At 70.9% G+C, this 55,509-nt stretch carries 58 protein-coding genes (1 of these 58 only partly in view); 40 read left to right on the plus strand and 18 right to left on the minus strand.

Annotation, left to right across the window (positions count from 1 at the left end):
• The coding region (locus AC1DXJ_RS19355; protein WP_477637748.1) for an HNH endonuclease signature motif containing protein at positions 1-560 on the plus strand (560 nt) is incomplete at its 5' end.
• Positions 561-609: 49 nt separating this feature from the next.
• On the opposite strand, the gene AC1DXJ_RS19360 is transcribed toward AC1DXJ_RS19355, so the two are convergent.
• From AC1DXJ_RS19360 to AC1DXJ_RS19370, 3 genes are all read right to left on the minus strand, one after another.
• Complete coding sequence (locus AC1DXJ_RS19360) at positions 610-1,662, minus strand: DUF695 domain-containing protein (protein ID WP_477637749.1); 1,053 nt, start codon at positions 1,660-1,662, stop codon at positions 610-612.
• A gap of 94 nt (positions 1,663-1,756) precedes the next feature.
• Complete coding sequence (locus AC1DXJ_RS19365; protein WP_477637750.1) at positions 1,757-2,980, minus strand: acetyl-CoA C-acetyltransferase; 1,224 nt, start codon at positions 2,978-2,980, stop codon at positions 1,757-1,759.
• Positions 2,981-3,030: 50 nt separating this feature from the next.
• A complete protein-coding gene (locus tag AC1DXJ_RS19370) occupies positions 3,031-4,242 on the minus strand; it encodes an SGNH/GDSL hydrolase family protein (RefSeq protein WP_477637751.1) in 1,212 nt (403 codons plus the stop codon).
• Positions 4,243-4,445: 203 nt separating this feature from the next.
• On the opposite strand from AC1DXJ_RS19370, the gene AC1DXJ_RS19375 reads away from it, so the two are divergent.
• Positions 4,446-5,822 carry a cystathionine beta-synthase gene (locus tag AC1DXJ_RS19375; protein WP_477614725.1) on the plus strand — a complete coding sequence of 459 codons (1,377 nt, stop codon included), beginning with the start codon at positions 4,446-4,448 and terminating at the stop codon, positions 5,820-5,822.
• A gap of 24 nt (positions 5,823-5,846) precedes the next feature.
• Here the strand turns inward: AC1DXJ_RS19375 and AC1DXJ_RS19380 are convergent, their stop codons facing one another.
• Positions 5,847-6,737: a cobalamin-binding protein gene (locus AC1DXJ_RS19380; RefSeq protein WP_477637752.1), complete on the minus strand. Its 891-nt coding sequence runs from the start codon at positions 6,735-6,737 to the stop codon at positions 5,847-5,849.
• Positions 6,738-6,904: 167 nt separating this feature from the next.
• Here AC1DXJ_RS19380 and AC1DXJ_RS19385 point away from each other — a divergent pair, with 167 nt between their 5' ends.
• The 3 genes from AC1DXJ_RS19385 to AC1DXJ_RS19395 all read left to right on the plus strand — a co-directional run bounded on the left by AC1DXJ_RS19385 (position 6,905) and on the right by AC1DXJ_RS19395 (position 9,582).
• Complete coding sequence (locus tag AC1DXJ_RS19385; protein ID WP_477637753.1) at positions 6,905-8,380, plus strand: MFS transporter; 1,476 nt, start codon at positions 6,905-6,907, stop codon at positions 8,378-8,380.
• 12 nt (positions 8,381-8,392) lie between these two features.
• Positions 8,393-8,956: a universal stress protein gene (locus tag AC1DXJ_RS19390; protein ID WP_477637754.1), complete on the plus strand. Its 564-nt coding sequence runs from the start codon at positions 8,393-8,395 to the stop codon at positions 8,954-8,956.
• Positions 8,957-9,060: 104 nt separating this feature from the next.
• Positions 9,061-9,582 carry a DnaJ family domain-containing protein gene (locus tag AC1DXJ_RS19395; RefSeq protein WP_477637755.1) on the plus strand — a complete coding sequence of 174 codons (522 nt, stop codon included), beginning with the start codon at positions 9,061-9,063 and terminating at the stop codon, positions 9,580-9,582.
• Here AC1DXJ_RS19395 and AC1DXJ_RS19400 read toward each other — a convergent pair.
• Together AC1DXJ_RS19400 and msrA are read right to left on the minus strand one after the other, a co-directional pair.
• On the minus strand, positions 9,497-9,985 hold the full coding sequence (locus tag AC1DXJ_RS19400) for an N-acetyltransferase family protein (protein WP_477637756.1): 489 nt from the start codon (positions 9,983-9,985) through the stop codon (positions 9,497-9,499). The two genes, AC1DXJ_RS19395 and AC1DXJ_RS19400, sit on opposite strands and share 86 nt — an antisense overlap.
• 56 nt (positions 9,986-10,041) lie before the next feature.
• Entirely contained in the window at positions 10,042-10,764 is a 723-nt protein-coding gene (gene msrA, locus AC1DXJ_RS19405; RefSeq protein WP_477637785.1) for a peptide-methionine (S)-S-oxide reductase MsrA, read from the minus strand.
• Between the two features lie 105 nt (positions 10,765-10,869).
• Between msrA and AC1DXJ_RS19410 the strand changes: the two genes are divergently transcribed.
• From AC1DXJ_RS19410 to ilvA, 7 genes are all read left to right on the plus strand, one after another.
• Positions 10,870-11,880: a GNAT family N-acetyltransferase gene (locus tag AC1DXJ_RS19410; RefSeq protein ID WP_477637757.1), complete on the plus strand. Its 1,011-nt coding sequence runs from the start codon at positions 10,870-10,872 to the stop codon at positions 11,878-11,880.
• Positions 11,877-12,341, plus strand: a complete 465-nt coding sequence (locus tag AC1DXJ_RS19415; RefSeq protein ID WP_477637758.1) for an MOSC domain-containing protein — start codon at positions 11,877-11,879, stop codon at positions 12,339-12,341. Before AC1DXJ_RS19410 ends, AC1DXJ_RS19415 begins: the two co-directional genes overlap by 4 nt.
• 21 nt (positions 12,342-12,362) lie before the next feature.
• Entirely contained in the window at positions 12,363-13,550 is a 1,188-nt protein-coding gene (locus AC1DXJ_RS19420; RefSeq protein ID WP_477637759.1) for a cystathionine gamma-synthase, read from the plus strand.
• A 58-nt stretch (positions 13,551-13,608) separates the two neighbouring features.
• On the plus strand, positions 13,609-14,928 hold the full coding sequence (locus tag AC1DXJ_RS19425) for a glutamate mutase L (RefSeq protein ID WP_477637760.1): 1,320 nt from the start codon (positions 13,609-13,611) through the stop codon (positions 14,926-14,928).
• Between the two features lie 190 nt (positions 14,929-15,118).
• Positions 15,119-16,093, plus strand: coding sequence for an ATP-binding cassette domain-containing protein (locus AC1DXJ_RS19430; protein ID WP_477637761.1), 975 nt, complete (start codon positions 15,119-15,121; stop codon positions 16,091-16,093).
• Complete coding sequence (locus AC1DXJ_RS19435) at positions 16,090-16,947, plus strand: ABC transporter permease (RefSeq protein ID WP_477614737.1); 858 nt, start codon at positions 16,090-16,092, stop codon at positions 16,945-16,947. Before AC1DXJ_RS19430 ends, AC1DXJ_RS19435 begins: the two co-directional genes overlap by 4 nt.
• A gap of 61 nt (positions 16,948-17,008) precedes the next feature.
• On the plus strand, positions 17,009-18,235 hold the full coding sequence (ilvA, locus tag AC1DXJ_RS19440) for a threonine ammonia-lyase (RefSeq protein ID WP_477614738.1): 1,227 nt from the start codon (positions 17,009-17,011) through the stop codon (positions 18,233-18,235).
• A 33-nt stretch (positions 18,236-18,268) separates the two neighbouring features.
• Here ilvA and greA read toward each other — a convergent pair whose 3' ends face one another.
• Complete coding sequence (gene greA, locus AC1DXJ_RS19445) at positions 18,269-18,763, minus strand: transcription elongation factor GreA (RefSeq protein WP_477614739.1); 495 nt, start codon at positions 18,761-18,763, stop codon at positions 18,269-18,271.
• A gap of 370 nt (positions 18,764-19,133) precedes the next feature.
• On the opposite strand from greA, the gene AC1DXJ_RS19450 reads away from it, so the two are divergent.
• Positions 19,134-19,580, plus strand: a complete 447-nt coding sequence (locus tag AC1DXJ_RS19450) for a hypothetical protein (protein ID WP_477637762.1) — start codon at positions 19,134-19,136, stop codon at positions 19,578-19,580.
• Here the strand turns inward: AC1DXJ_RS19450 and AC1DXJ_RS19455 are convergent.
• Positions 19,536-19,901, minus strand: a complete 366-nt coding sequence (locus AC1DXJ_RS19455) for a DUF4307 domain-containing protein (RefSeq protein ID WP_477614741.1) — start codon at positions 19,899-19,901, stop codon at positions 19,536-19,538. The genes AC1DXJ_RS19450 and AC1DXJ_RS19455 overlap by 45 nt on opposite strands.
• A gap of 95 nt (positions 19,902-19,996) precedes the next feature.
• Between AC1DXJ_RS19455 and mca the strand changes: the two genes are divergently transcribed.
• Genes mca through AC1DXJ_RS19470 form a run of 3 tightly spaced genes read left to right on the plus strand, consistent with a single transcriptional unit; the run spans position 19,997 to position 21,629 of the window.
• Complete coding sequence (gene mca, locus AC1DXJ_RS19460; RefSeq protein WP_477637763.1) at positions 19,997-20,932, plus strand: mycothiol conjugate amidase Mca; 936 nt, start codon at positions 19,997-19,999, stop codon at positions 20,930-20,932.
• Complete coding sequence (locus tag AC1DXJ_RS19465; RefSeq protein ID WP_477637764.1) at positions 20,929-21,204, plus strand: hypothetical protein; 276 nt, start codon at positions 20,929-20,931, stop codon at positions 21,202-21,204. Before mca ends, AC1DXJ_RS19465 begins: the two co-directional genes overlap by 4 nt.
• A gap of 41 nt (positions 21,205-21,245) precedes the next feature.
• Complete coding sequence (locus tag AC1DXJ_RS19470; RefSeq protein WP_477633090.1) at positions 21,246-21,629, plus strand: VOC family protein; 384 nt, start codon at positions 21,246-21,248, stop codon at positions 21,627-21,629.
• 4 nt (positions 21,630-21,633) lie between these two features.
• On the opposite strand, the gene trhA is transcribed toward AC1DXJ_RS19470, so the two are convergent.
• Positions 21,634-22,338, minus strand: a complete 705-nt coding sequence (gene trhA / locus AC1DXJ_RS19475; protein WP_477614745.1) for a PAQR family membrane homeostasis protein TrhA — start codon at positions 22,336-22,338, stop codon at positions 21,634-21,636.
• A 58-nt stretch (positions 22,339-22,396) separates the two neighbouring features.
• Positions 22,397-23,263, minus strand: coding sequence for a thioesterase family protein (locus AC1DXJ_RS19480; RefSeq protein ID WP_477637765.1), 867 nt, complete (start codon positions 23,261-23,263; stop codon positions 22,397-22,399).
• Positions 23,264-23,362: 99 nt separating this feature from the next.
• Here AC1DXJ_RS19480 and AC1DXJ_RS19485 point away from each other — a divergent pair, with 99 nt between their 5' ends.
• From AC1DXJ_RS19485 to AC1DXJ_RS19495, 3 genes are all read left to right on the plus strand, one after another.
• On the plus strand, positions 23,363-24,124 hold the full coding sequence (locus tag AC1DXJ_RS19485) for an isoprenyl transferase (protein ID WP_477614747.1): 762 nt from the start codon (positions 23,363-23,365) through the stop codon (positions 24,122-24,124).
• 419 nt (positions 24,125-24,543) lie between these two features.
• The gene (locus tag AC1DXJ_RS19490) at positions 24,544-25,872 is read left to right on the plus strand and encodes a PhoH family protein (protein WP_477614748.1); all 1,329 of its coding nucleotides are present in this window, start codon (positions 24,544-24,546) and stop codon (positions 25,870-25,872) included.
• 296 nt (positions 25,873-26,168) lie between these two features.
• A complete protein-coding gene (locus AC1DXJ_RS19495) occupies positions 26,169-26,918 on the plus strand; it encodes an aggregation-promoting factor C-terminal-like domain-containing protein (RefSeq protein WP_477614749.1) in 750 nt (249 codons plus the stop codon).
• 10 nt (positions 26,919-26,928) lie between these two features.
• Here AC1DXJ_RS19495 and AC1DXJ_RS19500 read toward each other — a convergent pair whose 3' ends face one another.
• Both AC1DXJ_RS19500 and coaA read right to left on the minus strand, forming a co-directional pair.
• Positions 26,929-28,353, minus strand: coding sequence for a class II fumarate hydratase (locus AC1DXJ_RS19500; RefSeq protein WP_477637766.1), 1,425 nt, complete (start codon positions 28,351-28,353; stop codon positions 26,929-26,931).
• A 69-nt stretch (positions 28,354-28,422) separates the two neighbouring features.
• Entirely contained in the window at positions 28,423-29,394 is a 972-nt protein-coding gene (coaA, locus tag AC1DXJ_RS19505; RefSeq protein ID WP_477637767.1) for a type I pantothenate kinase, read from the minus strand.
• A 67-nt stretch (positions 29,395-29,461) separates the two neighbouring features.
• Here coaA and glmS point away from each other — a divergent pair, with 67 nt between their 5' ends.
• From glmS to tsaD, 9 genes are read left to right on the plus strand one after another with little or no spacing between them, the layout of a single operon-like run.
• Positions 29,462-31,321, plus strand: coding sequence for a glutamine--fructose-6-phosphate transaminase (isomerizing) (gene glmS / locus AC1DXJ_RS19510; protein ID WP_477637768.1), 1,860 nt, complete (start codon positions 29,462-29,464; stop codon positions 31,319-31,321).
• An 11-nt stretch (positions 31,322-31,332) separates the two neighbouring features.
• A complete protein-coding gene (locus tag AC1DXJ_RS19515; RefSeq protein ID WP_179421791.1) occupies positions 31,333-31,683 on the plus strand; it encodes a holo-ACP synthase in 351 nt (116 codons plus the stop codon).
• A gap of 3 nt (positions 31,684-31,686) precedes the next feature.
• On the plus strand, positions 31,687-33,177 hold the full coding sequence (locus AC1DXJ_RS19520; protein WP_477637769.1) for a bifunctional ADP-dependent NAD(P)H-hydrate dehydratase/NAD(P)H-hydrate epimerase: 1,491 nt from the start codon (positions 31,687-31,689) through the stop codon (positions 33,175-33,177).
• Positions 33,178-33,206: 29 nt separating this feature from the next.
• Complete coding sequence (alr, locus tag AC1DXJ_RS19525; RefSeq protein ID WP_477637770.1) at positions 33,207-34,385, plus strand: alanine racemase; 1,179 nt, start codon at positions 33,207-33,209, stop codon at positions 34,383-34,385.
• A complete protein-coding gene (locus AC1DXJ_RS19530; protein ID WP_477637771.1) occupies positions 34,382-35,554 on the plus strand; it encodes an alpha/beta fold hydrolase in 1,173 nt (390 codons plus the stop codon). The genes alr and AC1DXJ_RS19530 overlap by 4 nt, the downstream gene beginning before the upstream one ends.
• Entirely contained in the window at positions 35,547-36,020 is a 474-nt protein-coding gene (gene tsaE / locus AC1DXJ_RS19535; protein ID WP_477637772.1) for a tRNA (adenosine(37)-N6)-threonylcarbamoyltransferase complex ATPase subunit type 1 TsaE, read from the plus strand. The genes AC1DXJ_RS19530 and tsaE overlap by 8 nt, the downstream gene beginning before the upstream one ends.
• Entirely contained in the window at positions 36,017-36,691 is a 675-nt protein-coding gene (tsaB, locus tag AC1DXJ_RS19540; protein WP_477637773.1) for a tRNA (adenosine(37)-N6)-threonylcarbamoyltransferase complex dimerization subunit type 1 TsaB, read from the plus strand. The genes tsaE and tsaB overlap by 4 nt, the downstream gene beginning before the upstream one ends.
• Entirely contained in the window at positions 36,688-37,152 is a 465-nt protein-coding gene (rimI, locus tag AC1DXJ_RS19545; RefSeq protein WP_477637774.1) for a ribosomal protein S18-alanine N-acetyltransferase, read from the plus strand. Before tsaB ends, rimI begins: the two co-directional genes overlap by 4 nt.
• The gene (gene tsaD / locus AC1DXJ_RS19550) at positions 37,149-38,198 is read left to right on the plus strand and encodes a tRNA (adenosine(37)-N6)-threonylcarbamoyltransferase complex transferase subunit TsaD (protein ID WP_477614759.1); all 1,050 of its coding nucleotides are present in this window, start codon (positions 37,149-37,151) and stop codon (positions 38,196-38,198) included. Before rimI ends, tsaD begins: the two co-directional genes overlap by 4 nt.
• Before the next feature lie 45 nt (positions 38,199-38,243).
• Here tsaD and AC1DXJ_RS19555 read toward each other — a convergent pair whose 3' ends face one another.
• Positions 38,244-39,254, minus strand: coding sequence for a glycoside hydrolase family 3 N-terminal domain-containing protein (locus AC1DXJ_RS19555; RefSeq protein WP_477637775.1), 1,011 nt, complete (start codon positions 39,252-39,254; stop codon positions 38,244-38,246).
• A gap of 37 nt (positions 39,255-39,291) precedes the next feature.
• Here AC1DXJ_RS19555 and AC1DXJ_RS19560 point away from each other — a divergent pair, with 37 nt between their 5' ends.
• The 3 genes from AC1DXJ_RS19560 to AC1DXJ_RS19570 all read left to right on the plus strand — a co-directional run bounded on the left by AC1DXJ_RS19560 (position 39,292) and on the right by AC1DXJ_RS19570 (position 41,410).
• Positions 39,292-39,501: a hypothetical protein gene (locus AC1DXJ_RS19560; protein WP_477637776.1), complete on the plus strand. Its 210-nt coding sequence runs from the start codon at positions 39,292-39,294 to the stop codon at positions 39,499-39,501.
• An 89-nt stretch (positions 39,502-39,590) separates the two neighbouring features.
• Positions 39,591-40,574: a nucleoside hydrolase gene (locus AC1DXJ_RS19565; RefSeq protein ID WP_477637777.1), complete on the plus strand. Its 984-nt coding sequence runs from the start codon at positions 39,591-39,593 to the stop codon at positions 40,572-40,574.
• Positions 40,574-41,410 carry a ribokinase gene (locus tag AC1DXJ_RS19570; protein ID WP_477637778.1) on the plus strand — a complete coding sequence of 279 codons (837 nt, stop codon included), beginning with the start codon at positions 40,574-40,576 and terminating at the stop codon, positions 41,408-41,410. The genes AC1DXJ_RS19565 and AC1DXJ_RS19570 overlap by 1 nt, the downstream gene beginning before the upstream one ends.
• Positions 41,411-41,514: 104 nt before the next feature.
• On the opposite strand, the gene AC1DXJ_RS19575 is transcribed toward AC1DXJ_RS19570, so the two are convergent.
• The 3 genes from AC1DXJ_RS19575 to AC1DXJ_RS19585 form a co-directional block, all read right to left on the minus strand.
• A complete protein-coding gene (locus tag AC1DXJ_RS19575; RefSeq protein WP_477637779.1) occupies positions 41,515-42,225 on the minus strand; it encodes a VldE C-terminal domain-containing protein in 711 nt (236 codons plus the stop codon).
• A gap of 104 nt (positions 42,226-42,329) precedes the next feature.
• Positions 42,330-43,562, minus strand: a complete 1,233-nt coding sequence (locus tag AC1DXJ_RS19580; RefSeq protein WP_477637780.1) for a class I SAM-dependent methyltransferase — start codon at positions 43,560-43,562, stop codon at positions 42,330-42,332.
• A gap of 37 nt (positions 43,563-43,599) precedes the next feature.
• On the minus strand, positions 43,600-44,457 hold the full coding sequence (locus tag AC1DXJ_RS19585; protein ID WP_477637781.1) for a GNAT family N-acetyltransferase: 858 nt from the start codon (positions 44,455-44,457) through the stop codon (positions 43,600-43,602).
• 321 nt (positions 44,458-44,778) lie between these two features.
• Here AC1DXJ_RS19585 and groES point away from each other — a divergent pair, with 321 nt between their 5' ends.
• From groES to AC1DXJ_RS19615, 6 genes are all read left to right on the plus strand, one after another.
• Positions 44,779-45,072 carry a co-chaperone GroES gene (gene groES / locus AC1DXJ_RS19590; RefSeq protein WP_056882342.1) on the plus strand — a complete coding sequence of 98 codons (294 nt, stop codon included), beginning with the start codon at positions 44,779-44,781 and terminating at the stop codon, positions 45,070-45,072.
• A gap of 104 nt (positions 45,073-45,176) precedes the next feature.
• On the plus strand, positions 45,177-46,796 hold the full coding sequence (gene groL / locus AC1DXJ_RS19595) for a chaperonin GroEL (protein WP_477614767.1): 1,620 nt from the start codon (positions 45,177-45,179) through the stop codon (positions 46,794-46,796).
• Between the two features lie 177 nt (positions 46,797-46,973).
• Positions 46,974-47,510 (plus strand): PadR family transcriptional regulator, encoded by a 537-nt coding sequence (locus AC1DXJ_RS19600; protein ID WP_477614768.1) that lies wholly within the window; start codon positions 46,974-46,976, stop codon positions 47,508-47,510.
• Positions 47,507-48,253 carry an ABC transporter ATP-binding protein gene (locus AC1DXJ_RS19605; RefSeq protein WP_477637782.1) on the plus strand — a complete coding sequence of 249 codons (747 nt, stop codon included), beginning with the start codon at positions 47,507-47,509 and terminating at the stop codon, positions 48,251-48,253. The genes AC1DXJ_RS19600 and AC1DXJ_RS19605 overlap by 4 nt, the downstream gene beginning before the upstream one ends.
• Positions 48,254-48,266: 13 nt before the next feature.
• Positions 48,267-49,697, plus strand: a complete 1,431-nt coding sequence (locus AC1DXJ_RS19610; RefSeq protein ID WP_477637783.1) for an FtsX-like permease family protein — start codon at positions 48,267-48,269, stop codon at positions 49,695-49,697.
• A gap of 69 nt (positions 49,698-49,766) precedes the next feature.
• A complete protein-coding gene (locus AC1DXJ_RS19615; RefSeq protein ID WP_477614771.1) occupies positions 49,767-51,275 on the plus strand; it encodes an RNA polymerase sigma factor in 1,509 nt (502 codons plus the stop codon).
• Between the two features lie 9 nt (positions 51,276-51,284).
• On the opposite strand, the gene AC1DXJ_RS19620 is transcribed toward AC1DXJ_RS19615, so the two are convergent.
• Both AC1DXJ_RS19620 and AC1DXJ_RS19625 read right to left on the minus strand, forming a co-directional pair.
• Positions 51,285-51,509, minus strand: coding sequence for an RNA-binding S4 domain-containing protein (locus AC1DXJ_RS19620; protein WP_477614772.1), 225 nt, complete (start codon positions 51,507-51,509; stop codon positions 51,285-51,287).
• Between the two features lie 19 nt (positions 51,510-51,528).
• Positions 51,529-51,822 (minus strand): WhiB family transcriptional regulator, encoded by a 294-nt coding sequence (locus AC1DXJ_RS19625; RefSeq protein WP_477614773.1) that lies wholly within the window; start codon positions 51,820-51,822, stop codon positions 51,529-51,531.
• A 246-nt stretch (positions 51,823-52,068) separates the two neighbouring features.
• On the opposite strand from AC1DXJ_RS19625, the gene guaB reads away from it, so the two are divergent.
• From guaB to AC1DXJ_RS19640, 3 genes are all read left to right on the plus strand, one after another.
• Positions 52,069-53,664 carry an IMP dehydrogenase gene (guaB, locus tag AC1DXJ_RS19630; protein ID WP_477614774.1) on the plus strand — a complete coding sequence of 532 codons (1,596 nt, stop codon included), beginning with the start codon at positions 52,069-52,071 and terminating at the stop codon, positions 53,662-53,664.
• A 149-nt stretch (positions 53,665-53,813) separates the two neighbouring features.
• Entirely contained in the window at positions 53,814-55,190 is a 1,377-nt protein-coding gene (locus AC1DXJ_RS19635) for a S8 family peptidase (RefSeq protein WP_477637784.1), read from the plus strand.
• A 305-nt stretch (positions 55,191-55,495) separates the two neighbouring features.
• Positions 55,496-55,509: the start of a GuaB3 family IMP dehydrogenase-related protein gene (locus tag AC1DXJ_RS19640; RefSeq protein ID WP_477614776.1), read on the plus strand. 1,108 nt of this gene lie beyond the right edge of the window; only the first 14 of its 1,122 coding nucleotides appear in the window; the start codon lies at positions 55,496-55,498; the stop codon falls past the right edge of the window.

A 55,509-nucleotide genomic window follows, 5' to 3' on the forward strand; every position in this document is an offset into this window, starting at 1 on the left:
GGTTCCGGCGGTTCCGGCTGTTCACCTCCGCCCAGCTGCGGGCGTTGTGGTTGCGTGACGGCGGGTGCACCTTCCCCAACTGCACCGTGCCCGCGTCCTGGTGCGACGGACACCACCTGAGGCATTGGGCCGACGGCGGAGCCACCGACCTGACCAACGCCGCCCTGTTGTGCGGGCGGCACCACACGATCGTGCACCGCAAGGGCTACCACGGTCAGATCGTCGACGGCCGGGTCCACTGGGTGCTGACCCCCGGCGCCTACGACCACTGGCTCACCCACTGCCCAGGCACGGGCCCCCGCTCTGATCCCGATCCCGATCCCGATCCCGATCCCGACCCCGGCCCCGGCTCCAGCTCCGACCCCGACCCCTGCTCCGGCTCCGGGTCCGACCCCTGCTCCGGCCCAGGCTCCGGCTCCAGCTCCGGCTCCAGGTCGGACGCAGGCTCGGACTCGAGCTCCGGCGCCGGAGCTCGGCCAGCCATCAGGACCTACGACGTCTGGGACCAGCTCGAGACCGCAGCCCCAACGTCAAAGCCATCCCCGCCTTGGCGACCATGACCCCGCCCCACAGCCCGCCACCCCGGCGGGCCTGCTGGCATGCGCCCGCTCAGGTGCGCAGGTGGGCGACGTTGGCCCACGCGGGGTCGGGGGTGACCCGGATCTGCACGTCCTGCGGCCAGGGGTCGCCGATGCTGGCCAGCAGGGGGACGGCGTCCGCAGCCGCGTCGAGGTAGACGTGAAGGACGCGAACCCCGCCCTGGGACTGGTGCGCGACCACCCTGCCGGCGTCGCCGAGGGCTTCGTTGATCGAGTCCTCCAGTCTCCGCAGTGCGGCCAGCGCACTCTCTCCCGGCAGGCCGCGCTCGGTCTGGTCGTCGTAGGGGACGACGACGGCAGCATGGGTGTCGAGCTCCGGGGCCGTCGCCGACGCGAGTGGGACCTGGGTCATGGCGAGGACCGGCCCGCCCTCGCCGTCCCCGCTCAGGATCGCCCAGCCCGGCTGGCCGTGTTTGTCGGTGTTCTCCGCCTTGAGGTCGCGCACGACCGCGCGCAGACCGGTCAACCCAAACCCGTCGAGGGGCGCGACCTGAGCCGGCGCGACCTCACCGACCCAGAGCTCCACATCGGTCTCGCCCAGGGCGTTGTCGAGGGCGAGGAACGTCACGGTGATCCGGCTGTGTTCGTCCAGGGTGGCGAAGGCTGGGTGGTGGACGCTGACGTCGATGCGGTGACCTTCCCGTCGCGCGCCGACCACCACCTCGGCGAAGGCGATGCGTTGCCCGCCGATCTCGAGCTCGACGGCCTCCGCGTCCGGGTTGGCCTGCCGCGAGTCCGCGAACTCCCACGTTGCATCGGCGACGGGAGCGGCCTTGAGCCAGCGACGGGCAGGGGCGCGAAGGGCGGCGTCCCCCTCCGGACTCACGACGAGGCAGTGCTTGGCGGCTGACCCGGGACTGAGCTCCCAGGCGAGGCCGGGATGAATGCCGGAGACCGCTCGGCTCATCTGCGCCACCAGGGCTTCGTTGCCGCCGCCACCGATGCTGTGCTCCGCCAGGCCCCTCCCCTCGGTGGCCCACCATGACCAGAAGGCTTCGATCGACTCCTGCGTGCGCTGCGCACCTTGGTCGTCACGGTTCTTGCTGCGACGGAAGATCCCCATGGGAACAGTCTTGCGCGTGGTGGCAGGCGAGAGGCCCGGATCTCGAGGTTCTGAAACGCCAACCGGGAAGGAATCCGGGCCTCTCGGCAAACCCTCAGCTGAGGCGTTCGTAGATGATGGCCATGCCCTGGCCGCCACCCACGCACATCGTCTCGAGACCGAACTGGCCGTCCCGGGCAGCCAGGCCGTTGAGCAGCGTCGTCGTGATCCGCGCGCCGGTCGAGCCGAACGGGTGACCGAGGGCGATCGCGCCCCCGTGGACGTTGAGCTTGTCGAAGTCCATGCCCAGGTCATCGGCGGATGGCAGCACCTGCGCCGCGAACGCCTCGTTGATCTCGTAGAGGTCGATGTCGCCGATCGTCATGCCGGCGCGGGCGAGCGCCTGGCGCGAGGCCGCGACCGGGCCAAGGCCCATGATCTCTGGCGAGAGCCCGGAGACCCCGGTGGAGACCACCCGGGCCAGTGGCGTCAAGCCCAGCTCCTTGGCCTTGGTGTCACTCATGACGACCACCGCGGCGGCGCCGTCGTTGAGCGGGCAGCAGTTGCCGGCGGTGATGGTGCCCTGCTCGCGGAAGACCGGGTTGAGCCCCTGCAGCGCTTCCAGGGTCACGCCTGCGCGCGGGCCGTCGTCCTTGCTCACGACGCTGCCGTCGCCCAAGGTCACCGGCGCGATCTCGCGCTCGAAGAACCCGTCGGCGATGGCCTTCTCGGCGCGGTTCTGCGACGAGACACCCCACTCGTCCTGGCGTTCGCGCGAGATGCCGCGCAGGGTGGCGACGTTCTCGGCGGTCTGGCCCATGGAGAGGTACACGTCAGGCAGGAGGTCCTGCTCGCGCGGGTCGGACCAGGTCTCGTTCGACTTCGCGATCTGCTCGCTGCGGGCGGCGGACCCGGCGAACAGTGGGTTCTGGTCGTCACCGGACGAGCCACCGGCCCCGGCCCAGTTGGTGTACTGCGAGACGCACTCGACCCCACCGGAGACGAAGATGTCGCCCTCGCCGGCCTTGATCGCGTGGTAGGCCATCCGCGTCGTCTGCACCGACGAGGCACAGAACCGGTTGATCGTGGAGCCCGGCAGCCCGTCGAAACCGGCCAGCACGGCGATCACGCGCGCCATGTTGGAGCCGTGCCGACCCGACGGCTCGGCGCAGCCCCAGTAGAGGTCCTCGACGAGGCGGGGGTCGAGCTCGGGGATCTTCGCCAGCGCGGCACTAATCACCTGCACGGACAGGTCGTCGGGACGCATCTCCTTGAGCGAGCCCTTGAACGCGCGCCCGATGGGCGTGCGGGCAGTCGAGACGATGACGGCTTCGGTCACGGGTTCCTCCTCATGCAACAGCTGCGAGGGGCCGCGAGATAAGCGGCCGCTTAGTCAGCCTCGATGGTATGCCGTGTGGCTGGGTCCGTGGGTGTGTCCTTGCTCTCGCCGGACTCGACGCCGGACTCGACGCCGGACGCGACGCCGGACGCGACGCCGGACTCGCGCGCAGCGTGGCTGGTGAGGTCAGTCGCGCCGTCGGCCAGGACCTGTGGGGCACTGTCGGTGGAGCCTCCCGTCGGGCCGTGCGCCTGCTCATGGCGGTCGGGCACCGGGTTGCGGGGGCGACGCAGCAGCATCGCCCAGGGACCACGGGGGCCGCGGCTCTGGCCGGCGATCTGGGTGGCGCTCACCTCGGTCCCGGGGTCGCGCACGGCGTGCACCGCTGCGACCGCCACGGGACCAACCCCCTCGCCTCGGCGGGTGTCGGGGGTGCGTTCCTCGGACCGCTCGCCCGACCACACGCCCAGGGCGGCATACACGCTGGGCAGCAAGGCGGAGGCGGCCCGGGCATAGCCGGCGGGGGAGGGGTGGAAGCGGTCGGCGCTGAACATCTCGTGCGGACGCTCGGCGAACTCGGGGCCGAGCAGGTCTCCCAGCGAGACGGTGCGACCCCCGGCCTCGACCACGGCCACGGTCTGGGCCGCGGCGAGGTCGCGCGACCAGCGGCGTCCGATCAGCCGCAGCGGCTGGGGGATGGGCTGGATGGTGCCCAGGTCGGGGCAGGTGCCGACCACGACCTCGGTGCCCAGCACTCGCAGCGCCCGCACGGTCGTCTCGAGGTGGCGCACCGCCACCGCCTTGTTGATCCGGTGCGTGACGTCGTTGGCGCCGATCATGATGACCGCGACGTGGGGACGCGCCACCTGGTCAAGGGCGTTGGCGAGCTGGAGCTCCAGCCCGGAGGACTCGGAGCCCACGACGGCCGTGTTCGTGAGTCGGACAGGCCTGCCGGTGAGGGCGGAGACGCCGTTGGCGATGATCGCGCCGACCGTCTGGTAGCGGTTGTCCGCGCCCATGCCCGCGGCCGAGGAGTCACCGAGGACGATGAGCTCGACCGGCTCGCCCACGCCGGCGCCGTAGGTGCCGTTGTCGTCCGGTGAGCCGTCGAAGGGCTGGCCGACGATCCGTCGGGCGACCTTGGCCTCGGCCTTGAGCACGCCGTAGCCCAGCGCGCCCAGGGCGCCGATGCCCGCGGCGAGGCCGCCACCGCCGTAGGCAGCGGTGGCCGCGATCTTGCGCGCGCGTCGAGCACGACCCATCGACAGCTCCCTCTCCTCGCCGGTCTCCCTGACGTTAACGGCTGACCATGACATGGTGTGCCCCCTCCCCCTCTGATGGTCCGCCGGGGGGTGTTCCCAGGGCTCCACCAGTTGTGGGAGAGCACAGTTGGAGGACTTTCCAGTGACTGGCCCGCCGTCTGCCGCGGGTCCGGTGGGTGTCCAGCATCTGAGAGGATGGGCTGGTGAAGTACGCAGAGCACATCGCCGACCTCGTCGGGAACACGCCCCTCGTCAAGCTGAACTCGGTCACCGAAGGGGTCGCCGCGACGATCCTGGCCAAGATCGAGTACATGAACCCGGGTGGGTCCGTGAAGGACCGCATCGCGCTGAAGATGGTCGAGGCCGCGGAGGCCTCCGGCGAGCTCAAGCCCGGCGGCACGATCGTCGAACCGACGTCCGGCAACACCGGCGTGGGCCTGGCTCTCGTGGCCCAGCGCAAGGGCTACAAGTGCGTGTTCGTCTGCCCTGACAAGGTCAGCCAGGACAAGCGCGACGTGCTGAAGGCCTACGGCGCCGAGGTCGTGGTCTGCCCGACCGCCGTGGCTCCCGACCACCCGGACTCCTACTACGAGACGTCCGACCGGCTCGTGCGCGAGATCGAGGGCGCGTGGAAGCCGAACCAGTACGCCAACCCCATGGGACCCGCTTCCCACTACGAGACCACCGGCCCCGAGATCTGGGACGACACCGACGGTCGGGTGACGCACTTCGTCGCCGGCGTCGGCACCGGCGGCACCATCACCGGCACGGGTCGCTACCTGCGCGAGGTGTCCGACACCCGCGAGGGCGGACGCGTCCAGATCATCGGCGCGGATCCCGAGGGTTCGGTCTACTCGGGCGGCACGGGCCGTCCCTACCTCGTCGAGGGCGTCGGTGAGGACTTCTGGCCGACGGCCTACGACCCGAAGGTCGTCGACGAGGTCATCGCCGTCAGCGACGCCGACTCGTTCGAGATGACGCGCCGCCTCGCCAAGGAGGAGGGCCTGCTCGTGGGCGGTTCCTGCGGCATGGCCGTCGTCGCCGCCCTGCGCGCGGCCAAGGACCTGCCCGCCGAGGCCATCGTCGTCGTGCTGCTGCCCGACAGCGGGCGCGGCTACATGTCCAAGATCTTCAACGACGACTGGATGAGCTCCTACGGCTTCATGCGGTCAGTCGACCAGACCACCGTCGGCGAGCTGCTGCACAAGAAGGCCGGGGACATGCCGGCCCTCGTGCACACGCACCCGACCGAGACCGTGCGCGACGCCATCGAGATCCTGCACGAGTACTCCGTGTCGCAGATGCCGGTCGTCAAGGCCGAGCCGCCAGTCATGGCTGGCGAGGTGGCGGGCTCGGTCAGCGAGCGGGCCCTGCTCGAGGCGCTGTTCAACGGCAGCGCTCACCTCACCGACTCGGTCGACAAGCACATGGAGGCTTCGCTGCCCCTGGTCGGCGCGGGCGAGCCCGTCTCGGTCGCCCGCCACGAGCTCGAGAAGGCCGACGCCATCATGGTCGTCGAGGACGGCAAGCCGGTCGGAGTGCTGACCCGCGCCGACCTGCTCATCGCCCTGGTCGACTAGCCCTCGCGCCCTGTCGCGACAGGTCTATCGCAGCCGTCGTGCCATGTCCTGGCGCGGCGGCTGCGTCGCGTCGGGGTGCAGGACCGCGGCCAGCGCCTCGACGCCATCGACGAGGCGAGGACCGGGTCGGGCGAAGCTCGCGTTCGCGTCGACAGCCCAGACAGGTATGCCGGGTGGCAGCTCACCGTCGTCGATCGCCTTGCGTGCCAACGCAACCGAGCCCTCGAGGTCGTAGCCGCAGGGGGCGCACACGATCACGTCCGGCGCGCTCTCCCGGACGGCGTCCCAGGTCACCCGGACCGACTTCTCGCCGGCCGTGCCGAGCGCGTTGAGGCCGCCGGCGAGGGTCACCATCTCGGGCACCCAGTGACCCGGGGCGAAGGCGGGGTCGGTCCACTCGAGGACCAGGGCCCGCGGTCTGGGCGCCCCGCGCACTTCCTGCTCCACGGCATACAGGCGTTGGCGCAGGCCGGCCACGAGCCGACCGGCGCTGCCCTCGCAACCGGTGGCGGTGCCGAGGGCGGTGACGGAGTCCAGGACCTCGTCGAGGGTGTGCGGGTCGATCGTCAGCACCTCGGCCCGGCATCCGAGGTAGGCGAGCGCGTCGTCGACGACGGACACGTCGACTGCGCACACGGCGCACAGGTCCTGGGTGACGACGAGGTCTGCGTCCAGGGCGCCGAGGGCTCCCGCGTCGAGGTGGTAGAGGTCCTCGCCGGCGGCCATCGCCTTGCTCACGAAGGCGTCGATGTCGCGGGGCGAGAGGCCTTCGGGGATGGCCGTCGTCGAGACGATCGTGCGCGTGCGCGCCTCGACCGGGGTGTCGCACTCGAAGGTGACGCCGACGACCTGGTCGCCTGCCCCGATGGCGAAGAGGATCTCCGTCGTCGAGGGGAGCAGGGACACGATTCGCATGGACCAGACCCTACGCAGGGAGGCGCCGCAGGGGTGTTCAAGGTGGGTCGCGCGCGTGTTTGCGCAGGTCAGGGTATTGTTCAACGTGCGAATCGGACGAACCGCGCGTAGGTTCTCCCGTCGGGTGCGTTGCGCAACCACCTGACGTGAAGAGCGAGGAGTGGCCCATGACGACAGCAGCAGTCCCGACCGAGTCCGAGGCGGTGCGGAGCCTGATCCCGATCAGGATGGACCGGCTGCCCTGGGCCCGGTTCCACTGGTTGGTGGTGGTCGGTCTGGGCGTCTCGTGGATCCTCGACGGGCTCGAGATCCAGCTCGTGTCCAACGCGGGTTTCCAGGACAGCCTCCACATGAGCTCCACTGAGGTCGGCTTCGCGGGCACGATCTACCTCATCGGCCAGGTCGTCGGGGCGCTCACCTTCGGCCGCCTCACCGACCGGCTCGGCCGCAAGAGGCTGTTCATCATCACCCTGGCCATCTACCTGATCGGATCGGGCATCGCAGGTCTGGCCTGGACGCCGTGGTTCCTCTACCTGTGGCGGTTCGTGGCAGGTCTGGGCATCGGCGGCGAGTACACCGCGATCAACTCCGCCATCGACGAGCTGATCCCGGCGAAGTACCGCGGCCGGGTCGACATCGCCGTCAACGGCACCTACTGGGCAGGGGCCCTGTTGGGTGCGTTCGCCAGCTTCTGGTTGCTGGACACCGACCACGTCGCCGAGAACGTCGGGTGGCGGGTGGCCTTCTTCATCGGACCGGTAATGGGCCTGATCATCATCTGGCTGCGCCGGCACATCCCCGAGAGCCCGCGCTGGATGGTGACCCACGGCCAGGGCGAGGAGGCCGAACGCATCGTCGACGAGATCGAGGCGTCGGTGGAGGCCCAGGGCAAGACCTTGGCCCCGGTCGACGAGGACAAGGCGATGAGCATCAAGGCCAGGGAGAGCATCCCCTTCCGTGACCTGCTCCACGTCTTCGTCAAGAAGTACCCGTCCCGTACCGTGCTCGGCCTGACGATGATGATCACGCAGAGCTTCCTCTACAACGCCATCTTCTTCACGTATGCGTTGGTGCTGCAGAACTTCTACCACCTGGACAAGTCGGCGGCCGCGATCTACTTCATCCCGTTCGCGGTCGGCAACCTCGCCGGACCGCTGCTGCTCGGCCACCTCTTCGACACCATCGGCCGGCGCAAGATGATCTTCGCGACGTACATGATCGCCGGACTGGTGCTGCTGGTGTCGGCGTTCCTGTTCAAGGCCGGCACGCTCAACGCGACGACGCACACGATCTTCTGGTGCGTGTCGTTCTTCTTCGCCTCGGCGGGAGCGTCCTCGGCCTACCTGACAGTGAGCGAGATCTTCCCGCTCGAGGTGCGCGGCCAGGCCATCTCGTACTTCTTCGCCATCGGCCAGATCTTCGGCGCCCTGGGCCCTGTCCTGTTCGGCGCCCTCGTGGGAGAGGGCAAGGAGCGCACCCCGCTGTTCTGGGGCTACGTCCTGGCGTCGGCGATCATGCTCGTCGGCGGCTTGGTCGCCATCCGGATCGGGGTTGACGCTGAAGGCAAGGGCCTGGAGGACATCGCCGACCCGTTGAGCAAGGTCAGCGACGACGATCCGCAGCCCGAGCCGGTCCGCGCGTAGGAGGTGGTGGTGATGGGAGTTCTCGACGAGATGCAGCCCTACACGATCGTTGTCGGGGTCAGCGCGACCTCCAAGTCGCCCACCGCGCTGCACTGGGCCACCGAGCTGGCGGCCCTGCGCGGCGGGCACGTCGTGGCCGTGCGCGCGTGGCGGCCCACGCCCCCGCAGACGGCATCCAGGGTCACCCCGGCGCCGATCACCGAGGACGCCGGCGCCGCGCAGGAGCAGGCGCTGGCCGACCTGCAGGCCGATGTGGCCGAGGTGCTCGGAGGTGGGCACGGCGTCGAGGTCCGGCTGGTCCCCGGCGGCAAGCGCGTCGGCCTGCTCGCGGCGGCTGAGCACGCGGACCTGCTGGTCATCGACGCACCCCGACGGCTCGACCTCACGACCCTCCCGGGGTTTGCCATGCGCCTGGTCAACGGTGCGAGCTGCCCGGTGGTGGTGATGCCGCCGAGCGTCTCGGGAGCCCCCCGCACGCCGCTCGAGCGTGCCGCCGGGAGCGTGGCCCGCAACGTCACCGAGGCAGCTGGCCGCGCCGGGCGGCCCGGCCTGAGCCACCCCGCCCCACCCACCTAGAAGAGGTATGCCGCGTGGTCACCCGCATGCTCGCCGGCGTGGTCGCCCACGTGCTCGCCCACGCGGCATACCTCGTCGGTGGATGCGCGAGTTAGGTTGGCACCATGGAGAACTGGGAATCTCCGGTGGAACGGGCCATCCGTGAGGCGCAGGAACGCGGGGAGTTCGACAACCTGTCCGGCTCGGGCAAGCCGCTGCGCAGCCTCGGTGACCCGGAACGTGAGGACCCGGACTGGTGGGTCAGGCGGCTGGCCGAGCGGGAGCACCTCGACCTGTCCGGCGCGCTGTCGCCGCCGCTGGCGCTGCGCAAGGAGGCGGCTGGGTTCCCCGCGTCGCTGCTCGACCTGCGGACCGAGGCCAGCGTCCGTGCCGTGCTCGACGACTACAACCACCGCGTGAAGATCGATCGGCTCCGACCCGGTGTCGGGCCGCGCTACCCGATCTGGGCGCCGCTGGTCGACGTCGACGACCTGGTGGGGCAGTGGCGTGCGCTCCGCGCGGCAGCAAAGGCGTCCGCAGCCTCACCGCCGCTCGGCGACGTCATAGCTCCAGCAGCATCAGGTGGAGCCCGACGCGGCCGTGCGTCCTGGATTCGAAGGCTGCTGGGACCGTTGCGAGGATCCTGAAGCCCAGGTCCTGCCACAGCCGGACTGCCGCGGTGTTGGTCTCGACGACGGCGTTGAACTGGATGGCCGCGAAGCCCTCGCGCCGGTGCCAGGCGACCATGTCCTCGGCCAAGGCCCGCCCGACACCCTGGCCGCGCGCCGCCGATCCCACCATGAAGCTCGCCGTCCCGATGTGCGAGCCGCGGCCGGGTCGGTTGGGCCCCATCTTCGTGCTGCCCAGTAAGTCGCCGTCGTCGTCGACCGCGACCACCGTGCGCCCTGGCGCGGCCTCCAACCACAGGTCGCGGATCTGCTCGTCGGAGAGGTCGGACGGGTAGGCGTAGGTCTCACCGGCGTCGACTACCTCGCGGAAGATCGGCACGAAGGCGTCGAGGTCGGAGTCGGCGATGTCACGGATCTGCACACCACGACCGTATGCCCAGTGGGTCGCTGACCTGGCGGGGGCGGGCGGACGGTGGGTCAGCCGCTGAGGTCGCTCGAGTCGTTGACGCGCAGGACGCTCTCCTGCGACGGGAGCTGGTCCTGCTTCACCAGCCCGACCGGGCAGGTCATGCCGTTGGGTCCGTGGTTGCAGTAGCCGCCGGGGTTCTTGTAGAGGTACTGCTGGTGGTAGTCCTCGGCGTAGTAGAACGCGCCCGCGTCCTCGGCTGACCGCAGCTCCGTCGTGATGGTGCCGAACCCGTTGTCCGACAACACCTTCTGGAACGCCTCGCGCGTCGCTTCCGCGGCCCGCTGCTGGTCCGGCGTGGTCCAGTAGATCGCGGACCGGTAGGCCGTGCCGATGTCGTTGCCCTGCCGGTTGCCCTGGGTCGGGTCGTGGTTCTCCCAGAACTCCTTGAGCAGCAGCTCCGGCGTGGTCTGCTCCGGGTCGTAGGCGACGAGCACCGCCTCGGCGTGGCCGGTGAGGCCGGTGCAGGTCTCCTCGTAGGTCGGGTTCGGCRTCAGGCCACCCATGTAGCCGGCCGCCGTGGTCACGACGCCGGGCTGCCTCCAGAAGATGCGCTCTGCACCCCAGAAGCACCCCATCGCGATGTAGAGCACCTCGGTGCCGTCCGGCCACGGACCCTCGAGCGGGGTGTGCAGGACGACGTGGTCGTCGGCGATGTGGAACGGACGCGTCTCGCGTCCTCGCAGGGCGGTCTCGGCGGTGGGCAGGGTCGTCTTGGCACGCGATCCGAATATCACGACCGGTCCAACGCGCCCCGGCTCTCGACTGTTCCGTGCTCGGGCGCCAAGGCGCTGCGAAACGGTTGGCGCAGAGGGCGCTGGCCCGGGCAGGGTGGTGGCATGGTCACCATCACCCTGATCGAGGACCCGGACGACACCCAGCGGCAGCTCTTCGACGACTGGGCCGAGGTCTTCGCCGCGGACGGCCGACACCAGTTCGGCCCGGACCACACGGCCCACTCGGCCGACGAGCTGCGCGAGATGGGTCGCAGCACCGACCGACGCCGGATCCCCTGGGCAGCCGTCGACGACGCCGGGACCGTGGTCGGCGCCGCAGGCCTCGCGATGCCGCAGCACGACAACCTGTCGCAGGCCATGGTCTTCGTCGTGGTCCATCCCGACCACCGTCGCCGCGGGGTCGGCAGCGCACTGCTCGACCACACCGAGGCCGCCGCCCGCGAGCATGGTCGCTCCGTCTTGCTCGCAGAGACGCAGTGGCCCGTGGGTGCGCGGGACGAGAGCGGCGAGGAATTTGCTGCGCCGCACGGGTATGCCGTCGCCCAGACCGTGATGCGCAGCTCCCTGACGCTGCCGGCGGACCGCGGGCGCATGGAAGCCCCGCTGGCCGGGGACGAGGCCGACGGTTACATCGTGCAGACCTGCTGGGACGGCATACCTGACGCGTGGGTGGCAGGGCGCGCGGAGCTGAGCCGGCGGATGAGCACCGACATCCCGATGGGCGACCTCCAGCTCGAGGAGGAGCGCTGGGACGAGGAGCGCGTGCGCGGCGACTACGAGCGGATCGCAGCCATGGGCCGCCGGGTCGTGGACACGTACGCCGTGCACCAGGCCACCGGCGAGCTCGTCGGCTACACGCAGGTGCAGGTGCCGCGCGAGAACCCGGCGGTGGCGTTCCAGCAGGACACGCTCGTGGTGCGCGAGCACCGTGGGCACCGGCTCGGCCTGCGCATGAAGGCCGCCTGCACGCTCTCGCTCATGCAGGAGTCTCCGGCCACGAGGAGCGTCCGCACCTGGAACGCCGACGACAACGCCCCCATGCTGAACGTCAACCAGGTGATCGGCTTCGTGAACGACGCGATGATGCGCGAGTGGCAGAAGGTGACACCGTGAACGACGACCCTGTCGACGTCCACCTCGGGACGGTGGTGTCCATCCACGTCGCGAAGGCCACCAAGCTGCCCATGAGACCCGTCGAGTCGGTCGTGGCGGAGGCCGGTGCCGGGCTGGTGGGGGACCGCTACCACGGGTCGAGGCATCGTCACGTCACGGTGCAGTCGGAGGCTGCGCTGACCGAGGCGAGCCGCGAGCTCGGAGCCCCCGTCGAACCCGGAGCCACTCGTCGCAACATCACCGTGTCCGGCGGCCCGGTGCCCGGTCGGCCGGGGACCCGGGTCCGGATGGGGGAGGCCCTCCTCGAGGTGGTCCGCCCCGCCGCGCCCTGCCGGTTGATGGACGACTTGATCGGGCCGGGAGCCATGAAGGCACTGCACGCACGAGGCGGCACGGTCTTCCGGATCCTGGAGGGCGGAGTGGTCCGCGTGGGTGACCCGGTGGTGAGGGAGCAGCCCTGAGCGGAGGCTAGCCTTGCGGCCATGAGCGAGCAGAGCAGCAACCAGGGCTTCGCCACGCGTGCGATCCACGCGGGCCAGGAGCCCGACCTCGGCACCGGGGCGGTCATCACCCCGATCTTCCAGGTCTCCACCTACAAGCAGGACGGGATCGGTGGGTTCCGCGGTGGCTACGAGTACAGCCGCTCCGCGAACCCGACCCGCACCGCCCTCGAGGAGTGCTTCGCCGCCCTCGAGGGGGGCGCTCGCGGGTTCGCGTTCTCGTCGGGCCTGGCGGGCCAGGACACCGTCCTGCGCGCCCTGCTGAAGCCCGGCGACCACGTCGTCGTGCCCAGCGACGCCTATGGCGGCACCTACCGGTTGTTCAACACGGTGCTGGCGACCTGGGGCATCGAGCACACGATCGCCACGATCGCCGACGTCGAGTCGGTGCGCGCGGCGATCCGCCCGGGGCTGACCAAGATCGTCTGGGTCGAGACGCCGACCAACCCTTTGCTCGGCATCGCCGACATCGCCGCCCTCGCCGAGGTGGCGCACGAGGCGGGCGCCCTGCTCGTCGTCGACAACACGTTCGCGTCGCCCTACCTGCAGCAGCCGCTGTCGCTCGGGGCGGACATCGTCACGCACTCCACCACCAAGTACTGCGGCGGCCACTCCGACGTCGTCGGTGGCGCCGTCGTCGTGGGCAACGACATCACCGTGCCCGGCTTCGAGGACGCGGTGGATCGCGTTGCAACGCATCAGAACTCGATGGGTGCGGTCGCCGGCCCGATGGACGCCTGGCTGGTCCTGCGGGGTCTCAAGACGCTCGCGCTCCGCATGGAGCGGCACAGCGACAACGCCGAGCGCGTGGTCGACTTCCTGCTCAGCCACCCGGCGGTCAGCGCGGTCCACTACCCGGGGCTCGAGAGCCACCGCGGGCACGAGGTCGCCAAGCGCCAGATGAAGCGGTTCGGCGGCATGATCTCGTTCCAGGTCAAGGCCGGCGAGGACGTCGCCGTCAAGGTCTGCGGCGAGACCCAGCTGTGGACCCTCGGCGAGTCCCTCGGCGGGGTCGAGTCCCTCATCGAGCACCCGGCCCGGATGACGCACGCCTCCGTCGCGGGCACCGAGCTGGAGGTGCCGGCCGACCTGATCCGTCTCTCGGTGGGCATCGAGGACGTCGAGGACCTCATCGCCGACCTCCAGCAGGCGCTCGACCGGCTCGGCTGACCGGCCCAGCGGGCATCGGGCGAACGAGCAACGGGCGAGCGGGGATCGGGCCAACGACGTGGCGCAGCTGCTGTGTGTCGACTTCGGGTCGACCTTCACCAAGGCCGTCCTCGTCGACGGGTCGGGGTCGGTCGTCGCCACGTCCTCCACACCGACGACGATCGGCACCGATGTCCTGGACGGCTACCGCACCCTGCGCGCGGAGCTTGCGGTCCACGGCCCCGTCGACGAGGTGCTCGCGTGCTCGAGTGCGGGTGGCGGGCTGCGGCTGGCCGTCGTGGGCTACGAGCGGGACGTCACGGCGCAGGCCGGCCACCGCGTCGGGCTGAGCGCCGGCGCGCGGGTGTCCCACGTGACGTCGGGACCGCTGTCGGGTGACGGGGTCCGGGAACTGAGGAACAGCCGCCCCGACCTCGTGCTGCTCGTGGGTGGCACCGACGGCGGCAACGGAGAAGTGCTGCTGCACAACGCATCTCGCCTCGCGAAGGCTCGCATCGGAGCACCTGTCGTCGTGGCGGGCAACGCCGAGGTCCAGGCCGAGGTCGCCGCGATCCTGTCCTCGACGGGGCGCTCGTTCACCGTGGCCGACAACGTGCTGCCGTCCATCGGCGTCATCGTCCCCGAGCCGGCCCGCGCCGCGATCAGGCAGGTCTTCCTGGACCACGTCATCGGCGGCAAGGGCCTGTCCAAGGGGGCGGACTTCGCTGCGATGGTGCAGGCCCCCACCCCTGACGCCGTCCTCGACGGGGTCGCCGTGCTGGCCGAACACCTCGACGGTGACGTCATGGTGGTCGACATCGGGGGAGCGACCACCGACGTCTACTCCGCGCTGCGACCGCAGGGTGAGGACGCCGGACTGGCCAAGGACGTGGTCGCCCCACTGTGGCACGCCCGGACCGTGGAGGCAGACCTCGGCATGCGGTGGAACGCCGAGGGGATCGTCGAGGCCGCCCACCGTGAGCAGGTGCCCCTCCCCCCAGGCATCGACGGGTATGCCGCGCGGCTGGTCCGCGACACCGGTCACCTCCCGGAGGGGGGCGACGAGTGGGCGATGGACCTCGCCCTGGCACGCGCCGCAGCCGTGGTTGCGGCGCGGCGTCATGCCCGACCGCCCGGGCCCGGTGCCGGGGCCCGGCCGCTGGCGGACGTCCAGGTGGTGATCGGCTCCGGAGGGGTGCTCCGGCACGCCACGTCAGTCGGGCGCGAGGAGGTGCTGCAGTCGGTCAGCAGCGACCACGCCGGCGGCTGGAAGGTTCCTCGGGAGGCTGCGCTGGTGACCGACACGGCATACCTGCTCTTTGCGGTGGGCCTGTTGCGCGAGAGGCACCCGGTCGCGGCGCGGGCCCTGGCCAAGGCCGTTGTCGGTGGTGGGGCGTAGCGTCGGTCCAGCGGGGTGTGCAGGGGAGCTGCTGCGGGGTTTGCAGGGTAGCGACGCGCGGGGCGGAAGCTGGGGTTGCGGGCAAGGAGACAGACGCGATATAACGTGTCTCGACAAACGCGATATAACGCGAATCGGAGGACTGGAAAATGACTGGTTGTGCGAGCAGACCCCGGCCTAGGGTCGAGGCATGACAGCCCTGGCGATCGAGGCCGAGCACCTCGTCAAGCGATTCGGTGACCAGACCGCCGTCGACGACGTGAGCTTCTCCGTGCCCGAGGGGTCGGTGCTGGGGCTGCTCGGTCCCAACGGCGCCGGCAAGACGACGACGGTGCGGATGATGACGACGCTGGCCAGGCCCACGAGCGGCACGGCCAGGGTCGCGGGGCACGACGTGCTGCGCGAGCCCGACGCGGTGCGCCGGTCCATGGGCCTCACCGGCCAGGCGGCCACGGTCGACGAGCTGCTGACCGGCCGCGAGAACCTGCGGTTGATCGGGTCCCTCTATGGACTGTCGTCGTCCTACGTCAAGGGGGCGGGCGCCGACCTGCTGGAGCGGTTCTCGCTGACGGAGGCGGCCGACCGGACCGTCAAGACCTACTCCGGCGGCATGCGTCGTCGGCTCGACCTCGCCGTCAGCCTCATCGCCACGCCGCCCGTCCTCTTCCTCGACGAGCCCACCACCGGGCTCGACCCCCGCAGCCGTGTTGAGCTGTGGGAGGTGCTGCGTGGGCTCGTCCAGGACGGCACCACGCTGCTGCTCACCACGCAGTACCTCGAGGAGGCCGACCAGCTCGCCGACCGCATCGTCGTCATCGACCGGGGCCAGATCATCGCCGAGGGCACCCCTCTCGAGCTCAAGGACCGCAGCGGCAAGGCGAGCCTGGTGCTCACGGTGTCGCGCGCGGAGGACCTCCAGACTGCCGCCGAGATGTTGCGCCAGCGCGTCTCCGAGGTCCACGTCGACGAGGCCGCCCGCCAGCTCACGGCGCCGGCCGAGGGACTGCGCGACATGACGCGGATCGCCGCGATCTTCGAGGACAGCGCGATCGAGCTCGACGACCTCGGCCTGAAGCGACCGAGTCTCGACGACGTGTTCCTCCACCTCACCGGCCACCGGGCCGAGGACGTTGCCACCGACACCGACCAGGAGCAGGCGTCATGACCACCGACACCACCACGCGCAGGTCGGCGAGCGGCATCGCCCGCCCCGAGATCAAGCCGACCGGCCTGCTGCGGCAGTCCCTCGCGATCACGCGACGCAACCTCATCCACATCAAGCGGATGCCCGAGATGCTGATGGACGTCACCATCCAGCCGGTGATGTTCGTCCTCCTGTTCGCCTATGTGTTCGGCGGCTCCATCGCGGTGCAGGGCTCGCCGGCCGGCTACCGGGAGTGGCTGATGGGCGGGATCATGGGGCAGACCATCGCCTTCGCGTCCTTCATCGTCGCCGTCGGCCTGACCGCCGACATCGACAAGGGCATCGTCGACCGCATGCGGTCGCTCCCGATCAACCCCTCGGCCGTGCTCGTGGGTCGGAGCATCTCCAGCCTGATGCACTCCAGCATCGGCATCCTCGTCATGTCCGTTACCGGCCTGTTCGTCGGCTGGCGGATCCGGGGCAGCTTCGCCGAGGCCGTGCTGGCCTATGCGCTCCTGCTGCTGTGGGGCTTCGCCATGATCTGGATCGGCATCCTCGTCGGATCGGCCATGCGGTCGGTCGAGGCGGTCAACGGCCTCATGTTCACGACCATGTTCCCGATCACCTTCCTGGCCAACACTTTTGCGCCGACCGACAACATGCCGCACGCCTTGCGGGTGATCGCCGAGTGGAACCCCATCTCGTCGCTCGTGCAGGCGGTGCGTCAGCTGTGGGGCAACGACATCCCGGTGCCGGCCGATGCCCAGCTGCCGATGCACCACCCGGTCGTGACGACGCTGATCTGGACCATCGGACTGACACTGGTCATCGCCCCGCTGGCAATCCGCGCCTTCAACAAGCGCACGCAGGGCTAGCTCACCCGGGCTGACCCACCGATGGCGTCGGGGTGCCGTGGAAGGGACTAGCCTTCCGGCCATGGCATCACCGACGCTGTCTGTCACCCTCGACGACGTGCGCGCTGCGCAAGACCTGCTCAGTGGCATCGTCCGTCCCACGCCCCTCGAGTACAGCCGAGCGCTCTCCGACAGAGTCGGCGCCGAGGTCTTCCTCAAGTGCGAGAACCTCCAGCGCGCCGGCTCGTTCAAGATCCGGGGCGCCTACACCCGCATGGCCAGGCTCTCCGACGAGGAGAAGGCGCGCGGCGTGGTCGCGGCCAGCGCCGGCAACCACGCCCAGGGCGTCGCGCTGGCTGGTCAGCTGCTCGGCATCGACGTGAAGGTCTACATGCCTCATGGGGCGCCCATGCCCAAGCTGCTCGCGACGAAGGCCTACGGAGCCTCCATCGAGCAGGTCGGCACCACGATCGACGAGTGCCTGGTCAAGGCCCGCACGTGGGAGGCGGACAACGGAGCGGTCCTCATCCACCCCTTCGACCACCGCGACATCGTGGCCGGTCAGGGCACCGCCGGGCTGGAGATCCTTGACCAGTGCCCGGACGTCAAGACCATCGTGGTCAGCACCGGCGGCGGGGGCCTGCTCGCCGGGATCTCCGTCGCCGTCAAGGCTGCCCGCCCCGACGTGCGGATCATCGGCGTGCAGGCCGAGCAGGCCGCGGCATACCCCTTGTCGTTGGCGGCGGGCAAGCCGGTCGCCTACGAGAACATGCAGACGATGGCCGACGGCATCGCCGTCGGGATGCCGGGTGACGTGCCCTATGCCCTCGTCCGCGAACTGGTCGACGCGATCGAGACGGTGAGCGAGGAGGAGCTGTCGCGGGCCCTGCTGTTCACCCTCGAGCGCGCCAAGCTCGTCGTCGAACCCGCGGGCGCGGCGGCGGTCGCCCACCTGCTCGACAAGGCAGGTCAGCAGCAGCTCGACGGACCAGTGGTGGCGGTCCTCTCAGGCGGCAATATCGACCCGCTGCTCCTGCTGCGGATCATCCGGCACGGGATGGCGGCAGCCGGACGCTACCTGCAGTTCCGCGTGCGGGTCTCGGACCGACCCGGCCACCTCGCGAAGCTGCTCGCCGACTGTGCGGCCGTCGACGCCAACGTCCTCGAGGTCGAGCACATCCGCACCGGCACGACGATCACGGTCGACGAGGTCGAGATCGGGCTGCAGCTCGAGACCCGGGGCAAGGAGCACTGCGACGAGGTCCTGCGCACCCTGCGCGGCCACGGCTACGAGCTCAAGTTCAGCTGAGCGGCATGCCTGGGCCGCGAAGGGCGCAGACGCTCACGCGGTGTAGGGCGTCGCTGACTTGACGCGGACCTGGATGGTCTTGCCGTTGGGGGCCTTGTAGGACGCCTTGTCGCCGGCCTTCTTGCCGTTGATGGCAGCGCCGAGGGGCGACTTCTCGCTGTAGACCTCGAGGTCGGTGCCGTCGGCGATCTCGCGCGAGCCCAGCAGGAACGTGACGTCGTCGCCGAACATCTCGACGGTCACGACCATGCCCTGCTCGACGACACCGTCATCGGCCGGCTTGGTGCCCACGATGGAGTTCTCGAGCAGCTGGGTCAGCTGGCGGATGCGGGCCTCCATCTTGCCCTGCTCCTCCTTGGCCGCGTGGTAGCCGCCGTTCTCCTTGAGGTCGCCCTCGTCGCGGGCGGCCTCGATCTTCTTGGCGATCTCCGTACGGCCGGTGCCGGAGAGCTGGTCCAGCTCGGCCTTCAGACGGTCGAAGGCCTCCTGGGTCAGGTAGCTCGCGGTGGGGGTCGCGGTCTCGCTCACGGTGTACTCCTTGTTCGGGTCTCCGCCGGACGCGGACGCGTCTCGGAGATGGTGGTACGCACAGCGGCCCGGACCCCGACCACGTTCGCAGTGGCATCGCAGTGTCGGGTCCAGACCGCTCGGTGAAAGGACAAGACTACATCGCCGCGCTCGAAAGGGTCCATTTCGCCGAGTTCGTGGACAGTGGCTCCGGTATGCCGCGGCATCGCGTCGGCTGGTCGGCCCACCTCGGGTGCCGAGCCGGTAAATTCGCAGGTCAGACGGGGTGGGGTGGCCTTCGTCCAAGCAAGCCCGAAGTCGGCCCCAAGTGAGCCCCGGCACGCTGCTGCCTTGACGGGGAAGGCCCGTCCGAGAACCAAGGAGACCCAGCATGTCCCTCACGACCCCCACCGCCACGACTCGTGGGCTGCGCATCGCCATGGCGATCCTCCTCGCGACCGACCTCACTGGCGGGCTCCTCGCGGTCCGCGCCGGCGTCAACACCTGGGGTGAGGCCTGGGGACCGGAGGCCCTGCTGGCGGCGCCGGTGCCGATGATCCTCGCGCAGCTGCTGCTCGTCTGGCTCGCCACCCGATCCTCCGGGCGGGTGGCCATCGGGGCCTCCGCACTGCTGTCCGCCGCCTGCCTGGTCAGCGTGGTGTCCGGGTTCTTCGACGGCGGCCTGGGCAACGACGAGCTCACGCCCGGGCTCGCGGCCTTCCAGTACTTCCTGCTGGCGGTCACGACGTCGGTCGGCGGGCTCGCCCTCGGACGGCTGGTCTCCCTCGTGCGCCTAGGAGGCCGCGCAGCTGCGGACGCTGCCGCCGACGGCCCGTGACGCGGTGCGTACCACCACCTGCTGGTGCACCGACCGCTCCGCGGATGGTGGCACCTGGACCTCGAGCACCCCGACGACGCCGTGCGCCGTGTCCTGCGCCTGGACCGTGCACGTGACCGCTTGGGCGGGGGACCGGTGCACGTCGAAACCGACCTGCACGCTGCGGTCGTCGAGCACCTTGTAGTCGGTGTCGGTCCACGTGACGGCGCCCAGGCTGTTGGCCAGCCCGAGCCAGACCGCGAGGGCGACCCCGATGGTGCAGCCGATCGTGCCGATCACCCACCAGCGACCGGTGCCGGGTGCGGGACGGGGGAGCGGCATGGGTGACCTTCCGCGGGTGAGAGGATGGCAAACGGTCCGGACGTCTGGTGACTCCGGAGGACCATTGTCGGCGATGGACGAATGAGGTTGTGCAGGTGGCTGACCGGTTGCGACTGATGGCGGTGCACGCGCACCCCGACGACGAGTCGAGCAAGGGTGCGGCGACGATGGCGAGGTACGCCGCCACGGGCTATGACGTGCTCGTGGTCTCGTGCACGGGCGGCGAGCGCGGCGACGTGCTCAACCCGCGGCTCAAGGGCGACCCCCACATCGAGCGGGACCTCGCGCAGGTCCGCCGTGACGAGATGAAGCGGGCCCAGGAGATCCTCGGTGTCCAGCACACGTGGCTGGGCTTCGTCGACTCCGGTCTTCCCGAGGGTGACCCGTTGCCGCCGCTCCCCGATGGGTGCTTCGCCCTCGAGCCGATCGAGGTGACGACCGAAGCCCTGGTCCGCGAGATCCGCCGGTTCCGTCCCCACGTCGTGACGACGTACGACGAGAACGGCGGCTACCCCCACCCGGACCACATCATGACCCACACCGTGTCGATGGCGGCCTTCGCGGCGGCAGGCGACGCCGCGGCATACCCCCATGCCGGTGAGCCGTGGCAGCCGCTGAAGCTCTACTACAACTCGCACAACCGGGCCAAGTACGCCGCCTTCCACGACGCGCTGCTGGAGCAGGGCGTCGAGAGTCCGTATGCCGACTGGCTCAAGGACTGGGACCCGGAGAAGGCCCGCACCATCACCACGCGCGTGCACTGCGCCGACTGGTTCGACCAGCGCGACCAGGCGCTGCTGGCGCACGCGACGCAGATCGACCCGGACGGCGCCTGGTTCCGCGTGCCGCGTGAGATGCAGGTGAGCGTCTGGCCGACCGAGGACTTCGAGGCGGCCCTCTCGTACCTGCCCGTCATTCCCGTCGAGGACGACCTCTTCGCGGGCATCCCGGACGCGGCCACGGGCGACGAGCTCGCGACCAGGGGCGACCTGGAGCTCGCCTACGACGGGCGCCGCGAGGTGACGTCGTGAACGGCGCGCCCTCGGCGATGGTCTCGCCCGGACTATGGGGCTTCGTCGCCTTCTTCGTGCTGGCGGTCGCGCTCTACCTCCTCATGCGCAACATGAACGCCCGGATGCGACGGATGTCCTACCGTGCCGAAGAGCTCCAGCGCGAGGCCGAGGCCGAGGCCGCCGTCAAGAAGTCCCGCAAGGACGGGTCGGGCGGGCAGGAGCCGGAACTGCCCTCCGACAGCGGTGACGCCGACGGCCCCGAGGGGCAGACTGGGGAGTCCAGAACGTAGCGCTCCGCCCTGGCGGGGCGCCGACCCAGGGAGGCCCCGTCATGAGCGGTCGCATCGTCCACTTCGAGCTCCCCTACGACGATGGGGAGCGGGCCCGCGCGTTCTACGGCGACCTGTTCGGATGGGACCTGCAGTCCTACCCCGGCATGGACTACACGATGGTGTCCACGGGCCCGAGCGGTGACCAGGGACCGACCGAACCCGGGTACATCAACGGGGGAATGGGCCAGCGGTCGACCACCCTCGCCTCGCCGACCGTGGTCATCGACGTGGAGGACATCGACGCCACGCTGGCCCGGGTCGAGGCAGCCGGCGGTGCCGTGTTGTCACCCAAGGAGCCCGTCGCCTCGATGGGCTTCTCGGCCTACTTCAAGGACACCGAGGGCAACATCGTGGGTCTCTGGGAGACCGCGCCGCAAGCCTGACGCGTCAGCTGGGTGAGCCGGCGCCGGCGCCGTAGACCGTCATGGACGCCGCGATGTAGTGCACCGTGAACGCGGCGACGGTCAGGGTGTGGAAGATCTCGTGGAACCCGAACCAGCGCGGTGAGGGGTTCGGCCGCTTGATGCCGTAGACGAGGGCCCCCAGCGTGTACAGCAGGCCGCCGACGGCGATCAGGGTGACGATGACCGGACCGCCGAACTTGAGGAGCGGGCCGAGGTAGAAGACCGCGACCCACCCGAGCGCGACGTAGACCGGGGTGTAGAGCCAGCGGGGGGCGCCGACCCAGAAGACGCGGAACAGCACTCCGGCGATGGCACCGGACCACACGATGATCAGCATGGTCCGGGCGTCGTCGCGGGGGAGCAGGAGCGTGAAGGGCGTGTAGGTGCCGGCGATGATCAGGAAGATGTTGGAGTGGTCCATCCGCTTCAGGATGCCGGCGACCTTCGGCGACCAGTTGCCGCGGTGGTAGACCGCAGAGGTGCCGAACAGGAGCCAGGCGGTGACGCTGAAGACCGCGGCGGCGATGCGCGCGGGAGTCGTGGGGGCCAGGGCGATCAGGACGATGCCTGCCGCGAGGGCGAGGGGGACCATGCCGGCGTGCAGCCAGCCGCGCAGGTGCGGCTTCACCGCAGCGACGACTGACTCGAGTGGGCCCTGCTGGGAGCGAGGGGCGGGTGCCGTAGTCATGCCACCACTGTAACCTACGGTTGCGTAGGTTACCTGAGCGTAGGTTGTGAGGTCGGCCTCAGGCGGGGCTCGGAGATCGACCGTCCGTCACTCCAGCATCGCTGGCCGCAGGAGCCGCACCCACCGCCACCGCCGGTCGCACCAGCAGCGCCTGCGCCGTCCGGCCCACGAAGCCGTGCTCGTCGAACACCTCGGCCTGCGCCAGGCCTGCGGCGGCGCCGCCCAGGATGGTCTGAGCGCGCAGGCCGATCCACTCCCCGCCGGGTTCGCGGACCAGGTGGCCGGTGAGCTCGGTGTTCATGAACTGCCAGTCGCGAATGTCCAGGGCCGCGCTGGCCCCCGAGGCGGAGTCGACGCACACGAGGAACCGCTGGAGCGGTGACAGCGGCTCGCCGGGCACGAGGGTCACGCGCGGACGCATCCAGACCGTGGCCGGTCCGGGGTGCTCCAGAGCGCCGTCGACCCACGACCACTCGATCGCGTCGAGGTACCCGGGGTGCCAGCCACGCGGCATACCGTGCTGGACGCCCTCGGCGTGTCCCGGCGGGGGCACGGGAAGCCCCGTCCCCGGCCCCGACTCGACGCGCGGCACCAGCCACAGTGCCGCCCGCGCCACCGGACGCCCGGTGGCCACGTCGACGAGCTCGCACTCGACCAGCTCCACGGACCGCCCGGGGCGGGCCACACGCGCGGTCACCCGCAGCCTCCCCACCGGTACCGGTCCGAGCAGGTCGCAGGTCACCCGCGCGACCACCCGCGACCCGTCGCCCACGCGCTCCGCCTCACGCGCCATCAGTGCCATGGGTGGCCCACCGTGCTGGGCGTCCGCCGACCACGGTCCCGCCGTGTGGGGCGTGGCGGTCACGGTGCTGCTTCCCACCTCCGTCGCGTCGAGGTCGTAGAAGGATCCGGGAGCGAGCGACATGGTCGCCATCCTGCCTGACCGCGCGGGGCGCGCGGGGGTAGCGTGGTGCGTTGGGACCGAGAGGGTCGAGTGCAGTTCGGGAGAAGGCGAGGAGTGGCCGTGGCGTTGTCCGACCTCCTGTATGCCGCGTACGAGCGACGACTGAGTCGTCGCCTTTCGCGGGAGACCCTTCCCCGGCACGTCGGCGTGATGCTCGACGGCAACCGCCGCTGGGCCAAGGCCCGTGGCCACGGCACCAAGGAAGGGCACCAGGCCGGAGCGGACAACATCGCCGGATTCCTGGACTGGTGCGAGGAGGCGCGGGTCGAGGTGGTCACCCTGTGGCTGCTGTCCACCGACAACCTCAGCAGGCCTGCGGCCGAGGTGGTCCCACTGCTGTCGATCATCGAGAACACCGTGAGCGACCTGGCCCAGACCAAGCGCTGGGTGATCAACCCGGTCGGGTCGCTGGACCTCCTGCCGGCCGAGACCGCGCGCCGCCTCAAGGAGAGCGCCGACCTCACCGAGGGCGTCAAGGGCATGACGGTCAACGTCGCCGTGGGGTACGGCGGACGCCAGGAGATCACCGACGCCGTCCGGTCGATGCTCGTCGCGCACGCCGCGAACGGCACCACGATCGAGGAGCTGGCCGAGACGCTCCAGGTCGAGCACATCGCCGAGCACCTCTACACCAAGGGTCAGCCGGACCCCGACCTCGTCATCCGCACGTCGGGCGAGCAGCGGCTGTCCGGCTTCCTGCTCTGGCAGAGCGCGCACAGCGAGTTCTACTTCTGCGAGGCCTACTGGCCTGACTTCCGGCACGTCGACTTCCTCCGCGCCCTGCGGGCCTACGCCGAGCGCAACCGCAGGTTCGGCAGCTAGCAGCTGGCCGCAGACCGGGAGCTCACGGGCAACTGGGCGACCACGTGGCATACCAACGCCCGAGGGCTCCCTCGGCCGGTCGGGTCAACTCTGGATGACATCTGAGGACATGCGGCGTGGTTGCGTCGTGGAAGCCGCACACGGTCGTACCGTCCGTAGTGACGCGGGGCACCCGTCCCACGTTCGGGGAGGCCGACCTATGGAGCGAATCCAGCTCCGAGCGGAGGGCCGGAACCGGCTCCACCGCAGTGGGAGAGCCTGGTCCCGGCACCTCGTTCGCGAGTAGGCGCATCGCGCCGAAGCGCGCGCTGTGCCAAGGAGAGACATTGGCCTCGAACCACGACAGCACCCGTCGTACCTCCTTCAGCTCATCGCCGCGCACCGCCAGCACCTCGGTCACCCCAGGGGCCTCTCGCGCCATGCCGGTGCCGAAGGTGAAGGGCAAGCCCCAGGCGCCCGCGTTCCGGACGTTCGTGCTCGACACCTCTGTCCTGCTGTCCGACCCGCGCGCCATGCTGCGGTTCAAGGAGCACGAGGTCGTGCTCCCGGTCGTGGTCGTCACCGAGCTCGAGGCCAAGCGGCACCACCCGGAGCTGGGGTACTTCGCGAGGCAGGCGTTGCGGCTGCTCGACGACCTGCGCATGAGCGAGGGGCGGCTCGATGCCCCCGTGGCCGTCGGGGACGTGGGGGGCACCCTGCGCGTCGAGCTCAACCACACCGACCCGAGCTCGCTGCCGGCCGGCTTCCGGCTGGGGGACAACGACACCCGGATCCTGTCGGTCGCCAAGAACCTGTCCGACGAGGGGTTCGCCGTCACCGTCGTCAGCAAGGACCTGCCGATGCGGGTCAAGGCGTCGGCCGTCGGGCTCGACGCGGAGGAGTACCGCGCCGAGCTCGCCGTCGACTCCGGCTGGACCGGCATGGCCGAGCTCGACGTCACCACCGTCGAGATGGACTCCCTCTACGAGCACGGCCGCATCGAGAACGCGGCGGCCGCCGAGATGCCCTGCCACACCGGCCTGGTCCTGCTCTCGCCGCGGGGAAGCGGTCTGGGGCGGGTCGGCGCCGACAAGCAGATCCGGCTGGTGCGCGGCGACCGCGACGCGTTCGGGCTGCACGGCCGCAGCGCCGAGCAGCGGATCGCCCTCGACATCCTGCTCGACCCCGACGTGGGCATCGTCTCCCTGGGCGGGCGGGCCGGCACCGGCAAGTCCGCGCTGGCGCTCTGCGCCGGCATCGAGGCGGTCATGGAGCGGCGCCAGCACCGCAAGGTCGTCGTCTTCCGCCCCCTGTATGCCGTGGGGGGCCAGGAGCTTGGGTACCTGCCGGGTTCGGAGTCCGAGAAGATGGGCCCGTGGGCCCAGGCGGTCTTCGACACCCTGGGAGCGCTGGTCTCGCACGAGGTCGTCGAGGAGATCATGGACCGGGGCATGCTCGAGGTCCTGCCGCTGACCCACATCCGGGGTCGCTCGCTGCACGACGCGTTCGTCATCGTCGACGAGGCGCAGAGCCTGGAGCGCAACGTGCTGCTCACCGTGCTCTCGCGCATCGGCCAGAACTCACGGGTGGTGCTGACGCACGACGTCGCGCAGCGGGACAACCTGCGGGTCGGTCGGCACGACGGGGTGGCCGCTGTCATCGAGGCGCTCAAGGGGCACCCGCTGTTCGCCCACGTCACCCTCACCCGCAGCGAGCGCAGCCCGATCGCGGCGCTGGTGACCGACCTGCTCGAGGGACTCGAGGTCTGAGGGACGCCTGGCGCGGAGTCGCTTGCCGATGTGTCCGGAGGCACACCGCCCTGCTCAGAGGGCGGTGTGCCTCCCCCAAATGGGTGAATCTGGTGTCACACCTGTCACAGGAGCACCAGTGGTATGAAGGCGATTGGAGTTCGACTTCCAAGGTCGGGTAAAGTCTCGGTTTCATAACGTGCCGGGACGCTGTCTGTTGGGCTGTAGCAAGCCTGTTGGGCGACTTGGCAACGACACCCCCCGGCATCGACAAAGGCCACCACGCATGCGGTGGCCTTTCCTTTGGAGGAACCCGTATGAGTCAGCCCTACCAGGGACGGCACCGCAACGGTGCGGCCCACGGCAGGAAAGCCTCTCGATCCTCCGGCCTCACCAAGGCGATCCGTCGCCCCGCGGTGACCTCGAGCGTGCTGCTCGCGGTCATCGCCACGACCGCTGCCGGCTACCAGGCGGCGGACCAGCGACAGACCGGCGCTGCCGCGTTCACAGTGAGCACCGAGGCCATCGCCCAGGCCAACGAGCTCGCCGATGCCCAGATCGAGGACACCGCTCGGCTGGCCGCTGACCGCAACGAGACGAACGCGAGCATGGCCGCGGCCCAGGAGAAGGACCGCATCGCCGCGATCGCCGCGGCCCAGGCCGCCGCCACCGCGCGCCGCGAGGCCGCCGAGAAGGTGGCCCGCGACAAGGCCCGCAAGGCGCTCGAGGCCAAGAAGCAGGCCATCCTCGAGAACGCCCAGAGCGACCCCCGCGCCGCTGCTCGCGCGCTCCTCCCCGAGTTCGGGTTCGACCAGGGCCAGTGGAGCTGCCTCGACAGCCTCTGGATGGGCGAGAGCGGCTGGAACTACAAGGCCACCAACTCCTCGTCCGGCGCCTACGGCATCCCGCAGTCGCTGCCCGCCTCCAAGATGGGCACCGTCGCCTCGGACTACCTGACCAACCCGGCCACCCAGATCCGCTGGGGCCTGCAGTACATCAAAAGCTCGTACGGCACGCCGTGTGGCGCGTTGAACGCGTGGCAGAGCCGCTCCCCGCACTGGTACTGAGTCACACCGCTCAGCGTGGCGGTCGGGTCATGGCGAGCACGTCGAGCGCTTCGTCGAGCTGCTGCTCGGTGAGCTCGCCGCTGGCCACGTGGCCGCGCTCGATCACGACGTCGCGGATGGAGCGTCGCTCCTTGATCGACTGCTTGGCCACGGCGGCGGCGGCCTCATAGCCGATGTAGCGGTTCAGCGGGGTGACGATCGACGGAGAGCCCTCGGCCAGGTCCTTGGCGCGCTCGACGTCCGCCTCGATACCCGCGACGCACCGGTCGGCCAGCAGCCTGGATGTCGCTGCCAGCAGTGACGCGGACTCGAGGATGTTGCGTGCCATGACGGGCAGCATGACGTTGAGCTCGAAGGCGCCCGAGGCGCCGGCCACCGTGATGGTCGTGTCGTTGCCGATGACCTGGGCGCAGGCCATCAGGGTGGCCTCCGGCAGCACCGGGTTGACCTTGCCGGGCATGATGCTCGACCCGGGCTGCAGGTCGGGCAGGTGGATCTCGCCGAGACCCGACCGTGGACCGGAGGACATCCAGCGCAGGTCGTTGCAGATCTTGGTCAGGCTCACGGCGACGACCTTGAGCGCCCCGCTGAGCTCGACGACGGCATCCTGCGCGGACTGGGCCTCGAAGTGGTCGGCGGCCTCCCGGAAGTCCACCCGGGTCTGGCTGCTCACCCGCTCGATGACGGCCGGCGCGAACCCCGGTGCCGCGTTCAGGCCGGTCCCGGCCGCCGTGCCGCCGAGGGGCAGCTCCGCCGTCGCCTGCGCTGCCGCGATGACCCGTTCGGCACCGAGCTCGACCTGCCTGGCATAGCCGCCGAACTCCTGTCCGAGCGTGACCGGCACCGCGTCCATGAGGTGCGTGCGGCCGGCCTTGACGACCTCGGCGAACTGGGTCTCCTTGGCCCGCAACACCTTGGCGAGGTGCCTCAGGCTGGGTGCGAGGTCGCGGTGCACGGCCAGGGTGGCCGCGATGCGCAGCGCACTCGGGAACGTGTCGTTGCTCGACTGCCCGGCGTTGACGTGGTCGTTGGGGTGGACGGCGTCGCCGGTGGCCAGGTGCGCGATCCGGGCGACGACCTCGTTGACGTTCATGTTGGTCGACGTGCCCGACCCCGTCTGGAAGACGTCGATGGGGAACTGGTCGTCGTGCCCGCCCTGCGCCACCTCGGAGGCAGCGGCCGCGATGGCCCGAGCCATGGCGGGCTCGACCACCCCGAGCTCGGCGTTGACCTCGGCGGCGGCGGCCTTGAGCAGGGCGAGCGCGTGGATCACCCCGGCGGGAACAGGCTGCCCGGAGATGGGGAAGTTCTCGACCGCACGCGCGGTCTGGGCGCCCCACAGGGCGTCGGCGGGCACCTCCACGTCCCCCATCGAGTCGTGCTCGGTGCGCGTGGCAGGGGCGGTGGGTTGCTCGCGGTCGGAAGCGGACGGCATACCCCCATCATGCGCCCGAGCCCAGCCCTCGGGTGAGGTAGGCCGCGTGGTCGGCTCCGCGGCGTGTGGCTAGAGCTTGCGGAGGCGGATCCGACGCACGCTGTGGTCCTTGCCCTTGGCCAGCACCAGGGTCGCTCTGCTGCGGGTGGGCAGCACGTTCTCGCGCAGGTTGACCTCGTTGATCTCCCGCCAGATCCGCGCGGCGGTGTCGCGGGCCTGCTCGTCGGACAGCACGGCGTAGCGGTGGAAGTACGAGTGGGGATCGGCGAAGGCCGTCTCGCGGAGGCGCAGGAACCGCTCGACGTACCACTGCCGGATGTCGTCGAGGTGGGCGTCCACGTAGACCGAGAAGTCGAAGAAGTCGCTCACGGCCAGACCGGTGCGTCCGTCGTCCTGGAGCCGCGGCGCCTGCAGGACGTTGAGGCCTTCCACGATGAGCACGTCGGGCTGGCGGACGACGACGCGCTCGCCGGGGACGATGTCGTAGGTCAGGTGTGAGTAGACCGGGGCGCTGACCTCGGCCTTGCCGGACTTGACCTCCGCCACGAACCGCAGCAGCGCTCGACGGTTGTAGGACTCGGGAAAACCCTTGCGTTGCAGCAGGTTCCGACGCTCGAGCTCGGCATTGGGGTAGAGGAACCCGTCGGTCGTAATGAGCTCGACCTCGGGCGTCCCCGGCCAGCGGGACAGCAGCTCCTTGAGCAGGCGCGCGGTCGTGGACTTGCCCACGGCAACCGACCCCGCGACGCCGATCACGAAGGGCGTCTTGGCGGGGCTCTCGCCGAGGAAGTCGCCCGTGATCCGGTGCAGGCCGGCCGTGGCGCCGACGTAGAAGTTGAGGAGTCGCGAGAGGGGGAGGTAGACCTCCTCAACCTCGGCGAGGTCGACCCGCTCGCCCAGCCCCTGGACCCGGCTCACGTCGTCGGCGTCGAGGTTGAGCGGCTGGTTCTCCCGCAGGCGGGCCCAGGCGGCACGGTCCAGCTCGACGTAGGGCGAGGGAAGGGCGCCGTTGCCGTTCGCGGGGTGGCTCACGGGCGCCATTCTTGCTCACGGGCTCGCAGACCCTTGGATGCAGTCCGCGAGGCGGTCGACGGTTAGGCTGCCTCCCATGTGCGGAATCGTCGGATACGTCGGCCCGAACGCGGACGGCAAAGCGCTGGACGTCGTGATGGAGGGGCTGGCCCGCCTCGAGTACCGGGGCTACGACTCGGCGGGCGTCGCCCTGGTCACGACCGACGGGGTCTCGAGCGAGAAGCGCGCCGGCAAGCTGGTCAACCTCCAGGAGGCGCTGGACGCGGACCACCTCCCGGGCGCGACGACGGGCATCGGTCACACCCGCTGGGCGACGCACGGCGGGCCGACCGACCGGAACGCCCACCCGCACCGCGCCGGTGAGGACGGCAAGCTCGCCCTCATCCACAACGGCATCATCGAGAACTTCCACCAGCTCAAGAACGCCCTCCTCGCCGACGGCGCGACCTTCGAGAGCGAGACCGACACCGAGGTCGCAGCCCAACTGGTGGCCCGCGAGTACGCCACCACGGGGGACCTCACCGAGGCCATGCGGAACGTCGTGAACCGCCTGGAGGGCGCCTTCACCCTGCTGGCGGTGCACGCCGACAGCCCCGGCGTCGTCGTCGGAGCCCGACGGAACAGCCCCCTCGTCGTGGGGCTGGGCGAGGGCGAGAACTTCCTTGGCTCGGATGTGGCGGCCTTCATCGGGCACACCCGCAACGCCCTCGAGCTCGGCCAGGACCAGATCGTCACGATCACGCCCGACTCCTACTCGGTGATCGACTTCGACGGCACGCCCGCCGAGGGCAAGCACTACGAGGTCACCTGGGACGCCGCCGCCGCCGAGAAGGGTGGCTACGCGACGTTCATGGAGAAGGAGATCTACGACCAGCCGCACGCCGTCGGCGACACCCTGCTGGGCCGCACCGACATCGACGGGCGACTGGTGCTCGACGACATGTCGATCACCGAGGACCAGCTGCGGGGCGTCGACCGAATCACGATCGTGGCCTGCGGCACTGCGGCCTACGCCGGTATGGTCGCCAAGTACGCCATCGAGCACTGGACCCGGATCCCGGTCGAGGTCTCCCTCGCCCACGAGTTCCGCTACAGCGACCCCATCGCCACCGAACGCACGCTGGTCGTGTCGATCAGCCAGTCCGGCGAGACGATGGACACCCTGATGGCCGTCAAGCACGCCCGCGAGCTGGGCGCGCTGACCCTGTCCATCTGCAACACGCACGGCTCGACCATCCCGCGCGAGTCCGACGCCGTGCTCTACACGCACGCCGGTCCCGAGATCGCCGTCGCCTCGACCAAGGCCTTCCTCGCCCAGATCACCGCCTGCTACATCCTCGGGCTCTACCTCGCGCAGCTGCGGGGCGGCACCTTCGCCGACGACGCGCAGTCGGTGATGAAGGAGCTGCACGAGATCCCGGCCAAGCTCGAGGACCTGCTCGGCCGGATGGACCGGGTCAAGGAGATCGCCCGGTTCATGGCCGACACGCGGTCGGTGCTCTTCCTCGGCCGCAACGTGGGCTTCCCCGTTGCCCTCGAGGGTGCGCTCAAGCTCAAGGAGCTCGCCTACATCCACGCCGAGGGCTTCGCCGCGGGTGAGCTCAAGCACGGCCCGATCGCCCTCATCGAGGCCGGTCAGCCGGTCTTCATCGTGGTCCCCGGCCCGGGCACCCCGCACGAGCTGCACAAGAAGGTCGTCTCCAACATCCAGGAGATCCGCGCCCGAGGCGCCCGCACCATCGTGGTCGCCGAGGACGGTGACGAGGACGTGGTGCCCTTCGCCGACGAGGTGATCCGGGTGCCCGCGACGTCGCCGCTGCTGGCGCCGCTGCTGACCGTCGTTCCGCTGCAGGTCTTCGCGCTGCACCTGTCCTCGGCCAAGGGCCTGGACGTCGACCAGCCCCGCAACCTCGCCAAGAGCGTCACCGTCGAGTGATCGGCCACTAGGTGATCGTCGGGGTCGGGATCGACGTCGTCGACGTGGAGCGCTTCGGGCAGACGCTCGAACGCACGCCCGGCCTGCTCGACCGCCTGTTCACCGACGAGGAGCGCTCCCTGCCGCTCAACTCGCTCGCCGCGCGGTTCGCCGCCAAGGAGGCGCTGGCCAAGGCTCTCGGCGCACCCGTCGGCCTCCAGTGGCACGACGCCACGGTGCGACGCGGCGACGACGGCCGCCCACACCTTCAGGTCACCGGCACCGTCGAGGCTCGCGCCGAGGCCCTCGGCGTGCACGCGATGCACATCTCGCTGTCGCACGACGCGGGGATCGCCTCGGCCGTCGTCATCGCGGAGGGCTGAGCAGTGCTGAGAGCCTGGTCGGCGCAGCGCGTCCGCGCCGCCGAGGAAGCCCTGATGGGCGAGCTCGCCGAGGGCGAGCAAGCCCTGATGGGCGAGCTCGCCGATGGCGAGCTCATGGCACGCGCAGCCGCAGGGCTCGCCGAGGTGTGCCGTGCCCGACTCGAAGCCTCCGGGGGCACCCGCGTCGTGGTCCTCGCCGGGCCGGGCAATAACGGCGCAGATGCGTTGTATGCCGCGGCCCACCTCGCGGAGGACGGCTACGACTGCGTTGCGCTGCAAGGGAACTGGCCTCTGGGCATCGGCGACGCGACCTCGTGGCAGGCGGCCGGCGTGAGGGTCGTGGCCGTGGACGGCGACTGGGCGGCCCCGCTCGCCACCGCCGACCTCCTCGTCGACGGGCTGCTGGGGATCGGAGGCAGACCGGGACTGCCGGAGGCTGCCGTCGCGTGGGTCGACGCCATCCCCGAGTCGGCGTACGTCGTCAGTGTCGACCTGCCGTCGGGTCAGGACCCGGCGGGTGAGAGTGCTTCGGACACAGGGGTTTTCGCCGACGAGACGGTGACCTTCGGCGTGGCCAAGCCGGTGCACCTGCTCCCTGCGACCGAGGCCGCCGTCGGGCGGCTGACGGTCATCGACATCGGGCTCGAGCTGGACGGTCCACCCGACGTCGAACGCCTCGACTTCTCCGACGTGGCGCGCCTCTGGCCGGTCCCCACGGCCACCGACGACAAGTACTCCCGCGGTGTCCTGGGAGTGGTCGCCGGCGGTGAGGACTACACGGGAGCGGCGATCCTGTGCTGCACGGCCGCGGTCGGTGCCGGCCTGGGCATGCTGCGCTACGTCGGCACGCCAACCCCGACCGGCCTGGTCCGGGCGGCCATCCCCGAGGCCGTCCACGGCGAAGGGCGCGTTCAGGCCTGGGTGGTGGGCCCCGGGCTCGACACCGCCTCGCGGGCGCGGGGCAGCAAGGCCCAGCTCGATGTCGCCCGCGCCGCCCTGGATTCCGACCTGCCGGTCCTCGTCGACGCTGGCGGCCTGGACCTGGTCGACGGGACGCGCGGAGGACTCACCCTGCTGACCCCTCACGCGGGCGAGCTGTCCCGGCTGCTCACCCGACTCGAGAGCTCCGAGAACACCCGTGAGGCGGTCGAGGCGGACCCGGTCGGCCATGCCCGCCGCGCGGCCGACCTCACCGGCGCCACCGTCCTGCTCAAGGGCGCCACCACCCTCGTCGTGCCGCCCACGGCGTCAGGTCTCCCGGTCCGCTCCCAGAACGACGCACCCCCCTGGCTCGCCACGGCTGGAGCCGGTGACGTGCTCGCCGGAGTCTGCGGGGCCCTCCTCGCTGCGGGGCTCTCGCCGCTGGACGCCGGCAGCCTGGGGGCTCTGGTGCACGGCGTCGCCGCGGACGGGGCCAACCCCGGAGGTCCGGTGCGCGCACTCGCCGTCGCCCACGGCATACCCACGACGGTCGCGCACCTGCTCACGCGCTGACTCCCGCCCTCGTGAAAGACTGGACGGCGATGAGCAACACCACGATCAGCACCCCCCCAGCCCCGGCCCCGCCGGGGCTGCCCGCGTGCGCCCAGGTGGACCTGTCCGCGATCAGCGCCAACGTCGCGGCCCTCAAGCGCCTGGCCGGCGACGCCGAGGTGATGGCGGTCGTCAAGGCCGACGCCTACGGCCACGGCCTGGTGCCCAGTGCCCGCGCCGCCCTGCGCGGTGGAGCCGCGTGGCTCGGTGTGGCCCAGCTGCCCGAGGCCGTCGAGCTGCGCCGCGCCGGGATCGAGGCGCCGCTGCTGTCGTGGCTGCACGTGCCCGGCCAGGACTTCGTCGAAGCCGTCGAGCTCGGCATCGACCTCGGCGTCTCCACGACGTGGGCCCTCGACCAGGTGCTGGCCGCCGCCACCGCCACGGGACGAACGGCGCGGGTCCACCTCAAGGTCGACACCGGCCTGGGCCGCAACGGCGCCTGGGACTCCGACCTGGACGAGCTGCTGACCACGCTGGCCTCGGCCCAGGCCGAGCGGGCAGTCGAGCTGGTGGGGCTGTTCAGCCACTTCGCCTACGCCGACGCCCCGCAGCACCCGACGGTCAAGGCCCAGCAGGAGCGGTTCGAGGGGATCCTCGACCAAGCGGAGCGCGCCGGCCTGACGCCCGAGGTGAGGCACCTGGCCAACTCGGCGGCCACCCTCACCAACCCGTCTGCCCACTATGACCTCGTCCGTCCGGGAGTCTCCGTCTACGGGCTCTCTCCGGTCCCCGACCTGGGGGCGCCCGAGGACTTCGGCCTACGTGAGGCCATGCGGCTCGTCGCCCGGCTGTCCAGCGTGAAGGACTCCCCTGCGGGACAGGGGGTGTCCTACGGTCACGTCTACACCACGACCCAGGAGACCAGGCTCGGGCTGGTGCCGATGGGCTACAGCGACGGCGTGCCGCGGCACGCCACCAGCGTCGGACCGGTGCAGGTCGGCGGACGCCGGTATGCCGTGGCGGGACGGGTCTGCATGGACCAGTTCGTCCTCGACCTGGGTCCCGACAGCACTGCGCAGGCTGGGGACGAGGCCGTCCTCTTCGGCGTCGGAGTGGCCGGGGAGCCCACCGCGCAGGACTGGGCAGCTGCGATCGACACCATCAACTACGAGATCGTGACGCGAGTCGGCGCCAGGGTGCCTCGGGTCTACCTCGGGGGCGACCTGTGAGCCCCACGAACCGCGGCCTGGCCGGCTTGGGCATCGGTCTGGCCGCCGCCGGCGTCGCCACGGCCGCCGGCATCGCGGCGGGCCGGGTCAGCAAGGAACGCCACGCGCGCCTGTCGGTCCTTGCCCCCGTCGGTGCCTACGCCCACACGCCTGACAAGGAGCTCGTGGTCGTCGCCGACGACGGCGTGCCCCTGCACGTCGAGATCGACGAACCGGCGGCCGACACCGCGTCCCCCGAGAAGCCGACGGTGGTCTTCTCCCACGGCTTCTGCCTCAGCCTCGAGAGCTGGGTCCTCCAGCGCAAGGCGCTGGTCAGGGACGGCCACCGCGTGGTCGCGTGGGACCAGCGGGGGCACGGGCGCTCGGGGCGGGGCAGCGAGGCCTCCTGTGACATCGACCAGCTCGGCCGCGACCTGCACCGCGTCATCGAGGAGGCCGCACCCGAGGGGCAGCTCGTCCTCATCGGTCACTCGATGGGTGGCATGACGACGATGGCCCTCGCCGACCAGGACCCGGACCTGATCCGCGACCGTGTGGTCGCGACGGCGTTCGTCGCGACCAGCGCGGGTGGCGCCCAGCTGGTGTCGCTCGGCTTCGGCCAGTACTTCGGCAAGCTCGTGGGCCGCTTCGGCCCGGGGGTCCTTGACCGCCTCTCGTCCCGGCCCGGGCTGGTCCGCACGGCCCTGCGCGCCGGTCGTGACATCGAGGAGTTCCTGGTCGAGCGGTGGAGCTTCGCCTCGCCGGTGCCTCCGATCGCCGTCCGGCTGACCGCAGACATGATCTTCGGCACCCCGCTCGACGTGATGGCGGACTTCCTGCCGACCTTCGACCAGCACGACAAGCGCGATGCCCTCGTGCACTTCCACGGCGTTGAGGTGTTGGTGCTCAACGGAGTTCACGACGTCCTCACCCCTCCCGACCACAGCGAGGAGATCGTCCGCCTCATCCCGGGCGCTGAGCACGTCGTGATCGAGGAGGCCGGGCACATCATCATGCTCGAGCACCCCGAGGTGCTCAACGAGCAGTTCGAGTCGCTCATCGACCGAGGCATGCGGGCGGCCGCCGAGGGTGTGAGGGTCGCACGCAAGCCGCGGGTCCGGCGCACGGTCACCGACCTCGCCAAGCGTCGCAAGGTCGCCAGGGCGCGACGCGGAGAAGGCCGTGCCTGAGCTGACCAGCCCTGACCTGCCCACCGCGGAGGACACCCGGTCGTGGGGGGTGCGCCTCGGTCGCCTGCTGACCGCCGGCGACCTCGTGGTGCTCACCGGTGGGCTCGGTGCCGGCAAGACCACGCTCACGCAGGGCATCGCCGAGGGCGTAGACGTGCGTGGCCCGATCACCTCACCCACCTTCGTGATCGCGCGGGTGCACCCGTCCCTGGTGGGCGGGCCGGCACTGGTGCACGTCGACGCCTACCGACTCGGTGGCTTCGCCGAGCTCGACGACCTCGACCTCGACGCGTCGCTGGAGGAGTCGGTGACCGTGGTCGAATGGGGCCACGGCCTCGCGGAGGACCTCGCCGACGACCGCTTGGAGGTCACGCTGTCCGGGGAGGACACCCGCCGGGCGCGAGTCCAGACCCACGGCGCCCGATGGGTCGATGCCGACCTCACGCCCCTGGGGGCGGCTGGATGAGCCGCGTCGTGCTGTCGATCGACACGTCCACGTCCGTGAGCGTGGCGGTGTCTGTTGGTTCGCGGTGGGCCTTCGGAGGGTCCGACGACCCGCGCGGTCACACCGAGAGCGTCGCGCCCCTCATGCGCGACCTCATGGCCAGTGCCGGGGTTGTCGCATCAGACGTGACGGACGTCGTCGTGGGCAACGGTCCCGGGCCCTTCACCGGGCTTCGGGTCGGCATCGTGAGCGGGCTGGTCTTCGGGCACGCCCGAGGAATCCCGGTGCACGGAGTGTGCAGCCTCGACGCCCTGGCGCAGCAGGCGGTGGAGGAGGTCGGCGGCGGCGAGTTCCTCGTGGCCACTGACGCGCGACGCAAGGAGGTCTACTGGGCTCGCTACCGGGTCGACCTCGACCAGCCTGAGGAGGACCGGGCCGTGCGCCTCACCGACCCGGCCGTCGCGCGTCCCGCGGACGTGCCCGAGGAGGACCGGATGCTGCCCACCGCCGGTCGTGGCCCCGTGCTCTATCCCGAGCTCTTCCCCCGACCGGTCGAGGTCCTCGACGTCTCGGCAGGGCTGCTGGGCGGCATTGCGCTGCAACGACTTGCCGCCGGCCTCGAGCTGCCCGTGGAGCCGCTCTACCTGCGCCGCCCCGACGCGCTCACCACCGCCGAGCGGGCCAAGCGGTGACGACGACCATGCGAGACCTGCACTGGACCGACCTCGACGACGTCGTCGCCCTCGAGGGGGAGCTGTTCCCCGATGATGCGTGGACGCCCGCCTCACTCTGGGCCGAGCTCGCTGCCCGACCCCGACGTTCCTACGTCGTCGAGGAGGACGCCGACGGAATGATCGTTGGCTATGCCGGCGTCGACCTCGGCGGCGAGGTCGCGGACGTCATGACCATGGCCGTCGCGCCCCGCGCGCAGGGGCGCGGCCTGGGTCGCCGGCTCCTCGAGGAGCTGGTGTCGCGCGCGAGGGCCGACCACGCGGCATACCTCATGCTCGAGGTGCGGGCCGACAACGAACCGGCCCGAAAGCTCTATGAGGCAAGGGGATTCGAGACCTTGACCGTGCGTCGGCGCTACTACCAGCCTGGCGACGTGGACGCCCACGTGATGCGGCTGACCCTCCGGGAGGTGGCGCCGTGAGCGCCGACCAGCCGCTCGTCCTCGGGCTCGAGACGTCCTGCGACGAGACGGGCGTGGGCATCGTGCGGGGCGAGACCCTGCTCGTCGACGCGATCGCCAGCAGTGTCGACGAGCACGCGAGGTTCGGCGGCGTGGTGCCCGAGGTGGCCAGCCGTGCCCACCTCGAGGCGATGGTGCCGACCATCGAGCGAGCCACCCGCGAGGCGGGCATCAAGCTCGCCGACCTGGACGCGATCGCGGTGACCTCAGGTCCCGGACTCGCCGGCGCCTTGATGGTGGGTGTGGCCGCCGCCAAGTCGCTCGCAGTCGCACTCGGCGTCCCGCTGTACGGCGTCAACCACCTCGCGTCGCACGTCGCCGTCGACATCGTCGAGCACGGCCCGCTGCCCGAACCCACCCTGGCCCTGCTCGTCTCCGGTGGGCACTCGTCCCTGCTGCTCGTGCCCGATGTCACGCACGACATCCAGTCGTTGGGGTCGACGATCGACGACGCAGCGGGCGAGGCGTTCGACAAGGTGGCGCGGGTCCTCGGGCTGCCCTTCCCGGGCGGGCCGCCCATCGACCGCATGGCGCGTGAGGGTGACCGGTTCGCGATCGACTTCCCCCGCGGGCTGACGACCGGGCGCGACATGGAGCGCTACCGGTTCGACTTCTCCTTCTCGGGGCTCAAGACCGCCGTCGCCCGCTGGGTGCAGGCGCGCGAGGCGGCGGGGGAGCCCGTGCCGGTGGCCGATGTCGCCGCGTCGTTCCAGGAGGCGGTCACCGACGTGCTGACCCGCAAGGCCGTCCTGGCCTGCAAGGAGCACGGCGTCACGAACCTTCAGATCGGTGGTGGGGTGGCGGCCAACAGCCGGCTGCGCGCCATGGCCCAGGAGCGCTGCGACGCGGCGGGCATCACGCTGCGGGTGCCGCGCCCCGGACTCTGCACCGACAACGGTGCGATGGTCGCATCGCTCGGGGCGCAGATGGTGCTCAAGGGACGAGCGCCCTCAGACCTCGGGCTCCCCGCGGACTCCTCGATGCCCGTGACGCTGGTCCAGTCCTAGCCGGTGACCCGGCAGGCCATCCCTGGGAGCCGGTGAAGCTGTCGGTCAGGAGCACTTCACGAGGCCGAGGTCGGCCTTGAGGTCGAGCACCCTCGCCGCCGCCGCGTCGACCTGGGCCGCGAAGGCCGGGCTGGCTGCCCGCTTGGCGGCGATCGCCTTGAGCATGACCGGCGCCTGCGACGCCCTGGCGGTGAGGACGACGTCGCCACCGGCAGCGATGAAACGGGTCGCCCGCTGGCCGACCGGAATCGACGACACGGCCTTGGCGGCGCCCACGTCGTCGGTGATCACGACTCCGTCGAAGCCCATCGTGTCGCGAAGCAGCCCGGTGACCACGGCCTTGGAGAACATCGCCGGGTTGTCCGGGTCGAGCCTGGGATAGCGGGCCGAGGAGATCATGACGATCGGTGCGCCGGCACCGACTCCCGCGGCGAACGGTGCCAGGTAGGGGTCGCCGGCGTCGGTCGTGCGGTCGGTGATGCCGCTGCTGCTCACGTCGGTGTTGCCGGTGACGCGACCAAGCCCCGGGAAGTGCTTGAGGGTGGGGGCGATGCCGGCAGCGAGGGTCCCGCGGACGAAGGCCGCGGCATACCTCGCGTTGGTCGAGGGCGAACCGGGGGCGAAGTCGCGGCGGTAGCGTCCGATCGGCTGGTTGGCCGCGCCCAGCGAGGTGGGCACGGTGTCCGCCACCGGTGCCAGGTTGACGTTGACGCCTGCAGCCGCGAGCTCGCGGGACCACTGCTCGACGTTCTTCTCCTCGCGGGCGACGCCGGTCGTGGCCTGGGTGCGGGCCGACGGCATCCGGGTGAACCCCGGGCCTCGCAGCTGCTGGACCTGGCCGCCCTCCTGGTCGGCGGCCACCAGCAGCCCGTCCGCGGCCGCCGTCCTCAGTCGCTTCGAGATGGTCGCCATCGAAGCGGACCCGCCCGACCACCCGCCGAGGTAGATCACCCCACCCAGCCGCTGCGACCGGATCTGGGCAGCGAGGGCCCGTGAGCTGCCGGTCGGCTGGAGCCCGACCATCAGCAGCTGACCGGCCCGTTGCGGCGCGGTCATCGCGGCAGCGAGCTGCTCGCCACAGGTGGGGGCTGGGGTGGTCGTCGTGCTGGACGTGCTCGAGGGCCCAGAGCTGGAGCTGCTCGGGCTGGTGGCCGACCCCGACGAAGACCCTGAGGTACCCGAAGACCCGCTGCCCGAAGACCCAGTGCCCGACGACCCGCTGCCCGCGTCGCACCCTGCGGTCGCCGTGAGCGCCGCGACCGCCAGGCCGACCAGGAGGAGGCGGGCGTGGCGCGCCGGGTGAGCAGTCACGCACGGAACCTACCTCGGCCACGCAGCCGCGACGAAACCCGGACCGGGCTGCCGCCAACCCGCCTCTGGCAGGATCGCCACATGGCCATTCCCGTCGTCCTGGACGTCGACACCGGGGTCGACGACGCCTGTGCGCTGTTGTTGGCGGCGCTGCATCCAGCGCTCGACCTGCGTGCCGTGACGTGCGTGGGGGGCAACGCGGCGGTGGACGCCGTCGTGGCCAACACCCTCACCGTGCTGGACGCGGCGGACCGCGCCGACGTCCCGGTGGCCAGGGGTGCCGAACGCCCGTTGCTGGAGGAACCGGTCGACGCCAGGCACGTCCATGGCCGGGACGGGATGGGTGATCTCGACTGGGCCAGGTCCGAGCGCCGGCCCGACTCCCGCCACGCCGTGGAGCTGTTGCGCGACGTGCTCTTGGAGGCTGCCGCCCACGCCGACGACGCCCGCCGGGTCACCCTGATCCCGCTTGCACCGCTCACCAACCTGGCCCTGCTCCTGCGCACCTATCCCAGTGTTGCCAAGGGGATTCGCGAGATCGTCTTCATGGGCGGGGCAGCGCAGGTCGGCAATGCGACAGCCTCGGCCGAGTTCAACGTCTTCCACGACCCGGAGGCCGCGGCAGTCGTGCTCGACGCCTGTGCCGACCTCGACATCCCGCTCACGATGTACGGCCTGGACGTCTTCTACGAGCCACGGGTCAGCCTCGAGACGGCCCGCACCCTGGCGGCACCGGGTGGTCACGACGCAGCCGAGCTGGCCGGGCGCCTCATCGAGTTCCAGTGTGAGCGGTTCGGGTCACCGGACGCCACGATCGGCGACGCCGGTGCCGTCTGCGCCGTCCTGGAGCCGGGAGGAGTGCGCCGTGAGCGGCTCCCGGTGCGCGTCGAGCTCGCGGGCACCTGGTCCCGCGGACGCACGATCGTGGACAGGCGGGAGTGGTCAGGTGGCCTGGCCCACGACCCCCACGGCCAGGCCCGGTCCACCATCGACGTCTGCCTCGAGGTCGACGGCCAGCGCTACGCCACCCTGTGGCTCGACACCGTCAGCGGCGGGAGGCGCTGATGGGGCGGGTGGTCGTCCTCGGGTCGCTCAACGTCGACCTCGTCGCTGCGGTCGAGCGCCACCCGGGGCCGGGCGAGACCGTCCTCGCCGACGGCCCGCTGCACCGGTTCGCGGGCGGGAAGGGCGGCAACCAGGCCGTCGCGGCTGCCGCGACCGGTGCGACAGTGGGGTTGGTCGGCGCCGTCGGGTCGGACGACGCAGGCCAGGCCTACCTGCAGCGGCTTCGCTCCCGCGGGATCGACGTCTCGGCCGTGCGCGTCGTCGATGCCGCCCCCACAGGCCAGGCGTGGATCACCGTCGACGACGAGGGCGAGAACTCCATCGTGGTCATCCCCGGTGCCAACGCCCACGTCTCGGCCGACGACCTGCCGGACCCCTTGTCCGACCTCGAGCCCGGCGACGTCCTGCTGGTCCAGCTCGAGGTGCCGCTGCGGACCGTCGCAGCTGCCGCGCGCGCCGCCCACGGGCGTGGCGCCCGCGTGGTCCTCAACGCAGCCCCGTATGCCGCCCTGCCGCGCGACGTCGTGGCCCTCGCCGACCCGCTCGTGGTCAACGAGCACGAGGCGCTCCAGCTGGCCGACAGCGATGCCGCCCCGACCTCGGTGCTGGTGACCTTCGGCGCAGCCGGGTGCAGCTGGGACGGGGAGCGGTCGGACGGCATACCCGTGGACGAGGCGGAGGTGGTCGACACGACCGGCGCTGGCGACGCGTTCTGTGGGGCGCTGGCGGCGGCTCTGGCGAGCGGAGCGGACCGCGAGGCGGCCGTGAGGGCAGCGAGCCAGGCCGGCGCGGATGCGGTCCGTCACCGCGGTGCCCAGCTCGACCCCGAGCTCTAGCCAGACCAGCCGGACCGTCCGCGACGTCGGGCCATCAGTGGCTCACGAGACACGTGCAACCCCGCCCGCGTGCCACACGGGTGGCCAGGAGTCGAGAGGGCGGTCTAGTAGACCGAGACGTGCACGTGGTCGTAGTGGTTGGCCGTGGGGCTGCCACGGTCCGCCATGGCCTCCCAGGTGCCGCCCGGATTCCAGATGCGCTGACGCCAGATGAGGTACTTGATGTTCAGGGCCCCGGGATTGGCCTGCAGGAAGCTGGCGATCTCGTTGCCCTCGGCCGTGCTGCACATGATGTCGACGGCGTGACCGCTGCCGTGGTCTCCCGGGTCGCCGGCGCGGAATCCGCCGAACGGCCCGGAGCCGGGGAACTGCTTCTTGACGGCGTTGATGACGGCGATCGCGTTCGGCGTCATGCCACCGACGTTGGACAGGCCCGCGCGTGAGGTGTTGCGCGAGACCGCCGTGCTCGTGCGATCGGCCGTCGGGCTCGCTGAGGGCCGCGGCTTGCTGCGCCCGGCCGACTCGGCCTGCGCGGTGAACCCGATGACGCCGTAGCGGGTGACCCGGGCCGGTGCTGACACGGCCTCGGCCCGCGCCTCGACCGGGGGCCGAACCTGTGCGGACGTCAGCTCGAGGGTCGGGATCGACGCGGGGGCCGCGAAGGCGGTGGCCACGCCGAGAGCCGAGGCGGCGACGCCGAGACCCTTGAGCGCAGACCGGTGGCTGGGGCGTCGCCAGAGGCCAGACAGGACCGCGGCGCGGCGGGTCCTGGTGGCTCGATGGCGGCCGGAGCCGGTGGTGTGAGGGGAAGGCATCGCGGTCGAGGATACGAGATGGTAACGGCGCAGGGCGAACTCCCGGCGATTTCGGGCACGGCTTGACCAGGGGTGCCTGCAGTTGCCTCCGGTTGCCGCGCCGGTCAGGCGGGTCGGACGATGATCGCGACCTGGTTGCTGCGCACGCGGGTGAGGATCACGATCGCCTCGTTGTGCCCCTTCGCGGGCAGTCGCAGCTGTCGTCGCAGCAGGTCCGCGTCGACGCTGACGCCGCGCTTTTTGATGGTCAGCCGGTCGATGCCGTGGTCGCGGAGCCAGCCGCGCAACGCCTTGACGTTGAACGGCATCGCCTCCACCACGGCATACCGCTTGGCGAAGGGGACGTCGACGGACCGGCTCGACCCGACGTAGCCGACGCCGGCGTCCAGCTCGGCCCCGTCGGTCGCGGCCGTGAGTGCACCCACCAGACCGGCGCGCAGCACTGCCTTGTCAGGTTCGTAGAGCCAGCCACCCACGTCGGCGAGGTTCTGCAGCGGTGGAGCGGTGCCGTCCCCCTCTGCCTCGGTCACGACCACGGCTGGCCCGGCCTCGCGCAGCAGGGCGGCGGTGCGCCCACCAGTCCGCACCAGCGGTCCCCACCACACGGCACACTCGACGACGTCGCCCTCCCAGGACGTCCACTGCGCCTCCGCGCCCGGAGGCAGGGCCGCGTGCGGGAAGCCGGGGCTCAGCTTGGCCCCGGTGGCCGGCAGTGCGCGGGCCACCTCCTGGACGGTGGTCCAGCTCGGCGAGATCTCGGCGAGGTTGAAGATCCTGCGGGTCCGGCCGCTCACGTCGGCGACGCCGGGCGTGCGTCGCGCCGGGTCGAGCCACGCCCCCACGCCGCGCGCCCCCTCACCAGCCGGCGCGGTGAACTCCTCCGCCACCCCTTGGTATGCCGTGGAGTCCGGCCAGTGCCGCAGGTTCACCGCCGCGATCCCCGCGGTGACCTCGTCGGCGTCGATGGCCCTGACCCGCAGGTCGAGGCCCGCCATCGCCATGGCGTCCGAACCGATGCCGCACCCGAGGTCGTGCACCGTGTGGATGCCGGCGGCCCGGAAGCGCTGGGCGTGCTGAGCGGCCACCGCCAGCCGGGTCGCCTGCTCGAGCCCATCGGAGGTGAGCACCATCCCGCGGGCGAACTCGCCGAACTTGTCCTGGGCCTTGGCTCGCAGCCGGGCCTGGTTCAGGGCAGCTGCGACGAGGTCCGGCTCGAACCCCGCGGTGCGCAGCCGGTGCTGCAATCCCAAGGCGGCCGACTCGTCGTACGGCGGGAGGGACTGCAGCAGACCCCAGCCCTCGCCGGTGGTCAGCCGTCGCAGCAGGGCCAGATCCATGCCCGGCATTCTGTCGTACGCCCGGGTGGTGGGTGGACTACGGGCGTCGCCATTCGTAGGGGGTCGTGGTCGACACCTTGAGGAAGCCGGAGCGCTCGAGGATCGGCCGGGAGAACTCGGTCGAGTCGCTGTTGATGTAGCGCTTGCCGTGGCCGATGGCCGAGCGTGCCCGCGCGGAGGTCAGGGCTCGGTAGATCCCCCGTCCGCGGAACTCGGGCCGGGTCGCGCCGCCCCAGATGCCGGCGAACTCGGTGCCGGCGACGGGCTCGAGCCGTCCGGCGCTGACGATCTGGCCGTCGTGCTCGGCCACCCACATCTCCATGTCGTCGCGGGTCCGCAGCCGGTGCAGGACCTGGTCCGCGTGGTCCTTGGCTTCCTTGGCGTCGTCGCCGAACACCTCCGCCTGCATGGAGCACATCGCCCGGATGTCGCCCTCGTCGGTCACCCGTCGGATGGCGACGCCGTCGGGCAGCGCGAAGTCGACGGCGAGCAGGCGGGCCTCGCCGATCATGATCGACTCGGGTTCGTCGGGGGTGAAACCGCGTGCGACCAGGGCCTCGTGCAGGCCGGGGGCGTGGTCGTGGCCCCGGGACTTCCACTCGACGGCCGTGATCTCGGGCATCGCCTCGTAGTGCGCGAGGGCCCCAGCCACGAGCTGTGCGACCGACTCCCTCGTGGCCGGACCGGCGTCGGTGTCGAGGGTGCGGTAGGTGATGAAGCCGTGCCCACCCATGAACGTCGCGAGCACGAGGGGGCCGAGCCGGGCGGTGGCCAGTGACGACGGCACCTCCCGCTCCTCGCGCAGCTGCTCGTCGTACGCTCGCAGCAGCACGGCGGAGGTGTCGGCGGCGTTCTCGGGGGAGGTCCCGGCAGAGGTCTCGTGGGTGTCGGTCACGTGGCCGACACTGCCGCCCGCGGGGCCGACCCGGCAACTGGTTTGTCCGTCGCGCAGTCCTGCGTCGTCCGCTCGTGGCGAACGCGCCGACAAACTCTGGCACTCGAGTTGACCGAGTGCTAACCGCGAGCCTAGATTTGCGTTGGCACTCCGGTTCGCCGAGTGCTAACGCAGCCAGTCGGTCGATCCCCGCGACGGCGACCGCCAGGCAGTGACTTCTGTGCCAGAGCAACTTCTGTGCCAGAGCAAGCAGAGCACCACAGCACGACCAGCACCATCCACCTGTCCATCTTCGACATTCCCGAAGGGGAGGTCATCATCGTGTCGGTTTCCATCAAGCCGCTCGAAGACCGCATCGTCGTCAAGTCCGTCGAGGCCGAGCAGACCACCGCGTCTGGCCTCGTCATCCCGGACACCGCGAAGGAGAAGCCCCAGGAGGGCGAGGTCCTCGCGATCGGTCCCGGCCGGATCGACGACAACGGCAACCGCGTCCCGCTCGACGTCACCGTCGGCGACCGGGTCATCTACAGCAAGTACGGCGGCACCGAGATCAAGCACGGCGGCGAGGAGTACCTCATCCTCTCCGCTCGCGACGTCCTCGCCATCGTCGGCTGAGCATCCGCACCGCGTGAGTGACGTGCCCTGTATGCCGGCCTGCCGGCATACAGGGCACGTTGCCTTCAATCCCTCCTGAACCCGATTGCTAGAGAAGGACTTTCATGGCTAAGACGCTGGAGTTCAACGACTCCGCCCGCAAGTCGCTTGAGCGCGGAGTTGACGCGCTCGCGAACGCGGTCAAGGTGACGCTCGGCCCGAAGGGCCGCAACGTCGTCATCGACAAGAAGTGGGGCGCCCCCACGATCACCAACGACGGCGTGACCATCGCCCGCGAGATCGAGCTCGAGGACCCCTACGAGAACCTCGGCGCCCAGCTCGCGAAGGAGGTCGCCACCAAGACCAACGACATCGCTGGTGACGGCACCACGACGGCCACCGTGCTCGCCCAGGCCATGGTCAAGGAGGGCCTGCGCAACGTTGCCGCAGGTGCCGCCCCGGCCAGCCTGAAGCGCGGCATCGACGCAGCGGTCCAGGCAGTGAGCGCCAAGCTGCTCGAGACGGCTCGCGAGATCGAGGGCAAGGAAGAGATCGCCCAGGTCGCCGCGCTGTCCGCCCAGGACGAGACGATCGGGTCGACCATCGCCGAGGCGTTCGACAAGGTCGGCAAGGACGGTGTCATCACCGTCGAGGAGTCGTCGACGGCGACCACCGAGCTCGAGTTCACCGAAGGCATGCAGTTCGACAAGGGCTACATCTCGCCCTACTTCGTCTCCGACGCCGAGCGCATGGAGGCCGTGGTCGAGGACGCCTACATCCTCATCAACCAGGGCAAGATCTCGGCCATCGCCGACGTCCTGCCGGTGCTGGAGAAGGTCATCAAGACCGGCAAGCCGCTGCTGATCATCGCCGAGGACATCGACGGCGAAGCGCTGTCGACCCTCGTCGTCAACAAGATCCGCGGCACGTTCAACGTGGTCGCGGTCAAGGCCCCCGGCTTCGGCGACCGTCGCAAGGCGATGCTGCAGGACATGGCGACCCTCACCGGTGGCCAGGTCATCTCCGAGGAGGTCGGCCTCAAGCTCGACCAGGCTGACCTGGACGTGCTGGGCCAGGCCCGTCGCGTCGTCGTCACCAAGGACAACACCACGATCATCGACGGCGCCGGCAAGCCCGACGACGTCACCGGCCGGGTCAACCAGCTCAAGGCCGAGATCGAGCGCACCGACTCCGACTGGGACCGCGAGAAGCTCCAGGAGCGCCTCGCCAAGCTCGCCGGTGGGGTCTGCGTCATCAAGGTGGGTGCCCACACTGAGGTGGAGCTCAAGGAGAAGAAGCACCGCATCGAGGACGCCATCTCGGCGACCCGCGCGGCCATCGAGGAGGGCATCGTCGCCGGTGGCGGCTCCGCCCTCGTCCACGCCTCCACCGTCATCGACGACCTCGACCTCGAGGGCGACGAGGCGACCGGTGCGCTCATCGTCAAGAAGGCCTCGGCCGAGCCGCTGCGCTGGATCGCCGAGAACGCCGGCATGGAGGGCTACGTCGCCGTCTCCAAGGTGCGCGAGCTCAGCCCGGGCAACGGCCTCAACGCCGCGACCGGTGAGTACGGCGACCTGATCAAGGCCGGCGTCATCGACCCGGTCAAGGTCACCCGCTCCGCGCTGGTCAACGCCGCCTCGATCGCGTCGATGGTGCTCACCACCGACACGCTCGTCGTGGAGAAGAAGGAAGACGAGGACGGCCAGGGAGCCGGCGGCCACGGTCACGGCCACGGTCACTGACCGGGCGCAGCAGGTCGTTCAGGACTGACGACGCGCGGCGCTGAGCTGCGTGGCATACCTCACGAAGGCCCGTCCCCACTGCGGGGGCGGGCCTTCGTCGTGCGCTGACCCGCGTTGACCACGCGGATGCAGCCGAAGTGCTTGCGCTCACTATTCATGTAGTGAATAGTGAGCGTCATGTCGACAGGTCACGTCATCCTCGGGCTGCTGCGCAGGGGGCAGCGGCACGGGTATGACCTGAAGCGAGAGCACGACCAGCGCTTCCCGCAGGCCAAACCCATCGCCTTCGGAGTGGTCTACTCGACGCTGGACCGGCTGCACCGCCGCGGGCTCGTCGAGCCACGCGGGGTGCAGCGGGTCGACGGGCCCGATCGGATGGTCTTCGAGATCACCGAAGCGGGATCCGAGGAGCTGCGGTCGTGGCTCGCATCGACCGATGAGCCGTCCGAGCACGTCGCCAACCCGTTCGAGCTCAAGGTGACGATCGCGCTGCTGCTCGGCGACGAGGCAGGGGCGTCGGCGTTCCTGCGGGCCCAGCGGTCCGCACACCTGGCCCGGATGCGGGCCTTCACGGCTGCCAAGTCGGCCCGGGACTCGTCGCTGCACGAGGTCCTGGCCGCCGACTACGCCCTCGCGCACCTGGATGCAGACCTGAAGTGGATGGACGCGGCACTCCAGCGCGTCGGCACTCTGAGAGAGGAAATCGGGGTATGAACAAGGGGACCGTGCTCAAGGCGCGAGGTCTGACGCTGGCCTACGGGCTGACGCCGGCGCTGCGGGGGATCGACCTGGACGTGCGGCACGGGGAGATCCTGGCGGTGACCGGGCCTTCGGGATCGGGGAAGTCGTCGCTCCTCCTGTGCCTGGCCGGTGTGCTGGCTCCCGATGCCGGCACGGTGGAGTTCGGCGAGCGGGTCATCAGTGCCGAGAGCGAGGCTGCCCGCTCCCGCCTGCGACGTGAGCAGTTCGGCGTGCTGTTCCAGTTCGGGCAGCTGGTCGAGGAGCTGCCTGCGGTCGAGAACGTGGCACTCCCGCTCCTGCTCGGCGGGATGAAGCGGGCCGAGGCGTTCGACCGGGCGCAGTCCTGGTTGCACCGGTTCGGCGTCGGGGACCAGGCCGACCACCGGCCCGGGCAGATGTCGGGCGGGCAAGCCCAACGGGTGGCCGTGGCCAGGGCCATGGTCACCGAGCCGGCTGTCCTCTTCGCCGACGAACCGACCGGGGCCCTCGACTCGATGGCTGCCGAGCAGGTCATGACTGCCATTGCCGAGACCGCGCGGGAGACGGGCACCACCGTCGTGCTGGTCTCGCACGAGGCTCGTGTCGCGGCTTACGGCGACCGTGACATCGAGGTGCGCGACGGCCGGCTCTCCGGCGGCCTCGGCGTCAACGGTGCGGTGCTTGGTTCCGCGGCGTCGGCGTCGGCTTCGGCCTCGAGCCCGCGGGCCGGCTCATGACCTCCTCCAGGCCTTGAGGTTCGCGCTGACGGGTGGGCGCGTCGACCGGCTGCGCCTCGCGATCACGGCGCTCGGCGCCGCCTTCACCGCCTTCATCCTGCTCACTGCGGCAGTTGTGGTGTCGGTCCCGGAAGGGCGGGCTTACCGCGTCGAGGTGCTCAACGACTCCGGACTGCACGCAGGGGTCGTCGCCGCGCTCGTCCTCCTCAGCCTGCCTGCGTTCGTGCTCACCGGCCTCGGGGTGCGCGTCGGGTCACCCCGGCGGGACCGGCGCCTCGCGGCGTTCCGCCTGGCGGGTATGACGCCCGGCGAGGCCCGTCGCGTGGTCTCGTGGGAGACGGGGATCGCTGCGGCAGGGGGCTCGGCCCTCGCTGCTTCGGCCTTCCTGGTGGCCAGGTTGGTGCTCCGTGCCCCGAAGCCGTTCACCGCATCGGTCCGGGGCCCGGATGGTTCTCCTCGGCAGGTGCTCGTGGCCCCCGGTCCGGCCCTGCCGGTGGACGTCTGGCCGCACTGGTGGGCCGCCGCGATCTCGCTGCTCCTCGTGCCGGTCGGGGCCGTGCTGCTCAGCCGCCTGGCGCTACGTCGGGTCGCGCTGACGCCGTTCGGTGTCGTCCGCCAGGTCCGACGTCGCCCACCCGCAGCTCTCCCCGTCGTGGCGCTGGTCCTTGCCTCTGCGGCCTTCGCAGCCTGGCCGAGCATCCTCGGGCGGCTGGAGCTGCTGGAGCACCGGTCGCTGTCCACGTGGCCGCCGATGGTCCTGGTCGTCGTCATCCTGGTCGCTCTGCTGTTCGGCAGCGCGTCCGTGTCACACCTGCTCGGCCGGGTGCTGGCCGCGCGCCCGACTTCCGTCGCCGCACTGATCGCGGCGCGGCGGATGGTGGCCGACCCGTGGTCTGCGAGCCGGGCGACGGCCAGTGTGATCCTGGCGGTGCTCTTCGGCGCGGGTGCCGCCGCCTTCACGATGGAGGCAAACCTGCAGCGACCGGACACAGCCTTCTTCGCGAGCACGTTCGACGTCATCTCCGTCGTTGTCGGGGTCGCGCTGCTGCTCGGGGCCGCCGGCCTGCTGGTGATCCAGCTGGAGTCGATGATGCTGCGTCGCAGGGCGCTCGCGGCACTGGCCGTTGCCGGTGTGCCACGGTCGATGCTCGTCCGCGCCCACCTCATCGAGACGCTGCTGCCCGTGGTGCCCATGGTCGTGCTGGCTGCGGCGGTCGGGACCGTGGCGATGCGCGGTTTCACCGGCGGCGGGCGCCTCGAGGTCGCGAACGACGACTCGGGCAACTGGGACCTCGGCACCCACTTCGTGCCGATCCCCGTGGCGTGGGCCGACCTGGCCATGTTCGTCGGTGGCGCGGTGGGAGCCGTGCTGGTCGCCACGCTGGTGGGCGCCGCCACGATTGGCTCGTCGATGCACGCCAGGGAGCTGCGCGCCACCACCTGAGGGCTCGCCGCGACCTGGGCTCCGCGGCATACGATGCGGGAAGAGGGGTGGCGCAGAGCGAGGTGGCCCATGGCGGATCGGTTCGCCGAACCCCCCAGCTTCGACGAGTACGTCGTGGCCCGGGGCGCCGACCTGCTGCGGACCGCGTGGCTGCTGGTTGGCGACGAGAGGGGCGCCGAGTCCCTCGTCCGCGCCACGCTCGCGCGCAGCTGGCCGCAGTGGCACCACCTGTCCGAGGTAGGTGCAGGGTCCTACGACGCCGAGCTGCGCAAGTCACTGATGGCGAGCTACCTGCGGCCGCAGCTGCGTCGTCGCAGTCACGACGAGCCCGAGGGTTCCGCGGGGCCGCGAAACGCAGCTTCGCCCCCACCCACGAAGGCGGCCGTGCTCGCCGCCCTCGCCGGGTTGTCCCGTCGTGAACGCGCGACGCTCGTGCTGTGGTCCTTCGACGGCCTCAGCGAGGCCCAGATCGCCGATGCCCTCGACGACGGCGTCGCCGCGGTGCACCGCCACCGCCTGCACGCCATGGCGACCGTCGGCGCGCTCCTCGCCCTCGACGAGGAGGGTCTGCGTGCCCTCCTGGCAGGCCTGCCGCCGCAGGACCCGTCGATCAACGGGCTCCTCCAACCGCCGAGGTCGTATGCCGGGTGGCTGCGTGGTGCGCGCGGGTGGGCGTTCGCCGTGGCCGGCCTGGCGGTGGTGGCCCTTGTCGGGGGAGTCGTCTCGCGAGGTGGCGACGGTGGGCTCCCGACTCCGCCGACGCCACCACCGGCGGCCCTGAGCTGCCGGACGACCTTCGGTCCGCCGACCCCGCCCGTCGTGCGCAGCCAGCCGCTCAGCATCACCGTCGCGGCCGTGCTCGTCTGCGCCCAGACCGACGAGGGGTCCGTCTGGGCAGGCTCACTGCCGCCCGATGCCCCGGTCAGCATTCCGCTCGCCGTCGACGCACTGACCCTGCAGCCGCGCACCAGCGGAGCCGAGTGCGCGGACCTGCCTCAGGGGCCAGCCTTCCGGATGGTGTTGCAGGGCAAGGACGGCATCATGACGACCTACGCCAACGAAGGTCTCGCCTGCAACGGCTGGCCGGCCCTGGCGAGCTACTACGTCGCGCTGGCGGAGCAGTCGGCCGAGGAAGGACCGGGGCCCGGCGACACCGGCGCCGTCTTCCTCGGGTGCCCGTCGATCTTGGGGAGGACCCGCTCGGCGCCGGGCGTCGCCCCACCGAGCCTGCCGCGGGGGACCGTGCTGAAGGCGGCCACTGCCTGCCTGCACCCACGACCGATGCTCACGAAGGTCCCTCGGTACCGCGGGATCCGGGGCAACGTCATGGGCGGCCCACAGCTCGCGCAGCTCAACGCCGACCTGGCCAAGGCCGGGTCGAGCGCGGTCCCCGGCAGCTCCTGCTCGGCTGGGAGCTCGCTGTTCGTGGTGCGAGTCATGACCGACGATGGCCGCGTCGTCGAGCTCAGCAGCGTCTGCGCCGACCGGTTCACCGTCGACTGGAAGGCGAAGGACTCCTGGCCGGTCAGCGCCCAGACCCGCGACATGCTGCGAGCCCTGCTCGTCGTCGCCGACTGAGCCCCCTGATCAGGCGTCGCTGACCACGGTCAGCTGCTGACCGGCATACCCGACGGTCTGTCCGGGGCGCACCTGGGCGCCGCGACGAACCTCCACCTCGCCGTCGACGGTGACCTCACCGAGCTCGATGACCGACCGCGCCATGGCGCCGTCGTCGACGACGCCGGCGAGCTTGAGCAGCTGCCCGAGCCGAATGGACTCGTCACGGATGGGGACTTCCACGGGGCTGCTCACGCAGCCGAGTGTAGGTCGCTCAGCTGGCGGCGGGGACGGCGTGGCCGGCGTAGTACGCCTCGCGCTCGTCCTCGGTCATCGCACCCCAGACGCCGTAGGGCTCCCGGACCCGCAGGGCGTGCTCCCGGCACTGCTTGAGGACCGGGCAGGCCAGGCAGACTTCCTTGGCCTGGGTGTCGCGGGAGCGGCGCGCCGGTCCGCGTTCACCTTCGGGGTGGAAGAAGACCTCTGGGTTGATCTGGCGACACGAACCGTCGAGCTGCCATTCCCACAGGTCAGCAACCGGTCCTGGAAGCCGTGACAACTCAGCCATGTCGTCCCTCTTCTCCCTGCGGCACGGTGCCGCACGTCTCGGACGCTACCGCCCTCTGACCTGCGGAAACAGGGTTGGAACGTAAGGACTTGTTCAAGGCCGCGCACCCAGACGGGGGTTGTCCCGAATGCTGGACGGTGCCGCGGCGGGGCCTCGGCAGCCCGTCGTCAGCCCGTCGTCGGCCCGCCATCGGCCGCTTCCGGAGGTCCGTCCGGGGGTGGGGTCGGCGCCCGTTACGATTGGGCAATGAGCCTTGGTGTGGACCTCGATGACATTCGGCGCCTGCAGGAGTCCGCTCCCGCCCCAGCCCCGGACCCCGCCGTCGATCCCGCTCCCGAGCTCGAGGAGCACGACCCGTTCGGCAAGCTGGGCCTGACCTACGACGACGTCCTGCTCCTGCCCGGCGAGACCGACGTGATCCCGTCCGAGGTCGACACCACCGCACGACTCACCCGCGAGATCTCGCTGCGCACCCCGCTGATCTCCAGCGCGATGGACACCGTGACCGAGTCGCGGATGGCCATCGCCATGGCCCGGCAGGGTGGCCTGGGCGTGCTGCACCGCAACCTCTCGATCGAGGACCAGGCCTACCAGGTCGACCTCGTGAAGCGGACCCAGACGGGGATGATCAGCAACCCCATCACGATCGGCCCCGACGCCACCCTCGAGGAGCTCGACCGGATCTGCGGCGAGTACCGCGTCTCCGGCCTGCCGGTCGTCGCCCCCGACAACTCCCTGCTCGGGATGATCACCAACCGCGACCTGCGGTTCACCCCCGTCGCCGAATGGGCCACCACCCGCGTCCGCGACGTCATGACCCCGATGCCGCTGGTGACGGGCGCGGTCGGCATCTCCCGCGCCGACGCCACGGCCCTGCTGCGCCAGCACAAGCGCGAGCGGCTGCCCCTCGTCGACGACCAGGGCCGGCTCGCGGGGCTGATCACCGTCAAGGACTTCGTGAAGTCCGAGCAGTTCCCCGACGCCAGCAAGGACGACCATGGACGCCTCATGGTCGGCGCTGCCGTCGGCTACTTCGGCGACTCGTGGGAGCGGGCGACCACCCTGATGGAGGCCGGTGTCGACGTCCTCGTCGTCGACACCGCCCACGGGCACGCCCGCCTCCTGCTCGACATGATCCGCCGGCTCAAGGCCGACCCCGCCACCGCGCACGTCCAGGTCATCGGCGGCAACGTCGCCACGCGCGCCGGCGCCCAGGCGCTGGTGGACGCCGGCGTCGACGCGGTCAAGGTAGGCGTCGGACCCGGCTCGATCTGCACCACGCGCGTCGTCGCCGGAGTGGGCGTCCCGCAGGTCACGGCCATCCACGACGCGTCCCTGGCCTGTCGCCGGGCCGGCGTACCGGTCATCGGCGACGGTGGCCTCCAGTACTCCGGAGACATCGCCAAGGCGCTCGTCGCCGGTGCCGACACGGTCATGCTGGGTTCGCTGCTGGCCGGGTGCGAGGAGAGCCCCGGTGAGCTGATCTTCGTCAACGGCAAGCAGTTCAAGTCCTACCGCGGCATGGGTTCGCTGGGCGCGATGTCCTCCCGCGGCAAGAAGTCCTACTCCAAGGACCGCTACTTCCAGGCCGACGTCACCAGCGACGACAAGATCGTCCCCGAGGGCATCGAGGGCCAGGTCGCCTATCGCGGCCCCGTCTCCGGCGTCGTCCACCAGCTGGTCGGTGGTCTGCACCAGTCGATGTTCTACGTCGGCGCGCACACCGTCCCCGAGCTCCAGGCCCGTGGCAAGTTCGTGCGCATCACCTCGGCGGGTCTCAAGGAGAGCCACCCGCACGACATCCAGATGACCGTGGAAGCCCCCAACTACAGCGGTCGCTGACGCGCCCGAGCTGACCAAGCCCGAGGTATGCCGGGTGGCGGCCACCCGGCACACGTCTCCTACGCGTTCTGGTCGATCCGCGGGCGCGGGGGTCGACCTAGCGTGGTCGTGCCCTCGATGCGCGGGGGCACCGGGCCCGGAGGTGGACCATGCGCACATCCCACCGGCGACTCCTGACCGCGATGTCCGCGGTCGCCCTCGCCTCGACCGCTCTGACCGGCACCGCTGTGGGTGCCACCCAGCGCACCCAAGCCGCCACGACCGGTGAGCTGAGCGCGATCTGCCACGACCTGTGGGACGGCGTGTTCGCCGCTCCGAGCAGTGAACCGCTGGCCGCGTGCCAGTGGGACATGGCCCTGATCGGCGCCAACGGCGCCACCCGGGCGCTGGCGGACGGCTCCGGCGTGCGCGTCGGCGTCATCGACTCGGGGATCGACTTCCGCCACCCCGACATCACGCCCAACCTGGACCTGGCCTCGTCCTGCTCCTTCATCCGCAGCGACGACCCCGCCATCCTCGCCGGGCTGGCGAGCGCCTCGGAGGCCGGCAACGGCGACTGCACCAACAAGGCCGCTGTCTATGACCGCTCAGGCCACGGCACGCACGTCGCTTCCGAGATCGCGGCACCCGTCAACGGCATCGGCATCGCCGGGATCGCGCCGAAGGCCACCATCGTCGCGCTCAAGGCCTGCACGATGCCGGGCTACTGCTTCGCGTACGCCGTGGCCGATGCCCTGAGGGCTGCCGGCGACCTGCGCCTCGACGTGGTGAACCTGAGCCTGTTCGCCGACCCGTACCTCTACTACTGCGGCAACGACGCGCAACAGCGGGCACTCGCGGCTGACATCTCCTCGGCTGCGCGCTACGCCCGCCAGCGGGGTGTTCTCATCGTGGCCGCGAACGGCAACGAGGAGGCCGACCTCAGGCACCCGATCCTCGACGTCATCAGTCCTGACGGGCCCGACGACACCCCGATCGAGCGGGTCGTCCACAACAGCTGCCGGGTGCTGCCGGCTGAGCTGCCTGGTGCGGTCACGGTCTCGGCTACCGGCCCGGTCGGCTACCCCGGTTACACGATGAACATCGCGGGCTACTCCAGCGTCGGCGGCGACGTCGCGGCACCGGGTGGGGACTACTTCTCCGCCACCGGAACCGTTCAGGACGCGATCCTGGGTGCCGTTCCGCCTGACAGTGACATCTGGGCGGGCTTCGACCCCCTCGAGGCGGTTTTCCCCGGGATCACCGTCATCGACCAGGGGGCGACCTACGTGTACCTCAACGGCACCTCCATGGCGGCACCGCACGCGACGGGCGTCGCAGCGCTGCTCATCCAGCGCCACCCGGGCTGGTCGCCGAGCGCCGTCATGGCAGCCCTGGAGCGCGGCGCGACACCGATGGCCTGCCCTGCGGACTGGGAGCCGCTTGGGCCGTCCGACGAACGGCTCAGGTGCTACGGCGGCTCCGACGGGTGGACCTCCTTCTTCGGTCACGGCCTGGTGAGCGCCTCCGGAGCAGCCGGTTCGTAGAACGGTCGTCTCACGCGCCCGTGCGGGGCGGGCATACGCAATCTGGGTGAGTCGCGGGGCGCGTGGGCGACCTAGGGTGACGACACGAGCGCTACAGCGTTCAGGCAGGGGGATCGCCAAGGACGTCGTTGCAACCGGCCGGACACGGTCCGCTGTGACGATAAAGGGCGTCCCGTCGCCGGCCGCCCCCTCACTCGGCGACGGGACGTCAAGCGCGCACGCGTGCCGGACCGAGGGGGTGCGGTGCCAAGACCCCGCGCGGACGGTGTCGCACCGTGCATCGCGGCTCCCGATAGCCTTGCGCGGTGACTGAGATCGA

The organism is Pedococcus sp. P2_D9 (assembly GCF_056404275.1).

Coding starts and splice junctions, on each gene's coding strand:
- guaB (WP_477614774.1), top strand. CDS start 52,069: ATGAGCCTTGGTGTGGACCTCGATGACATTCGGCGCCTGCAGGAGTCC.
- coaA (WP_477637767.1), bottom strand. CDS start 29,394: ATGGCGCCCGTGAGCCACCCCGCGAACGGCAACGGCGCCCTTCCCTCG.
- AC1DXJ_RS19605 (WP_477637782.1), top strand. CDS start 47,507: ATGAACAAGGGGACCGTGCTCAAGGCGCGAGGTCTGACGCTGGCCTAC.
- tsaB (WP_477637773.1), top strand. CDS start 36,017: ATGAGCCGCGTCGTGCTGTCGATCGACACGTCCACGTCCGTGAGCGTG.
- trhA (WP_477614745.1), bottom strand. CDS start 22,338: ATGACTACGGCACCCGCCCCTCGCTCCCAGCAGGGCCCACTCGAGTCA.
- AC1DXJ_RS19625 (WP_477614773.1), bottom strand. CDS start 51,822: ATGGCTGAGTTGTCACGGCTTCCAGGACCGGTTGCTGACCTGTGGGAA.
- AC1DXJ_RS19390 (WP_477637754.1), top strand. CDS start 8,393: ATGGGAGTTCTCGACGAGATGCAGCCCTACACGATCGTTGTCGGGGTC.
- AC1DXJ_RS19575 (WP_477637779.1), bottom strand. CDS start 42,225: ATGCCTTCCCCTCACACCACCGGCTCCGGCCGCCATCGAGCCACCAGG.
- AC1DXJ_RS19420 (WP_477637759.1), top strand. CDS start 12,363: ATGAGCGAGCAGAGCAGCAACCAGGGCTTCGCCACGCGTGCGATCCAC.
- AC1DXJ_RS19565 (WP_477637777.1), top strand. CDS start 39,591: ATGGCCATTCCCGTCGTCCTGGACGTCGACACCGGGGTCGACGACGCC.
- AC1DXJ_RS19555 (WP_477637775.1), bottom strand. CDS start 39,254: ATGACCGCGCCGCAACGGGCCGGTCAGCTGCTGATGGTCGGGCTCCAG.
- AC1DXJ_RS19360 (WP_477637749.1), bottom strand. CDS start 1,662: ATGGGGATCTTCCGTCGCAGCAAGAACCGTGACGACCAAGGTGCGCAG.
- AC1DXJ_RS19435 (WP_477614737.1), top strand. CDS start 16,090: ATGACCACCGACACCACCACGCGCAGGTCGGCGAGCGGCATCGCCCGC.
- AC1DXJ_RS19480 (WP_477637765.1), bottom strand. CDS start 23,263: ATGTCGCTCGCTCCCGGATCCTTCTACGACCTCGACGCGACGGAGGTG.
- AC1DXJ_RS19635 (WP_477637784.1), top strand. CDS start 53,814: ATGCGCACATCCCACCGGCGACTCCTGACCGCGATGTCCGCGGTCGCC.
- AC1DXJ_RS19370 (WP_477637751.1), bottom strand. CDS start 4,242: ATGGGTCGTGCTCGACGCGCGCGCAAGATCGCGGCCACCGCTGCCTAC.
- groL (WP_477614767.1), top strand. CDS start 45,177: ATGGCTAAGACGCTGGAGTTCAACGACTCCGCCCGCAAGTCGCTTGAG.
- AC1DXJ_RS19490 (WP_477614748.1), top strand. CDS start 24,544: ATGCCGGTGCCGAAGGTGAAGGGCAAGCCCCAGGCGCCCGCGTTCCGG.
- ilvA (WP_477614738.1), top strand. CDS start 17,009: ATGGCATCACCGACGCTGTCTGTCACCCTCGACGACGTGCGCGCTGCG.
- AC1DXJ_RS19470 (WP_477633090.1), top strand. CDS start 21,246: ATGAGCGGTCGCATCGTCCACTTCGAGCTCCCCTACGACGATGGGGAG.
- AC1DXJ_RS19380 (WP_477637752.1), bottom strand. CDS start 6,737: ATGCGAATCGTGTCCCTGCTCCCCTCGACGACGGAGATCCTCTTCGCC.
- AC1DXJ_RS19500 (WP_477637766.1), bottom strand. CDS start 28,353: ATGCCGTCCGCTTCCGACCGCGAGCAACCCACCGCCCCTGCCACGCGC.
- AC1DXJ_RS19450 (WP_477637762.1), top strand. CDS start 19,134: ATGTCCCTCACGACCCCCACCGCCACGACTCGTGGGCTGCGCATCGCC.
- AC1DXJ_RS19570 (WP_477637778.1), top strand. CDS start 40,574: ATGGGGCGGGTGGTCGTCCTCGGGTCGCTCAACGTCGACCTCGTCGCT.
- AC1DXJ_RS19410 (WP_477637757.1), top strand. CDS start 10,870: ATGGTCACCATCACCCTGATCGAGGACCCGGACGACACCCAGCGGCAG.
- AC1DXJ_RS19385 (WP_477637753.1), top strand. CDS start 6,905: ATGACGACAGCAGCAGTCCCGACCGAGTCCGAGGCGGTGCGGAGCCTG.
- AC1DXJ_RS19495 (WP_477614749.1), top strand. CDS start 26,169: ATGAGTCAGCCCTACCAGGGACGGCACCGCAACGGTGCGGCCCACGGC.
- AC1DXJ_RS19430 (WP_477637761.1), top strand. CDS start 15,119: ATGACAGCCCTGGCGATCGAGGCCGAGCACCTCGTCAAGCGATTCGGT.
- AC1DXJ_RS19395 (WP_477637755.1), top strand. CDS start 9,061: ATGGAGAACTGGGAATCTCCGGTGGAACGGGCCATCCGTGAGGCGCAG.
- AC1DXJ_RS19455 (WP_477614741.1), bottom strand. CDS start 19,901: ATGCCGCTCCCCCGTCCCGCACCCGGCACCGGTCGCTGGTGGGTGATC.
- AC1DXJ_RS19600 (WP_477614768.1), top strand. CDS start 46,974: ATGTCGACAGGTCACGTCATCCTCGGGCTGCTGCGCAGGGGGCAGCGG.
- alr (WP_477637770.1), top strand. CDS start 33,207: ATGAGCAACACCACGATCAGCACCCCCCCAGCCCCGGCCCCGCCGGGG.
- AC1DXJ_RS19615 (WP_477614771.1), top strand. CDS start 49,767: ATGGCGGATCGGTTCGCCGAACCCCCCAGCTTCGACGAGTACGTCGTG.
- glmS (WP_477637768.1), top strand. CDS start 29,462: ATGTGCGGAATCGTCGGATACGTCGGCCCGAACGCGGACGGCAAAGCG.
- AC1DXJ_RS19580 (WP_477637780.1), bottom strand. CDS start 43,562: ATGGATCTGGCCCTGCTGCGACGGCTGACCACCGGCGAGGGCTGGGGT.